This is a genomic window from Streptomyces sp. 150FB (genome assembly GCF_000818195.1).
Classification (GTDB): Bacteria; Actinomycetota; Actinomycetes; order Streptomycetales; family Streptomycetaceae; genus Streptomyces.
Genome location: NZ_JTHL01000001.1, coordinates 7,595,725 through 7,639,475 on the forward strand (window position 1 = coordinate 7,595,725; position 43,751 = coordinate 7,639,475).

The 43,751-nt window shown below is 68.1% G+C and carries 24 protein-coding genes and 5 pseudogenes; 10 read left to right on the top strand and 19 right to left on the bottom strand.

Going from position 1 to position 43,751, the window contains the following annotated elements:
• Positions 1-110: 110 nt before the first annotated feature.
• Positions 111-371 carry a hypothetical protein gene (locus QR77_RS50090; RefSeq protein ID WP_347359805.1) on the bottom strand — a complete coding sequence of 87 codons (261 nt, stop codon included), beginning with the start codon at positions 369-371 and terminating at the stop codon, positions 111-113.
• Positions 372-665: 294 nt separating this feature from the next.
• The gene (locus QR77_RS32665) at positions 666-1,424 is read right to left on the bottom strand and encodes a HEPN domain-containing protein (RefSeq protein WP_040025661.1); all 759 of its coding nucleotides are present in this window, start codon (positions 1,422-1,424) and stop codon (positions 666-668) included.
• 684 nt (positions 1,425-2,108) lie between these two features.
• Here QR77_RS32665 and QR77_RS47930 point away from each other — a divergent pair.
• A complete protein-coding gene (locus QR77_RS47930) occupies positions 2,109-2,885 on the top strand; it encodes a hypothetical protein (protein WP_201778835.1) in 777 nt (258 codons plus the stop codon).
• A 187-nt stretch (positions 2,886-3,072) separates the two neighbouring features.
• Here QR77_RS47930 and QR77_RS32675 read toward each other — a convergent pair whose 3' ends face one another.
• The 10 genes from QR77_RS32675 to QR77_RS32725 all read right to left on the bottom strand — a co-directional run bounded on the left by QR77_RS32675 (position 3,073) and on the right by QR77_RS32725 (position 13,920).
• Complete coding sequence (locus tag QR77_RS32675; protein WP_040025662.1) at positions 3,073-3,546, bottom strand: hypothetical protein; 474 nt, start codon at positions 3,544-3,546, stop codon at positions 3,073-3,075.
• An 817-nt stretch (positions 3,547-4,363) separates the two neighbouring features.
• Entirely contained in the window at positions 4,364-5,128 is a 765-nt protein-coding gene (locus QR77_RS32680; RefSeq protein WP_040025663.1) for a hypothetical protein, read from the bottom strand.
• A gap of 791 nt (positions 5,129-5,919) precedes the next feature.
• A complete protein-coding gene (locus tag QR77_RS32690) occupies positions 5,920-6,555 on the bottom strand; it encodes a hypothetical protein (RefSeq protein WP_040029036.1) in 636 nt (211 codons plus the stop codon).
• A 95-nt stretch (positions 6,556-6,650) separates the two neighbouring features.
• A complete protein-coding gene (locus QR77_RS32695) occupies positions 6,651-8,156 on the bottom strand; it encodes an ATP-binding protein (protein WP_040025664.1) in 1,506 nt (501 codons plus the stop codon).
• A 25-nt stretch (positions 8,157-8,181) separates the two neighbouring features.
• Entirely contained in the window at positions 8,182-8,634 is a 453-nt protein-coding gene (locus QR77_RS32700) for a DUF6238 family protein (RefSeq protein ID WP_040025665.1), read from the bottom strand.
• A 25-nt stretch (positions 8,635-8,659) separates the two neighbouring features.
• Positions 8,660-10,126 (bottom strand): SCO6880 family protein, encoded by a 1,467-nt coding sequence (locus QR77_RS32705; protein ID WP_040025666.1) that lies wholly within the window; start codon positions 10,124-10,126, stop codon positions 8,660-8,662.
• A gap of 133 nt (positions 10,127-10,259) precedes the next feature.
• Complete coding sequence (locus QR77_RS32710; RefSeq protein WP_040025667.1) at positions 10,260-11,669, bottom strand: ATP-binding protein; 1,410 nt, start codon at positions 11,667-11,669, stop codon at positions 10,260-10,262.
• Between the two features lie 28 nt (positions 11,670-11,697).
• Positions 11,698-12,378, bottom strand: a complete 681-nt coding sequence (locus QR77_RS32715) for a hypothetical protein (protein WP_040025668.1) — start codon at positions 12,376-12,378, stop codon at positions 11,698-11,700.
• Complete coding sequence (locus QR77_RS32720) at positions 12,378-12,686, bottom strand: DUF6112 family protein (RefSeq protein ID WP_023421641.1); 309 nt, start codon at positions 12,684-12,686, stop codon at positions 12,378-12,380. The genes QR77_RS32715 and QR77_RS32720 overlap by 1 nt, the downstream gene beginning before the upstream one ends.
• An 88-nt stretch (positions 12,687-12,774) precedes the next feature.
• Entirely contained in the window at positions 12,775-13,920 is a 1,146-nt protein-coding gene (locus QR77_RS32725) for a C40 family peptidase (RefSeq protein ID WP_040025669.1), read from the bottom strand.
• Positions 13,921-14,500: 580 nt separating this feature from the next.
• On the opposite strand from QR77_RS32725, the gene QR77_RS32730 reads away from it, so the two are divergent.
• Together QR77_RS32730 and QR77_RS32735 are read left to right on the top strand one after the other, a co-directional pair.
• Positions 14,501-15,247 carry a site-specific DNA-methyltransferase gene (locus QR77_RS32730; protein ID WP_040025670.1) on the top strand — a complete coding sequence of 249 codons (747 nt, stop codon included), beginning with the start codon at positions 14,501-14,503 and terminating at the stop codon, positions 15,245-15,247.
• A gap of 335 nt (positions 15,248-15,582) precedes the next feature.
• Positions 15,583-16,760, top strand: a pseudogene (locus tag QR77_RS32735) (IS110 family transposase).
• An 8-nt stretch (positions 16,761-16,768) separates the two neighbouring features.
• Here QR77_RS32735 and QR77_RS50095 read toward each other — a convergent pair.
• Positions 16,769-16,988, bottom strand: a pseudogene (locus QR77_RS50095) (hypothetical protein); the annotation flags it as partial.
• Between the two features lie 95 nt (positions 16,989-17,083).
• Here QR77_RS50095 and QR77_RS32740 point away from each other — a divergent pair.
• The 3 genes and pseudogenes from QR77_RS32740 to QR77_RS32750 form a co-directional block, all read left to right on the top strand.
• On the top strand, positions 17,084-17,647 hold the full coding sequence (locus QR77_RS32740; RefSeq protein ID WP_040025671.1) for a hypothetical protein: 564 nt from the start codon (positions 17,084-17,086) through the stop codon (positions 17,645-17,647).
• A 160-nt stretch (positions 17,648-17,807) separates the two neighbouring features.
• Positions 17,808-18,233 carry a hypothetical protein gene (locus QR77_RS32745; protein ID WP_040025672.1) on the top strand — a complete coding sequence of 142 codons (426 nt, stop codon included), beginning with the start codon at positions 17,808-17,810 and terminating at the stop codon, positions 18,231-18,233.
• 368 nt (positions 18,234-18,601) lie between these two features.
• Positions 18,602-18,991, top strand: a pseudogene (locus tag QR77_RS32750) (transposase); the annotation flags it as partial.
• A 137-nt stretch (positions 18,992-19,128) separates the two neighbouring features.
• Here the strand turns inward: QR77_RS32750 and QR77_RS32755 are convergent.
• The 5 genes from QR77_RS32755 to QR77_RS32775 form a co-directional block, all read right to left on the bottom strand.
• Positions 19,129-21,453, bottom strand: a complete 2,325-nt coding sequence (locus QR77_RS32755; protein ID WP_040025675.1) for a UvrD-helicase domain-containing protein — start codon at positions 21,451-21,453, stop codon at positions 19,129-19,131.
• Positions 21,453-28,298: a DEAD/DEAH box helicase gene (locus QR77_RS32760; protein ID WP_040025676.1), complete on the bottom strand. Its 6,846-nt coding sequence runs from the start codon at positions 28,296-28,298 to the stop codon at positions 21,453-21,455. The genes QR77_RS32755 and QR77_RS32760 overlap by 1 nt, the downstream gene beginning before the upstream one ends.
• Complete coding sequence (locus tag QR77_RS32765) at positions 28,295-33,973, bottom strand: hypothetical protein (RefSeq protein ID WP_040025678.1); 5,679 nt, start codon at positions 33,971-33,973, stop codon at positions 28,295-28,297. The genes QR77_RS32760 and QR77_RS32765 overlap by 4 nt, the downstream gene beginning before the upstream one ends.
• Positions 33,973-37,137 carry a DEAD/DEAH box helicase gene (locus QR77_RS32770; protein WP_236710909.1) on the bottom strand — a complete coding sequence of 1,055 codons (3,165 nt, stop codon included), beginning with the start codon at positions 37,135-37,137 and terminating at the stop codon, positions 33,973-33,975. The genes QR77_RS32765 and QR77_RS32770 overlap by 1 nt, the downstream gene beginning before the upstream one ends.
• A gap of 143 nt (positions 37,138-37,280) precedes the next feature.
• Positions 37,281-38,468: a serine/threonine-protein kinase gene (locus tag QR77_RS32775; RefSeq protein WP_040025680.1), complete on the bottom strand. Its 1,188-nt coding sequence runs from the start codon at positions 38,466-38,468 to the stop codon at positions 37,281-37,283.
• 398 nt (positions 38,469-38,866) lie between these two features.
• On the opposite strand from QR77_RS32775, the gene QR77_RS32780 reads away from it, so the two are divergent.
• A complete protein-coding gene (locus QR77_RS32780) occupies positions 38,867-39,385 on the top strand; it encodes a hypothetical protein (protein ID WP_150130473.1) in 519 nt (172 codons plus the stop codon).
• Between the two features lie 85 nt (positions 39,386-39,470).
• Here QR77_RS32780 and QR77_RS49415 read toward each other — a convergent pair.
• Positions 39,471-39,659: pseudogene (locus QR77_RS49415) on the bottom strand (IS1380 family transposase); the annotation flags it as partial.
• A gap of 660 nt (positions 39,660-40,319) precedes the next feature.
• Between QR77_RS49415 and QR77_RS32785 the strand changes: the two are divergent.
• From QR77_RS32785 to QR77_RS49420, 3 genes and pseudogenes are all read left to right on the top strand, one after another.
• A complete protein-coding gene (locus tag QR77_RS32785; protein WP_150130474.1) occupies positions 40,320-42,404 on the top strand; it encodes a DUF262 domain-containing protein in 2,085 nt (694 codons plus the stop codon).
• Between the two features lie 106 nt (positions 42,405-42,510).
• Entirely contained in the window at positions 42,511-43,296 is a 786-nt protein-coding gene (locus QR77_RS32790) for a hypothetical protein (protein WP_040025682.1), read from the top strand.
• A 261-nt stretch (positions 43,297-43,557) separates the two neighbouring features.
• A pseudogene (locus QR77_RS49420) lies at positions 43,558-43,751 on the top strand (IS5/IS1182 family transposase); the annotation flags it as partial.

The window sequence follows — 43,751 nt, forward strand, 5'->3', positions numbered from 1 at the left end:
GTGGGCAGAGCGTCCGGCAAATCCGGGGTTTGGTCCGGCCGAGAATCGCTGGTAGAGGCCGCACGGCGGCGGTCAGCCGGGCGCCCCGCCGCAGCAGGGCACCCGGTCGGTCAGAAGAAGGGATTCTCTGTCGGCCGGTCGGCCCCGGTGGCGGCCATGAGCAGTTCGGCGAGGTCCTCGGGCTCGGACGACCTCTGGTCTATCCACCACCCGGCGCGGGTCACCGTACGAGCGTTCTCCTCGATCTCCGCCCAGTCCGCTTCGCTGGTCGTGCCTTCAGTGACCAGTGCGGTGTAGGCGTTGGTCAGGATCTGGTGACGACAGCGCACGCCCCAGGGAACGGCCCGCTCGGTCCCCTCCAGGGGAGGCATCCGGTACTGCTCGGACCAGACTTCGGACGCGGTCTGCTCCTCGGCGCATTTCGCCCTGAGACGGGCGGAGTTGTGCTGCTCGTCGACCTTGTTCGAGGCGCGCCAGCAGTCGATGTACTCCTGCCTGGCAAGCCATTCGGCGAAGGCTGCGCGGCGGTCGGCCGGTCGGAAAAGTCGTGGTCGGCATGGTGACCGCAGGCGTGTTCTCCGCGAATCTCCCGTCTCGGGAGCCAGTAAGGTGCGGCCGTCGGCGTCACCGAATCGGCTGATCCGACGGCTGCATCCTCTGAGTGGTCAGGACGGCTTGGTCTCGTGATCTAGGGCATCGATAATCGACAGGATCGTTGCCAGATCTGCTTCGACCTCGTCGACGGTGATCGTCGCGCGCCCGCGTCCGCTGCGGTCGCCGGTGTGGGCGATCAGGTTGCGGCGAGCCACAATCCGGTCCAGCTCTGTGGTGGACTCGTTGATAGCGACCTTGCGCCGCTTGTCGACGCGGGTCATGAGCTTCTTCTCGCCCACGAGACTGAACAGCTGACCGATCTGGGCAGGCGCGGGGCTGGCCCGCATCCGGATCTCCAGTTCGACGACTTGTCGAAGTCCCCAGCCTCGCTTCTCGTACTTCTCCTGGATCGCGAGGTAGTCCCCCACTGTCATAGACAGCTCAAGCAAACCCCCTGGAGGTGGGGTGGAGGCAATGGCAGTGCTGTAGCGCTCCATGACTCTGTCTGCGCAGAAGGTCTCTATGGCCGCGCAGGCGGCCACGAGAGCCTGCCTGAGGAGAGGCCTGAGGTTAGGTTCCTGGAGCTTCTCTCGCAGCGTGGCATGGCCTGGCTTGAAGGTCACGAAAACCCGGTCGTTCTCCAGGCACTCCAGCTCATCCCAGTACTTCTGCGGCAGAGAGAGAGCGTCGCCGAGTCGTTCCCGCTTCTCACGTCGCATCCTGCGCTGCCGGTTGTTGACGAGGGTCTTGGCAAGGTCTACCAGGATCTCAGCGTCTTCGAGATTGAGGTCGAACGCTTCACGTGCCGTCAACTTCGGGGGCGCGCCCATGTGTGCTCTCCGGGGTCTCAGTTGTGATGTTGATCAGAGTGCCCCTCGGCATGCTGAGCGTCCACGTGTTTCCCGGAACCCACCACGTGGAGTGTTTCGCCATCCTCAAACCGGCCGCGAAGGGTCCGTGACCTGCGGTTTTGTCCGCGCGCATTATGTGCAGTGTGGGCGTTACGGGCGATATCCTGATGCTGAAATGACGCCCGTGACGCTCATTTGGGGTGCGTGGTGGACAGGATGCTGGTGGACAGGTGGCGCATGAGGGGCTTGCAAGGTCCTTCGCTTATTCCCGACGTCTGCTGTCCCGGAGGTGGGGCAGCAGACGTCGGTACTCTTCCTGGAGAATCCGGCACCTGACGTAGGGGGGGCGATGAGGGTGAAAGACGACAAGGCGTACGGGTTCGCTGGTGACCGGTACCGGACAGTGGGCATCGTGAAGGGTGATGACGCGTGCGGTTTCTCGCAGAGGTGAGGTGGTCATGCCGTCCCTTCGCGTCTACCTGCTGCGCTGCCGGGGATCCACTGCAGCAGCCCGGACAAGGCCGAGCAGGCTCGCAACCGCCACCATCATGTTCTGTTCGGACTGCCTGATCCGACGTTCGGCCCCACCGGGCAGGCCGTGCTACGTAGCCTGATCAGCACCCTGTACTTCCGGCCAGAGGACTGATGATGCACCGTGAGCCGATGGGCTACGACCTGTTCGGCGACCCGTACTTCGAGGACGACGTTGCTGTGCCGGAGCCCGAGCAACTGCGCGAGTTCACCCCTCAGACGCTACCCAAGTGCTTTCGGACGTGGCAGCAGATCCGAGACGTTGGTCTGGAGTCGGTAGGTCCGCCTGTTGGGCTCCTGTCCTGGACGCCGTCGGGTGCCTGCGCTCCGAAGACCGCCAAGGTCTACGACATCTCCAAGGCCAGGAAGGCCGGCCCCCGGGAACCCGACCTATTTGAGCTCTTCGAGGAAGCCGAAGAGCAGGAACCGTTGGCCGCAGCTGGCGGAGTCGGACGAGTGCATCCGGTGATCAGTCAGGGTGTCCTGGCCTTGGCTGCGTGGTCGGAGTGGGTGCCGTTGATCGGCGCTGAGGTACCGCGGTTGCCGGGCGTCTACCTCGCCAGGCGGGGCCAGAGCGGCCCGATTGTCTACGTGGGCATGTCGGGTGAGCGCCAGGGCGAGGGGCTGCGGGGCCGGATACGGCGGTACACCAGTGGAAAGGCATTGGCCTCTGGGCTCGGCGAGGCGGTCTTCGACCGGGCGCTGGCCGACTTGGACTGGGTGCGCGAGCGCCTTGCGGAAGTCGAGAGCGGTCAGCCGATGCGGGCGACCGGGTGGGGCAAGGCTGCCTTAACGTGGGCCGACCTGCATGTCTGCTGGGCTATCACCGCAGATGGCGAGGCCGCCCGTGTCCTGGAGGAGCAGGTCCTATCGTTGGAGAGCGTCGACTGGTGGAATCGCGCCCGCTGACTGTCCGGACCAACAAGCAGTCAGGAGCACGCACCTCATCCCTAGCGGCCGCGGTGTGTACGTTCATCTGGGACGGGCAGCGGGAGATCCCGTACCGGGCCGGCTTGGCGCGGGAGATGGCTGTCTTCCTCGCTGTGCAGGGAGGGACCTTACCGCTGGCTGCCCCGGCTGAGCGGGGAACTGGCTGTCAGGCGGCCGCTGCTTCGCTGAGTCGCCGTTGGACCTCCTCGATGAAGAACAGAGGCGCGGTCGCGCCTCGGTAGGGATGGGAGTAGTGGCAGTGGCCTGTCTCCTCATCAAACTGGAAGTACGCCGTCCACATTCCCCTACCGGAGTTGGATCGGATCTTTGCTTCCACGGTGAAGCCGCTCGTGGAGACGTTCATGATCTTCCCCACGCTTTCTGCGGCAGCGCGCACGATGGCGGCGAACTCAAGCTCCGCGGGTGTTGGAACCCTGGCATCGAGTGACTCGTCGGTCTCGACGTCCTCGGTGGCGTAGTTCTTCTGGGCGAGCTTGATGAGCAGGCCGCCGACTGCGACGACGGCCACGGCGCCGATGCCAAGGACGAGGAGGATCTTCTTCTTCTTGGACAGGGGCTTGGCGGTTTCGACGGAGGCGGTGTTTTCGCCGTCCTCGTCGGGGGTGCTCGAGTCGGGCACGGCGGCCTGCCTTTCCGGTTCAGAAGATCTGCCGCCAGACTAGTTGGCTCGGTTCTCGTATAGCTACGGCCAGGTGTCGTCTGCGGGTATCCAACGTCCTGGTCAGGGGCCAGGGCGTCCGTCGCGGCAAATGCCGGATTTACTGCGGCAGGGCCACTGCTGTGCTCATCGCGATCTGCGCGGGCTCTCCGGCCGCCGTAGCGAGGCGTACACATTTGCTGCGGCAGGACCGGAAGGACGGGGCAGACGTGACGATCGAACCGGTGACCGAGCTCGGGACTGGGGCGCGCTCCGCTTGCCGCGCGCCCGGGTGATGCCGCTGTCCGCTCTGCTGCGTCCGTCGGCCCGGCGGACTCGGCCGCCCGCGTGAGGGCTCTGCGAGCAGGTCGCGGTGGCATCCCGTTCTCAGGAATCGGGCTGCCACTCTCCATGAGCAGCCGACTGATCGGGTCCGGTGTGGTCCGCCACGGATATCCGCACTGAACGACGAGGTCCCGGCGGCGGCTGTTGAGCCGCTGTCGGGGCCTCTCGTCATGTCGTAGCCGTCCCCTGGCCGCTGCACGGACTGGGGCGAAGCGTCTCCGTTACGGAATGCTCGACCGAAGATATGGGTCGGGCGTCGATCAGGTCGCTGCTGGCTTCGGCGGCCTGCCCCGTCAACAGCTGCGGCGGGCACTCACCTTCGACATCGCGTTGGGAAGAATCGGGGCCGATCGGTTCATCGCAGGCACCAAGATCAGCCCGTTCCTCTACCCCCGTGAGACTGCACGGTGCGCACCGACAGCTGGTCCAAGGGCCTGAGATGGAAGGAGTTGGATCAGCGGTCGCGGGAGTACGCGATGCGGGGGTCAACCGGCCGCACCGCCGGTGTGGTGACGGCGGCGGCGGGGACCGGCGCCCTGCCCGGGATACCGGCACGGGCCGGGCTGGCGGCGAGCGCGGCGGCGCTCAACGGAGACGCGCGAGCGGGACCATGGCCGCGCTCACGGCCGACGGCCGGCGTGGCAGCAGGGCGGGGCCGAGCCGTCACCTCTTGAGCGAGGCGGGGCTGCACTGCGACCTGGAGCCCCGAACGGTGCAGGGCCACCGTGGCGTCGGCGACTTTCCCCAGCGCCTCGACGCGATCGGTGGTCGCGGGGAGCGTGTAGATGTCCAGGCTCGAGTTGTGCCGCCAGCCGTCCTCCACCAGCGCGAGCCCGCTGAGGCCGGAGACACGGTCGTCGAGGGCTGCGACGATGCCGAGCTGCGGGTGATCGGCGAAGGCGACGTCTGGTTCACCGAGCGGACCGCGGTCGCGTACCTGTGCCGTGTCGGGCGCCAGGGCAGGGTCAAGTGCGACGTCCACATCGACCTGGTAGCCGGCCTTGCGCAGCAGCTCGATGGCCCGGCTCGTACGGCCGTGTCCGTCACGGTTCTGGTCGGCCAGCGCGTACAACGTCGGCTGGTCGGGGACGGGATGGAAGTCGAATCCCTTGAGCATCCAGGTGCTGGCCGCGAGGTTCTTCGGGTTCGCGGCGACGATGCCGTGGACGGGGTGGTGGCCGAAGGCCAGGTCGGGCAGCACGTCGTAGTGGCTGGGCATGGCAGATCCATCCGAGGCGGGTGCGGTTACAGGTGCGGGCGACGGGCGGATCAGTTCTGAGGGTGCCGTGCACGGAGGACTCCTGGATCGCGGTCGGTTAGAGCCGGGGGGCGGATGAGGAACTGGCCGACGGCGGCGCGGCCCGCGCGGAAGACTCCGGCGGCGGACCAGTCGGGAGCACGCGCTGGCCGACCGACGGCGAAGAGGCGAGAGCGACACTCGCCCGGGATGGAGCGGAGTCGGGCGGGAGCACGGTGGCGGCGCGCGCCTTGCTGGCACGTTCCTGCTCCTGGCGTGGTGGTACGCCAAGCTGGTCCAGGCGGGCGTCGACAGCGGAGAGGAGATCCGGCACGCTGCCGCCGTGGCGCGCATGCGGACCGTCCGGCTCGGAGTCGTAGATCACCTCGTAGACGGCAGGCTCGGCGGACCGGTGGCGGGTGACCATCCAGCTTTCCGGGGACTCGGGGGTGCTCGGAGGGCAGCTCCTGCGGCGGCGAGATGATCAGCGAACTGCCGTCGGGAAGCTCGGCATGGACGATGTAGTCGCTGAGGCCGTACTCGACGGTGCCCTCCAGGCCGCGCTGCCCGAGCGCGGAACAGAGGGCGGCCTGAAGACGACGCGGATCGGACGCGGCGGTCGAGGGCGGGGTTTCGTGGTGCATGGAGTTCTCCGTTGCGAACGCCCCGCCGCACGGCGGGAGCCGACGTGGCGTGGGGCTTGAAGGAGTGCGGTGGTCCATGAGGATCCGGTGATCGGGCAGTTTGGCGCTGCCGTGACTGAGTGCTAGGGATCACCGCGAGCGACCGGGAGCCGGCGGATGCGATGCCGGCGGGACCTGGGGCGAAGCAGGTGATACCCCAGGGGTGTTGTGCGTCGAGCGGGTCAGGGCGACGCGAGCCCGCTCGGTCTGCGCCGGCCGTTCGGTGTCCGCTCGGTGAGCTAGATATTCACCGACGCGCACCAACGCCGGTCCCTTGGAACCGAGTTCGTGTGAGCAGTGCCAGCCTTCGGTGTTGCGGTGCTCCTCGGCACGCTCCTGGTAGAGGTGGAGCACGCTCGGCTGCGAACCGTCCATAAGCGCCATGACGTCGGCCCATTCGTGCCGCAGCTCCTTCGCCCGGAACAGGATGGCGTCGATCCCGCGTATCCGACGGAGGTCGTCACTGATCGGCCCCTCGACGTAGTCGGGGCCGTCGGCGGCGGCGCGGACCCCGGCCAGCACCTCGGGTCCGTGGTCGAGGAACACCTCGGCGTGCTTCCAGGCTTCGGCGTCTCGCTTGACCTTCCCGTCCCCGTAGACCTTGTCGTCCAGCGGCCAGCCGTCTGCGTCGCAGAGGGAGTCCGAGACCGCGTCCCAGGCGTCGCACGCCTCGTTGATGCTCGCGGCGGCCGTGGCCAGTGCGGGGAGGTGTCGTCGCCACGCCAAGGGGTCGGTGGCCTGCGGCAACTGGTTATCACCGGAGGAAGGAGGAGTGGAAGAAGCGGACATGATCGATCCCTTTTGCTGTGCCGGTCGTTGGGCTAGGCCGCCATGCGGGCGTCTGTGTCGAACAGCTCCCGCTCGGCCGGGTGGAGGATGTGCTGGGTGATGAAGGAGCGGCCGGCGACCTTCCACAGACCTCGGCCCTTGGTCAGGGCGGAGACCGCCTGGGTCTCGACGCCGGTCAGGCCGAGCAGAGATGCAGCGGCGGCGAGCTGGTCGGGCTCCTGGCGGTAGATGATCCGGGTGGAGCAGTCGGCCAGCAGGCCCTCGGCCAGAACTCGGCCGCGCGAGCCGGCATCGCCCGCCGAGAGCAAATCGCTCAGGCGGTGGATCACCATCAGGTTCGCGATGCCCAGCCCTCGGGAGAGCTTCCACTGGCTCTGCATCCGCTCCAGCAGCCCGACGTGCCGCATCAGCCGCCACGCCTCGTCGTAGATCACCCAGCGCCGACCGCCATCGGGATCACTGAGGGCTGATTCCATCCAGGCGCTCGCGCACGTCATCGCGAGCACCAGTGCCGTGTCGTCACCGGAGCCGCCGAGACGGGAGAGGTCGATGGACAGCATCGGTGTGGTCGGGTCGAACGACACGGTGCTCGGCGCGTCGAACATGCCGCTCAAATCGCCGTGCACGAGGCGTCGCAGGGCGTGGGCGAGGTCCTGGGCGGCTGAACCGAGGTGCCCCGCCTGGTGGCCGAGGGCCTGGTCGAGGCGTTCGGGGGAGCCGAGTACGTGGGCGATCTCGCCGAGCAGCGGCACCGTGCCCCGGGCGGCGGCGTCAGCGACGACCAGATCCAGGGCCAGGTCGAGGGCGGTGTGCTCCATCGGCAGCAGGTCGCGCTTCAGCACGGTGCGGGCGAGGCTGGCCAGCAGCAGCAGACGGCGCTTGCGAACCTCCGTAAACCAGTCCTCCTCGCTCACGGAGGCGGGGCGGGCCGGGGCGTCCAGCGGGTTCAACCGTCCAGGGAGCCCCGGGCCCAGGGCGATGCTGTAGCCGCCGAGGGCCTGCGAGACACCGGTCCACTCCCCCTTGGGATCGCAGGGGACGTAGATCCGGTAGCCGTGGGCGATTGACCGGGTGGCGATCGACTTCGCCAGCGCTGACTTGCCCATGCCGATGATCCCGGCCAGGACCGCGTTGGGGTTGGTGAAGCCCTCCACCCTGCCGCTGTTGTAGAGCGAGAACGGGTCGAAGCAGAAGGCCGCCTCCGCGTGCACATCGCGGCCGATGAACACGCCTTCGGCGCCCAGGCCGCCCTCGGCCACGAACGGGTACGCGCCGCTGGCTGTGGCGGTGGTCATCCGGTGGGCGGGCAGGGCGAGCTTGCTGCCGCGGGCGGAGGCCGGACCGGGGCGACCGGCGAGCGGGTAGGTGGGCCGCAGATCCGGGTCGAGGGTCTGCTCGGCGCGGAGCTTGGGCGGGGCTCCGGCGAGGCGTGCCTGGCGGCGGGCTTCGGTGAAACCGGCTCGGGCGGCCCGCTGCTCGGCGCATGTCGTCTTACGGGGCACGAACAGAGGGGAGGCGCTGGCGCGGGTACGGGGCATGACGTTTCTCCAGGTGAGGGGTGAATCAGCGGCGGACGAGGCCGGTGAACGGGGCGTGCAGGTCGGCCGGGGTAGTGCGCCGCCGCACGAGATGCGCGGTGCGCTGGTGGCGCTGGCAGATGGTCAGGCCCGGCGCTCCCTCCGGAAGGCCGGCCTGGCACACCTCCGGTGCGGGGATCTCGCCGGAGTCCGGCCGGGGCGCCGCGTGGTAGGCGGCGTGGAGGTGCTCGGCGGCCTGCCAGATGCGGGTGCGGGCGGTACGGAGCTGGTCGCCCTCGACCGCGACGAGCTGCCCGGTGCGACCGGCGTGGGCGTCGAGCAGCCCGTACAGCGAGACGAGGTGGGCGTGCAGGGCGTCCAGCTCGGCCCGGGTGGTGACCAGCGGGCCGCCCGGGATGTTGAGTGCCCGGTGGAAGTCGAGCGCGGCGGTGGCGAAGGGCACGAAGTCCTGCGCGGTCGGGCTGGCGGTGCGGGACATGAGGGTGCTCTTTCGAAGGGAAGGGTCAGGCAGCAAGCGCGAGCGGCAGGGCGGCGGCGGTGAACGCCTCGGCCTGCTGCCAGGTCAGCGGCCGGAGATCGAGCTGGGCGCCGACAGCGGCGGTCTCCACGACGGCGCAGGCGGTGCGCAGCTCGTCCTCGGTGTCGGCCGAGACGGTCAGCAGACCGGTCAGGGCGACGTCGGCGTGCCCGGCGATGAGCTGGCGTTCGCGGGACTTGATGTCCTGGTACTCGATCGAGTCCGCCTCGGAGTCGACCTGACCGCGCCGGGCCCGTTCGGCGGCGTCGGCGATCACGCTGGACTTCTTGCGCTGCACGTCGCGCAGGGCGGCGTCGAGGTTCTTCGGCTCGTAGGAGAGCGACAGCGTGCGCCGGACGCCGCCGGTGAACAGGAGCTGGTGCAGGAAGCCGGCGCTGGTCTCGGTGCGCGGCCAGTTCTCCACCCAGTAGGTGGCGTGCACGGCGGAGTCGGTGGCGATGTGGTCCGCCTTCTCGACGACCACGACGGGGCCGGCGGCGGCGGGCTCGGCCTCGGGGCGACCGGCCGTGGACCAGCGGTCGAGTGTCGCCAGCGCCTTCGGGTCGTAGGAGGTGCGCACCACGGCGGCGATCTCGCGGGCGGTGAGCCAGCCCGTCGGGGTGAGACCGGCGGTCCGCGCCGCCTGGTCGAACGTGGAGGTGAGCTGGGCGAGGACGCTGAAGGCACCGGTGAGACCGCCGCCGGCCTGGTTGATCAGCCGACGGGCCGCCTTGGTGTCCAGGCACACCGCGACGTACGCCTCGTGCGGGGCGGCTGCGGGGCCGGCGCTCTGGATCAGCTCGTTGTAGATCGCCCCGGCCATCGGGGTGTCGGGTCGGCCGTGCTCTTCCCAGTAGCGGCGCAGCGCGTCGCCGGAGTCGGGGATGGTGCGCTCGATCACCTGGATGCGGGCGATCTGCCCGGTGCGGGCGAGGGCTGCCAGCGCGCGTCCCCAGCCGCCGACGTTGGCCTGCTGGGTGCCGGGGTCGAGCAGGGCGTAGGCGCGGGAGGAGACCTTGACCACCGCGGTCAGCGTCCCGGTGTGCGGGTTGTGGACGGCGCCGTACTTGCCGTCGGGAGCAGTGGTCACGCGCAGGCTGGCAGCGGTGCCGGGAAGGTGGAGCAGTCCCTCGCGGGTCGGCCGGCGGGAGGGCCGGGTGAGCCAGACGAGCTGGCCTCGCATGCGGCGCAGCGCGTACCGGACGACGATCGGGGTCCAGTCCGCCAGAGCACGGCCTCGGTGGCGGACGAAGACGAGCAGGGCGATCACGGCCCACAGCGGTATGAGCTGGAGGGCGCCGACCACACCGCGGGCGAGGATCACGGCGAGAAGGAGAAGGCCGGTGAGCCCGGCGACGACCAACTGCGGGACGGACAGGCCGAGCAGGACGCCGCGCCTGCTGCGGTGCGGGAACTTCACGGTGGGCGTGGAGGACTGGTGCTTGCCGGACATGGTGGTTCCAGACGGTGGGAGCGGGCGGAGGACGGGGCGCGCGGCGCTCTTCTGGACGTCATGGCGAGACCTTCCTGCTGGTGGGGGGGCGGGGGCGGGCCGTGGAGTGCGGCCCGCCCCCGGGGGATGTGGGTCAGGAACCCGACGGCGGCTGGGTGGGATACACCCAGTTCGTCGGCGTCGCGGAGCCGGTGGCCGATGGCCCGGACGCGGACGCCGGAGTGCCCGAGGTCGAAGGTCCGGGGTCGGCTGGCGGCATGGAGGTCATGTCGCCGCCCGGAGCCGATGCGCCTGCTAGGTGACCGGAGCCGCCCGCCACGCCTTGGACAGCCGAATCGGACCCTTCCGGTTCGTCCTCGCCAGGACGTGTGATCAGTGGCGGGATCCCGGGGCGCTGGATCAGAGCCCGGCCCTTGTCGCCGCTCGCGTCCGGGTCTTCGCCGTACCGGAAGCGGGTCTGCTGCTTGGGCGGCCCGGCGTCGATGCCCTCCTTGCTGAGGTTGCCGCCGGAGGGGTTGATGCCGGAGGCGACGCCATCGGTCCCCGCACCGGGGACCTGGTTCGGACCCTGCGGAGCGGGGGTGCCGGTGCTGGCCCGCATCGCGAGGCTGCCCGCGGTCTTCGCTGCTCCAGCAGCGACTGCCATACCGGCGACGCCGGTACGGTGCATGTCGTCGTGGCCGCCGCCGTCGCTGGCCCAGTGGACGAACTTGTACGTCGCGTAGGGGCAGAGCAACACCAGGACCATCACGACGATGCCGGCCATCGCGTCGGACAGGGCCGCCATTCCGTCGCTGGCGTCGGTCTTGCCCATGGCGGAGACGCCGATCAGGAAGACCACGGTCATCAACAGCTTGGAGACGATGAGGGTGCCGGTGGCCTCGATCCAGCCGCGCCGCCACCGTTTGGCGACTTCCCAGCCGCCGCCCGCCCCGGCGAACACCGCGAGCGCGACCATGATCAGGACGCCGACCTTGCGGGCCACCATCACGCCCCAGTAGAGGAAGGCACCGATCGCGCACCCGAAGGCCACCAGCGCGGGCACACCCCAGCCGAGGCCGTACATGGCCCCCATCTGATCGACCTTGATCACACGGCGGATCGCGTCGTCGATCGAGGTGTTGGCGGCTTTGAAGAGGCCGTCGGACAGCGCGTTGACCACAGTGATGGCGACGGTGGTGAAGGCGATGGCGGAGAAGCTGAACAGAACTCCGGTCATGGTGCCGAACGCCGCTTTGGCGAGTGCGCGTTCGTCTCGGCGCCAGGCCGCGGTCATGAGCTGGATGCAGAAGATGCCGACGGTCAGAGCGAGGCCGATGGGCAGCAGCAGCTCGTAGTTGTCACGGAACCATCCGGCGTTGAGGTCGATGGCCGTTGTCTTGTTGACGGCCTTGGCGGCCAGGTCGGCCGCGCTGGACGCCAGCTCGCCCGCCGACTTCGCGATCCACGCGCCGAGGCCGTCCGTGACGGTGCCAGCGGGGTTGGTGGCGAAGTCGACAGCGCCGCACACCTTGTCCATCAGCGGGAAGTCGCAGACTCCCATGGGTCGTACCTCCGTTCTGGGGCGAGGGTCAGGGCGCGACGGACGGCATGACGCCGACCAGGGCGCAGGGGTGGTTGGGCCGGCACTGGACCGCGAGGGTGGCGGAACGGCTCTCCGCGCCGCCGGCGGACGCGCCCTTCCAGCGAATCGACTGCTTGCCGGAGACCGTGACGGCGTAGACGTACGCCTGGGTGATCGCCCCGGGGTCGTCCTGGAGGGCCTGGGTGAAGGCGTGCGGGAAGTGCCCCTCGTTGACCTTGGCGGTGGCGACCTGCTTGTTGGCCGCCATCTCCTTCCACAGCACGGCCGAGGGGACCACCTGGTCGACGGAGGCCGGATCCGCGTACTTCGACTCCGTGGTCACCCAGCCACGCAGCGCCTTGCGCAGCTCGGGCTGCGAGTACGCGCGGGTGTCGTACGACCACAGCGCTGCGGCGGCGGCCTTCCCGTACGTGATCGGGTCGTGGGTTTTCGGTGGAACAGGCAGAGCGCGGGGCCGGGTATGAGGCCCGGACGGTGGCGCAGACGACGTGGACGCCGTGGGCGAACTCGGCGGTGGCGCCGCAGTATCGGAGGGGCTTCGGCCCTCGCGGGTGAGGTAGGCGGCCAGGCCGGCGAGGGCGACGAGCACCGCCAGGACGGCAGTGCCGAGCAGCGCCGGGCGGCGCACGCGAGATGCGCCGCCGGGGTGGGTGGAGTGCTGAGCCATCAGTGGACCTGCGTCCCGAGCGTCGAGAAGAACGCCACCACGCCGTTGGCCGCACCGAGAAGAAGGGCCGCGCCCGCGCTGACCAGCACGCCCTTCTTCCCGTTCGCTTCGGCCTGGTGACCACCGGAGTGGTGGCCCCAGGCCCACACGCCCGCACTGACGGCGAGGGCTCCGACCACGGCGATGAGCCCGAAGAGGTTGATCGAGCCCATCACCTGCTTGAGGACGTTGAGGCCAGGGAGCCCGCCCTCGTTCGGCTTGATTCCGGGGTCGTAGGCGAGCTGTATGACCTGGTCAGCGAGATACATGGGAACTCCAGTTCGAGTGAGCGCACGCCAGGGCCCGGCGGGGTGAACCAGCGGTGTGAGGGGAGGTGGGGAGGGGGAGGAGCGCCGGTCAGACGACTCGGCGGGCCGCGAGAATCCGCGATTTCCAGGACGCGACGGTGGTGATCCGTACGACGTCACCGGTGTGCGGGGCGTGGACGATCAGGCCCTGCCCGATCGCCATCCCGACGTGCTCCGGTACGGCGGCCGTTCCCTCGGTGAAGAGGAGGTCGCCCGGCTTGAGGGCATCGACCGAGACGGCCTTGCCGTCCTTGACCTGCGTGTACGTGGTCCGCGTCAGGGTGACCCCGGCGGCTTTGTACGCGCCCTGCATCAGGGAGGAGCAGTCGCAGCGGCCCATCGGGTTCTTGCCGTGGGAGTCGGTGCACGTGCCGCCCCACTGATACGGCGTGCCGAGCTGGCCGAGCGCCCACCGGATGGCCGTCTGCACCTTCGGCGGCGCGGAGGCTGGAATCTTGTACTCGTCCGGCAACGCGCCCGCCAGGATAGTGCCGAAGTCCGTCCCGTCACCGTCCGCCGAACAACCCCCCGCGGAATCGGGAGAGGGGCTGCCGGCATCGGCAGAACCGGACGGCGACGGGCTCGGCGATGCACCGCCGGCCTCCCGCAGCAGGGGCTCGATGGCCTTCTGCAGGGCGGTGGCCAGCGGCTCCCACTTGGCGTACGCCTCCGGGAAGCCCGACTTCTGCACCGCCTGGGCGGCCTGGGTGACAGACAGGGACTGCCAGCCGGAGACCTTCTTGAGGCCCTCGTAGAACTTCGTCGAGGCGTGCACCGGGTCGAGGATCTGGCTGGCCGTGCCCCAGCCCATCGACGGCCGCTGCTGGAAGAGACCCAGCGAATCGCGGTCGCCGTAGGTCAGGTTGCGCAGGCCGCTCTCCTGCAGCGCGGTCGCCAGGGCGACGACCTGCCCTCGGGCGGGGATGTTCATCGCGACGCCCGTGGCCTGGATCGTCTTGGCGTTGGGCACCTGGTCGGCAGGCGCGTCCAGGCCCGGCACGGAGACCGAGCCCTTATCGCCGCCGTCCAGAATGGCCTTCACCTGTTTGGCGACGGCGGAGGTGTCCACACCCTGTGCACCGCCGGTCGAGCACGAGGCCGAGGCGGTCCCGGCACCGATGCCGAGGATCGGCAGTGCCAGCAGGAGTGGTCCGGTGGCGCACAGACCGACGAGCGCTCCTGTCGTCTTCTTCACGGCCGCCGCCGTTCAGCGCGACGGCGATGCGGACCAGGCGACGGAGGTGGGTCGGGGCGCGGGTGTGTCAGGGCATGCTGCATCGCAGCGGCTCCTCGGTGTTCGTAGGAGGCGCGGTGCTGACTTCTCGTGCAAAGCCGTCGGCACCGCGCCGATGTGCATCCGCCTCTCGGCGGGCCCGGGTCAGAGGAGTTGGTAGCTCCAGGACGCCGGTTTCAGGTCACGCGCGGCAGCCAGCCGCGCTCGTAATCTCAGGCAGGGCACAGGGGCCTCCTCACGGCGCTCGCGGGCTGATGGGCAACATGCCTCCGACGCTGCTCGATTGGACGAGACGGCACGGATAAGCACAGCTCAACGGGGGTGGAGCAACGCTCCTTCCCGGTGGCACGGCGAGACAGTAGACCGGGATTCCGGCCGCGCCAAACGACTGCCATCCAGGGGCCCGAAGCAGGGAGCCACCTCGTTAGGCGCGGCCGGAATTCGCCGTTAACCTCCGCTGCAACCTCGCGCCGGATGCACGCCGTTGAGCGCTGTCCGGAGCGGGTCCAGACTCCGCCGTGCCCGAAGAGAGGCCCTCCCCATGAGCTACACGCTGCACCGAGGCGATGCCCTGACCGCCCTGAAGTCACTCCCGGACGAGAGCGTCCAGGCGGTGATCACTGACCCGCCGTACAACTCCGGGGGCCGTACCAGCTCCGATCGAACCGGCCGCACCGCACGTGCCAAGTACGTCACGAGCAACTCGGCGCACGACCTCGCCAACTTCCCGGGAGAGAACCGCGACCAGCGCTCCTACCGCTCCTGGCTCACCGAACTGCTCACCGAGGCGTACCGGGCCTCGACCGAGCACGCGGTCGCGATGGTCTTCACCGACTGGCGACAGGAGCCGACTACCTCCGACGCACTGCAGATGGCGGGGTGGACCTGGAGCGGCACGATTCCGTGGATCAAGCCGTCCAGCCGGCCCCGCAAGGGCGGACCGAAGCAGGACGCGGAGTTCATCGTCTGGGGCGTCAAGGGCTCCCTCGACAACACCCGCGACCTCTACCTGCCGGGCCACTACATCGCCTCCCAGCCCCGCAAGGGCCGGGTTCACATCACCCAGAAGCCAGTCGAGGTCATGCAGCAGCTCGTCCAGGTCTGCCCCGAGGGCGGCACCGTCCTCGACCCGTTCACCGGCAGCGGCTCCACGGGCGTTGCGGCCCTGCGCGAGGGACGCCGCTTCATGGGCGTCGAGCTGTCCGCGCACTACGCCGACGTCGCCGAGGAGCGGCTGCGAGCCGAACTGACGAAGGACAACTTCGAGCTGGCCGGACCGGAGGCATGAGCGTGAGAACGGAGAGAGCCCGGGGCCGACGGGCCGCAGACGCCAAAGGGCGGCTGGCGCATCGAATAACCGATGCGCCAGCCGCCCTTCTCGTTGCGTCAGGCCGCTCTACCTTCTTGACCGGGCTGATCGAGCCATTCGTAGGGTTGGGTCACCCAAGGGCGCTGGGTGTGGCTTTCAGGCCGCTGCCGTCTCGTGGCAATCGAGGCTTTGCCGCTCAGCGCCCCACGACGACTCGGCCGCCGATTAGGAAGTGCGAACAAGTCGCTGTGTAGAGCAATGCCGGCAAGGTCGTCCGTGGCACGAAGAGTACGAACACGCACGTCAGGAGTGCGATAAGCCGGATATGGGCGGGGATCGACGTCGGCAAGGGCCACCATCACGGCCTTGCCCTGGACGCGGACGGCAAGACACTGCTGTCGCGGCGGGTCGCCAATGACGAACCCGAGCTGCTGAAGCTGGTCGGGGATGTCCTGGACCTGGCCGACGGGGCGTGAGGTCACCTGGGCGACCGATATGACCAGTGGGGAACCCGTGTTGCTGCTGGCCTTGCTGGTCAGCCACGGCCAAGAGGTCCTTTACATGCCCGGCCGGCTGGTGAACCGGGCGTCCGACGGCTACCGCGGCGAGGGCAAGACGGACGCCCGCGATGCCTACGTGATCGCCGACCAGGCCCGGGTGCGCCGCGACCTGCGGCCCACCCGGCCCGGTGACGAGGCAGCCATCGAGCTGAAGCTGCTGACCGGGCGCCGGTCTGACCTGGTCGAGGACCGCACCCGCGTCGTGAACCGCCTGCGCGGCACTTTGCTGAGCATGTTCCCGGCCCTGGAGCGGGCCTTGGACGTGACTAACGCCGGCCCCCTCAAGCTGCTGACGGGCTACCAGACCCCGGCTGTGATCCGCCGGGCCGGCGTCGCCCGGCTGACAAAGTGGCTGGCCAACCGCAAGGTCCGCAGTGCCAAGGACCTGGCCGAAGTGGCGGTCGAGGCCGCCGCGCGCCAGCACACCGCCGTGCCTGGGGAGAAGACCATCGCGAAGCTGGTCCATACGCTGGCTGAGGAGGTGATGGCCCTCAACGCGCATACTTCCGAGTTGGACAAGCTCATCGAGGGCCGGTTTCGCGAGCACGAACTCGCCGACATCGGTGCGACTCTCGGTGCCGAGTTCCTCGCCGCCGTCGGCGGCGACCTGGACGAGTTCGACTCGCCGGATGCCTTGGCGGCCTTCGCCGGCGTCGCCCCAGCTCCTCGCGACTCGGGCAAGGTCAGCGGCAACCTCCACCGGCCGGTCACCTACCACCGCAGACTCCAGCGCGTCTTTTACACCTCCGCGCTCGTCAGCGTCCGCTACGACCCGAACTCACGGCAGTTCTACGACCGAAACGCGCGCGGAAGGGAAGAGGCACGTCCAGGCCGTGCTCGCCCTCGCCCGCCGACGTGTCAACGTCATCTGGGCCCTGATCCGCGACCGACGGTGCTACGAAGTGACACCGCCGATGGCTACGGCCGCTTGACGACAGCATTAGGAAGCCTCGAACGCCCGCCGGATGAGCGACGCCGCCTTCTCCAGGCCGGCTGTCGAGACAAGGCGCACCTCCAGGCACGCCCCCGGTCCCTAGGTGGCCGAGGCCGCGCATATCACGGGTGCCCCCCTCCAGCTCGACCGTGTCCGGATCGAGTCTGAGGTAGACCAGGATTGCCCCGTGCTTCGGGCGGAAGATCACCGACGCCACATTCACCAGCCACGGTCCGTAGTGTCCAAGCCGGAGGCCCACGGCCGTCCCGATGCGCCGGACGGCCCGCGCGCGGGAGCCGCCCACGCATAGAGTGTGCCGTTGTGCCAATTCCTAAAATTTGTCCAAGCTGCGGCGAGACTGATGGCTCCTGCATCACGCTTACGCCGCTGCTCGATCGGCTCGAGGCTGTCGTCGGATGCTTCGCTCATCTCTGGTTCGATGTCCGCAACCGTGAGCCGTACGCGAGCCGGGAGGAGTGGCTCGCCGCCCTCGACGAGTTTGCTCCCACGGCGGGCGGCGAGCCGGTGAAGGCAACCGGGACTCTGCGAACACTGGAGCTGCGGGAGACCGGGCGAACCATGGAGATGCCCGATGGGCCCATGGAGTACCCCGGCGGCGAGCACTTCGCCCTCGACATCCACGAGTACATCGGGCCTGTAGCCATCTGCCAGGACTGTATGCAGCCCCTTGGTAAACATGTCTTCGCTGCCGGAGCGGGCTACTGCTGGCAGCACTTCTCCCAGCAGTGCAACCTGATCGATTGCCCGAACCTCCACGAGTTCCCGAGTGACGCCGACGTGCTCAAGATCGAGCCGAGCGGTCAGGCGTGGGTGACCATCAAGGACCGGTACCCGTTGATCCCCATCGACGACGAGGAGGAGTAGGCGCACGGCCTGAGGCCCGATTCAGCCCCTGCGTATCTCGGTCGTGCGGACGCCCGTTGTGGCCGCAGGCGCCGTCCGGTCGCGTCTAGAAGATCGCACCATGTGCTGTCGAGTTACGAGCTAGCATTCGAACACCCTCCAGTCGACAGGAGCGTTCCGCATGGGTGCAGCAAGGTACGTCCTGCCGGGGCTGGTGCTCTTGGGTCTGGCGGTGACGGGGTGTGCGTCGAGTGATCAGTCGCAGTCTTCGGCAGACGCCTCCGAGCGTCCGTGCACTTCCTCTCTGTGCAAGTCGTACGAAGCAGGTTTCGCGGTCGGCGACAAGGCGCTTACATCCCGCGAAGAGGTCGGCCTCTCCCCAGACCAACAGGACAGCCTGCCGCAGAGCGACGGGTCTGCCCAAGGAGCCATCAAGGCGGATATGGCCGTGGCCGACATCCTGTGTGATCGGAAGGCCGACGACTACATGGACACCAATCTGGCTGCTGACACCCCCGAGCATCGAGAAGCATTCGCCACCGGCTGCATGGATGGAGCGACGCCGCTCCTCAGTGGCAAGCCGAACCGGTACCTGTACGACGACTAGAAGATCACTGAAAGTCTCGGGTTTCTGGCCCCGCGGATGGTGACGTGGGGCCAGACTGCTGTGTGTGCAGGGGGAATAGGTCGGGGCGAACGTCGGGCCGGATGTGTGGGAGAGCTGCCGGGAACTGATTCCGGGTGGGGAGTGTGTTCGCGTTCCTGGCCGAGTACCGTGAGCGGTCGCTGCCGCCAGAGATGTTCGCCGCCGGTCTCGGGCAGGCCGCCTGAACCACTCGGTCCATTCGAAAGGAAGAGTGGCACCGGTTCCGGTCGGCTCGGCGACTTTGCCGTGTCGACGACCATTTCGGAGGCATCGCCTGCATGACTGCGGGCGGGGCCGACCAAACCACTGTCAGACGTGCCCGTTAGGGCCCACGTCACGCCAGCCGCCTCCTGCTCACCGCCCCCGAGAACCTGCGCCCGACGGAGACGGCCCTGCTGGAGAAGATCGCCGCGGCCTGCCCGGAGATGACCGCACTCGCCGATCTTGTGCGCGGCTTCGCCACCCTGCTGAAGCCTGCCAAGGACAACGACGTGAAGCTCACCGAGTGGATCACAGCAGCCCGTGCCGTCGACCTGCCCCACCTGTGCAGTTTCACCACCGGCCTCGAGATCGACCGTGCAGCCGTCGATGCCGGCCTCACCACCCCGCACTACAACGGCCGCACCGAAGGCGTCAACACACGGACCAAGAGGACCATGAGACAGATCCACAGACGCGCCGGATTCGCCCTCCTCCGCCACCGCATCCTCCTCCAGTGATCACCACAGAATGCAACCACCGATTACGGGACAGAGCCAAGAAAAAGACACCCCCGCATCACGCGATGCAGAGCCCTGTAGGACAGTCATGAGGCACAACCTTTGCGCCTCCCGCCGGACAGGGCCTACGTCTTTCACTATCGGGAGATATAGGGGCTCGGGGCCCCGTGCCAGCTGATGCGGAGGGTGTCTCGGGCGCGGGTGGCGGCGACGAAGAGGAGGGAGCGGGCCTTGCGTTCCTCGCGGGCGTAGCGTTGGGGATCGGATTCGCGGTAGCGGTCGATGACTGCGGTGCGGGGGATGACACCGTCGCGGGCGCCGACGATGGCGAGCTTCTGGTATTCGAGGCCCTTGAAGCGGTGCATGGTGCCGACGTGGACTTCGCCGTCGCCCTTGACGCCGTCCTTGGTGAGTTCGGCTACGGTGATGCCGGCCTCGGTGGCGAGGTAGTACATGACCTGGTTGACGGAGTCGCGGTCGGCGACGCAGACGGCGATGTTGCCGCGGGGGTCGCGGCGCGGGTTGTTGCCGTCGCCAGAGGTGAGTTCCTCGCGCCAGGCGTGGAGAGTGGCGGCGAGTTGGGTGAGTTCATCGTCCCAGGTTTCGCAGGGGGCGAGTTCGGGGACGGGGCCGCGAAGGACGGACCGGTAGCCGGCAAGGGTGTCGGTGCCGTCGTCGAGGTCGTCGTAGGAGGGGGCGTTGCCCGTGCCGTCGACGACCTGCATCGCGCGGGCGAGGATCTCCTTGGTGGTGCGGTAGCTGAGGGTGAGGCGGGAGGAGCGGCCCCGAATGTTGACACCGACGGTGCCGAGAGTGACCTGCTGGTCGTAGATGCGCTGATAGGTGTCGCCGGCGATGAACATGTCGTCGGGGCCGGGGGCGACCATGGCGCGGAGCATTTTCCAGTGAGCGGGGCGCAGATCCTGGGCCTCATCGACGACGACGTGCTGGTAGCGGTGGGCGATGTAGCGCATGCCGGAACTGTCGTCGCGGTGGATGAGGTCCTTGCCGCCGACCTCGTCTTTACGGTCCTGCCTGGCCTTGATCTTGGCAGCGCGTTCCATCTCGAAGCGGGCCGCACGTTCGGCTGCCTGGCCCCACGTTTCGCGGTTCTCCTTGTCGAGGCGGGCGGTGAACTGCTCGAGGATCTTCCAGATCTGGGCGCGTTCGGGGCGGCTGACGGACCGGCCGCGGCCTGCGCGGCGGGCGTCGAAGTACGCCTTGCGGTTGCCGAGCGACTGGCCGAGGATCACCTGCTCCCATTCCTCGTAGAGGAACTCGGGCTCCCAGCGCTTCCCGTCGAGTTCGAACAGGAGGCGCTGGAGGATGCCGATCGCGACGCTGTCGTAGATGCGCTGCTTGCCGGTGCCGCTGAGTGAGTTTTCGTTGAGGACGCGGGCCGCGAGCTTGTCGATGTTGGTGATTTCGACGCGGGCGACGAGGTCGGGTTCGAGGAGGGAGGAGAGGCGGGCGCGGAGGTCGACTGTGAGGTTGGTGGTGAAGGTGGTGAGCAGGATGGGCTTGTTGTGGCCGGGAGGGAGCTGCTGGGCCAGGTGCTTGACCCGATGGAGGGCGACGATCGTCTTGCCCGTTCCGGGGCCGCCGGAGACCCGGGCGGGACCGTTGTAACGGCGGTCGACGAGCTTGGCCTGGGCAGGGTGGAGGAAGACCTTCCAGGCCCGGAAGTCGCCTTCCTCCAATACAACACGGAGGTCGTCGTCGATGGTGGTGACGGTGGTGCGGGCCAGCGCCGCGCCGAGGTCGTCACGTTCGGTGTCGGCGAGTTCGACCTCGACGGGGGCCGTGATCTCGCGCCGAACCTCGTCGATGGACATCCCGGCGGCCAAGCCGTAGAGGATGTCCTTGGTCAGGAGTGGGGCGCCGGAGACCAGCTGGTCGAGCTCGCCGCTCTCGGTAACGGCGAGTGCGAGCTCGATGAGCTGTGCCGCGACGCCGAGCGACCGCAGGTCCTCGCCGGTGATCCCGGAGAGGAGCGGTGCGGCGGGCTCTACGGCGACCGACTCGTGAACCTCCGGGGGCGGCGCCGGCTGCTGGAGCTCGGCCTCGGGCGTCAGGTCGACCGGGGTGAGGGTGACGCCGGCGCGCTGCAGCACGCTCTGCCCGACGACGGACAGGTCGACGAACTCAATCTCACCGGTGACGCGGTTGATCGCGACGGAGAGTTCTTCGTAGACGTGCTTGCGGTGGCGTACCGCGACGACGAGCCACCGCTCCTGGCCCTGCTCGTCCACGCCGGCCTTTGCGAGGAGAGCCCGGTAGGACTGGTCGATCTTCGCGCGGAAGACCCGTCCGTCGCCCTTTAGGGGCTTGAGGTCGAGGCCGGGATGGTCGGGGTTCTGCCGGAATCGGTGGCAGAAGTCGTAGAACTTTCCCTTGACCGAGCGGTCGAGCTTGTACAGCTCGTGTTCGGCCTTCTCGTACAGGCTGAGCCGGGCGGTCATCAGGAGTTGGAGCCTTCCGTGTCGGGGAGGAGCGTCAGGAGGGTGTCGAGGTGGTCGAGCCAGTCGGTGGCGGTACGTACGGTCCAGCCGTCGGCGGCGTAGGCCTCGTCGCGTTTGCGGCGCTCTTCTTCGGCTTGTGATCCGTGTGTGTCCGGCGCCACGACGGCGATCTTGATTTGGGAGTCGTCCCAGGCGAAGTCCGTCGGCCAGCCGCGTTCGCCCAGTTCGTAGCCGAATACAGGGGCCTTCTTGCCCTTGGCGGCGATCTTCTTGGCCAGCCGGGTGAGGTCGGATTCCGGTTCGTCCTCTTCCAGGAGCTCGAGGATGTCCTCGTCCCAGGTCCGGTCCCGCAGGACGCTGGCGACCATCTTCTCCAGGGAGGTCTCTTCCGTCGATTCGGCGTCGGCCGCATCGGCGAGTACCGCGGTGCGGCTGTCCGCCACCGAACTCACCTCGTCGGCAGCCGGGTTCCGCTGGACGATCAGCGATTCGAGTTCGCCGATGCCGCCGCCGATGGTGAGGACCTCTACCGGGTAGTCGGCGGCCTGGCTGCTCGCGAGCTGGATGCCGTCGCCGCCGGCGAAGGCCAGGAACTGCAGCAGGTTCGACCAGTACAGCCAGGCCCGCCACATCAGCTTGTGTTCGGTGGTGCCCAGGTTCTCGGTGCGGTCGTCGAGTACGGCGATGGCGCTCCACCCCGGCTCCTGGCCGGAGGCGTCCACGGTGTAGATCAGCGGCAGCCCGCTTTCGTCCACGGCGTGCAGGACGAGGATCTCTCCGTCGCCTTCCCCGGCTTCCGGACCCGGCTCCTGACCACGGCCGAGGGCGGTGAGAGCGGCCTGTACGGCTTCGCGTGCCTGGCCCCGGTCGGCCTGCTGTACGAGTGGCTCCGGCGTGCTCATCAACCCGCCGACCAGCGCCTTGGCCCGCCGCCCCCATGCGGTACGGGAGGGCTGGCGCAGGTAGGCGAGGAGCGTGTCGATGGGGTTGGCGAACACAGCGGCCGAGTAGTGGGCGCGGTCGCCGCCCAGCTCCTCGTACCACTCCTTGGCGGTGTCCTGGCCGATGCGCCGATAAGGCGGCCACACCGGCTGCGCCTTGGCGGCGTCGCCCTTTTCGAAGAGCTCCAGGTCGTCCCAGGTGATCTGGAAGACGATGTGCCCGTCGGCCCGCAGCTGGTTGCGCTTGGTGCAGTCGGGCGCGATCCGATTGTGCTTGCGGCTCGCGTGGTACCTGTGGCCGTCGAGGTAGACGGTGACGAGTCGGCGGGGGCCGTCGGTGGATTCAAAGGTGAAGTCGGTGCGGGTGTGCTCCATGCTGCGCTGAGCGGTGAGCCGCCAGCCGGTCGAGCGTACGGACCCGGTCTCGGCGGCCTCTCCCGTACTGGCCGTGGGACCGGTGAAGCGGAGGTATCCGCTGTTCGTTCCACTTTCGTCGAGTGCGGCGTCGTCCTGGTTCTCGCTCCACTTGCGCAGGGCGGCCAGGAAGCGGGCCTCCAGGTCGGACTCGACCTGCTTGTCCAGGCCGATCAGTTCGGTGGACGCCACCTTGGTGACCGCCCACCCATCGAGGGGGTTCCCGTCGGCGTCGCGCAGCGGCTCGCCGTTCTCGTCGACTGGGCCGAGGAGGTCGCCGAGGATCTCCAAGGCATCGTGGCGTGAGACGACGTCCTGGTGGCGTTCCTCGGTGTAGCGGTGCAGGCATCGGTGGCAGGCCCGCAGGCCCTCGTCCTGACAGGGGCATTCGAGGAGCGCAGCACGAGCCTTGAGGAGCATTTCCTTGAAGTCGCCGGGGTCGGTCAGCCGGTCCAGATATCCGGTGCCGCCGGGGAGCCGGTCGAAGAGCACCAAGAAGTGGCGCTTCTCGCCGGTGGCCTGGTCGGGCATCCGGGCCAGCGTGGTGTCCAGGTGCGCGGGGTCGCCGCCGAACTGCCGGTCGACGCCGAGCCGCAGTGCGGCCTTGAAGGAGTAGATCTTCTCCTCGACGAGCACGGTGGCCGCCGGCAGGAGCACCCGCAGCGCCTCGGTGTTCAGCTGGTGGGCGAGGAGCACCGGCTGCTGGGGCACGGTAGCGGCCTTCTTCCCACGCCGCAGCGGGCACCACGGCTGGTGGTGCTTGACCTTCGGGTTGTGGGCGGCCGAGGAGTCCAAGGCGTCGATGGCGTGGTCGAAGACCGGCTTGCCATCGGCGGTCGCCGCCCCGCACGCGGTGCACACGTGGAACGGGGCCATGCGGACATCCTGCCCGGCGAGCTCGTCCTCGGTCTGGCTGTCGAAACGCATCGGGCCGACGTTGATGCGGCGGATTACCGCCTTGCGGCAGTAGTCGACGCCGAAGGTGTGGTGGGCGTGCCGCCAGGACGCGCCATGCTTGATTTCCTCCCGGGGGATGTCCACCGCGTCGATGACGGTGTAGTAGCGCTGTTCCCGGTCGTCCTTGTCGTCGCCGATACGGGCGTCCTCGCGCTTGTCGCGGGAGGTGACGGTCGTGGGCTCGATGACCTGGTGCAGGCAGGAACCGTCGTCCGCGATCCCGGCGCTGCCGCAGCGCGGGCATGGCGAGCGGTCGTCCTTGGCGTCCTCGGTACGGACGTAGCCGCACTCCTGGCAGAAACGCCAGGCCTTCCAGTCCGGCTGAGAGGGGCTGCCGATGTCGATGCCGGTGATCTCGTGTTTGTAGCCGTTGACGTAGAACGTGTTGCCGGGAGCGAGTTCGGACAGGGCGTAGCGCCGGGGCCGGTCGTAGGAGCGGATCTTGGAATCGAAGCGGTCCCGGCCGGTGTTCGGATCCATACCGTCGACCCAGTACAGCGTCGCGTTGAGGGTGGTGACGGAGTCGATGAGCGCGTAGTTAGGCAGCAGTCCGAGATCACACAGGGCCTGCTGGGCGGTGATGAGCCCGAGCTTGCTCAAGCGCTTGCCGAGCGCCCGGTGTTCGGCGTCGAGTTCGGCCTTACGGTCGCGCTGCTCGTCCTCGGTGTCGTGGAGTTCGTCGCGGGCCTCCGCGATGTACCGCAGTCGCCGCCGCAGCACTTCCTCGGCGTGGAGCCACTGTCGCTCGGCTCGCTCCACCGCGCTGCGCAGCCCGCGCCCGGCGAACGCGCGCAGGTCGTCGGCGGCCTGTTCGTTGACGCCGACGGGAAACAGGTCCAGGAACCCCTCGACCAGCTGCGAGGCGTCAGCGAGCGCCGCTTCGACGAGATCGGCGAGGTATCCAGACGGGCCGAAGAGGGCCGGGGCGTCCCGTACGACTGCGGGCAGCGGACGGCCGTCAGTGCGCGTCAGCCGGCCCCGCGCGGCGAGGTCGAGGAGGTGTGCGAGGTACTGGCGGCGCAGGATCTCAATGGCCGACAGGTGACTGCCCGGCGGCACAATCTGCCCGGCAATCATCTCGCGCGGCTGCTCCAGGTAGTACAGGTCTCGGCGGCTGCGGTCGGGGATGGTCAGCAGGAACGCGTTTCCGGTACGGCGCCCGGCCCGGCCCACCTGCTGGGCGTAGTTGGCAGCGCGCCTCGGCAGCGCGGCGAGCACGACGGCCGACAGGTCGCCGATGTCGATGCCCATTTCGAGCGTCGGCGTACAGGACAGCACGTTGGGATCCTTGAACCCGCTGCCGTCCTTGAACGCCTCCTCGATCCGCTCCCGCTCCGGTCGGGTCAGCATGCCCGTGTGCTCAGCCGTGATGACCTGGTACGTGCCCGCCTTCCGGTACAGCCTTCGGTAGTAGTCCTCGCGGTAGTTACGGTCCCGCTGGTGCTTGCCGAGCCCTTCGGGCCGGTTGCCCGCGACGAGATGGCCGGCGCGGCAGCGGTAGGACGGGCAGCGCTGCCCGTCCCATTGCGCGAGCATGCCGGGGTGGACGGTCTGCTCCCAGAAGCAGTCCGGGCAGCGGACAAACGCCTCGTTCACCTCGGCGTCCTTCAACAGCTGTACGTCGATCGCGCCCGGCTTCAGACCATAGACGCGCAGGCTGCTGTCGGTCGGAGTGCGCACCGAGAGCAGGCCCGCCTCGACCAGCGCGGGCAGGAGCCGCGACCAGAACTCCGCGGCCTGCTCTCGCGGCAGCCCGAGCGTGCGCTGTGCCCACCGCTCGTACCAGGAGAGACGGCCGGTCGCGAAGTCGAACTCGCTCTTCGTCTTGGGTGCGCTGAGCAGGAACACCGGGGCCGCGATGCCCTTGGGGAAGGCGCGCATACCGGGAGGCCGCTTGCCCCAGATGAAGTACCGGCTGGTGCCGGCCTCCGAGAGGTACCCCTCCAGCCACTTGTGACCGATCGCGCCCCGGGTCCGCAGCCGCTCCAGGAAGATCCGCAGGAACCCGAGGTAGCGGGCGTCGTCCTGCTCGATGACCGGCAGCCCGCCGCCGTGCCCGTACGGCTCGGTGTGCGCGGCTTTGACCAGGGCGGTCGCGGCGGCGGGGTCCTCGATGCGCACGTGGGCGGCGGCGGTGCGGGTGAGTTCCAGGGTGCGGCCGTTGCGGGAGCGGAAGCCGAACTCCATCAGCGCCTCGAACGCGAAGCGCTCGCCGATCAGCTCCCAGGTCTTCCTGTCCCCGCCTCGTCCCTGACCGGACAGGAGCCGCTTGACGCCCTTGAAGTCGTGCAGGTCGGTGGGGACGACGGCGGCAAGGGTCTCGCGGTCGGTGGTCGCCGCAACCACGTCGGCGATCAGGTCGTGCAGCGCGGTCGGCGTCTCCTCCGACAGGTGCTTCTTGAACAGTGCGCGCAGGGAGAAGGTGTACGAGCGGCTGGCCACGAACCCGGCTCGGTGCGCGGCGTCCTGCACCGAGTCGTTGAACATCAGGGTCTTGTCCTCACCCTGCGCCCTGTCCATCTCGCCGCCGGTGAACAGCTGGGTGACCGATGCCGCGGCGAGGGCGGCGGCACCGGTACCGAGGAAGCGGATCGCGTTGTGCGAGCCGCAGGCCGGGCACCAGTCGTCCTCTGCGGCGGTGGTCGCGGTGTCCCCGAGGTAGACGAGGACGAAGGCCGAGTCGGAGCCCGCCAGCCGGGGCGCGCCGGTCTCCTGGTCGTAGTCCTCGACCGGATCGGGCAGCCGCAGGCGGCGCTTCGGCCCGTCCAGTACACGCAACTGCCCGGCGTTGGTGGCCGCGAGAGCGGTGCTGCCGCGGCCCGCACCGCGCCCGGCCTCGTCCATCGGGGCGGCACCGGAGCCCTCCTGGGCCTCCTTCTCGGTGGCCGCTATCAGGTTCCGGACCCGCATCTTGTCCTGGCTGACCGAGGCACGCCGGATCTTGTGCGTGTCGACCTGTACGTCCGCGTCGTCGGTCTCCGGGGAGAACACCGCCCAGCCTGAACGGCCGCAGTCACGGCAGTAGACAGCGGGCAGAAACAGGTTCGCGGCCGCGCCCGCGGTCGCCGTCGTCACCGGGGCGGTACGGGCCGGCTGCTCGCCCGAGTGGTGGGCGGAACCGGCCGAGTCCCACTGGAACTCGGCCTTGGGCCACGGCAGCACACCCCGCACGACCCGCGACACCGAGCGCGCCCACTGATGCACCTCGACCTGCACGAAGGGCCGCGGCCGCTCGGGTGTGGAGGCCGGATCACGAGCCACCGAGAGCAGCGCCAAGAGCCGGGCGAGGGCGGACGCCGCCACTTCCGGCTGCCGGGTGATCGCCTGCCCCCAGGAGAACGCGCCCCGCCGCCACATCAGGTCCAGCACCTCGGGCACAGTCCGCACCTGCCCGTCCAGGGCATGCATCACCGCCGAGGTCAGCATGTGCTTCTTCAACAAGCCGCCGAGCACGAGCGGGTCGTTCTCGCGGGTGCCGGTGACGGCCTCGACGAGCGCGAGGAACTCCTCTTCGCCTAGCGAGGGATCAGGGAGGGTGGCCAACTCGTCCGGGACCGGGATCGGCAGCATCGGATCGAAGCCGCTCGGCGGCACGAACTCGTCCACTGACTGCCGGTGTTCCCCGACGATCGAGGACACGTCGAACTTCGTACCGAACACCTGCGTCGCGACGTCCAGCAGCTGGCGGACCCCGTCCTGGTCCGTGCTGTCGGAGGCGAGCGTTGCCGAGGTTGCCACCGGGCAGATCCGCCCCAGCGGACGGCCCTTCTCCGCCACCCCGACCGCCGAGGCGAGGCGCCGCAGGAGCATCGCGACGTCCGTGCCCTGCGCACCGTCGTAGGTGTGGAACTCGTCCACGACCACGTACCGGATGTCCGCGTCCGCCCACAGCGGGGCGTCCTGGGCCCGCTGGAGCAGCAGGTCCAGCATCTTGTAGTTCGTGATCAGGATGTCGGGCGGCGAGATCTGCATGTCCGACCGGCGCGTGTAGACCCGGTCGTAGTGCGTCGCCGCCTTGTCGCCGATGTAGAGCCCGGCCCGCACCTTCTTCAACGCCTCGTGCTCACACAGGAGTTCGTTGATGCGCTGGGCCTGGTCGGTGGCGAGCGCGTTCATCGGGTAGAGGATTACGGCCTTGACCCCGGCCCGGCCGGCCGCCCGCTCACGCGCACAGTGGTCGAGTACGGGATAGAGGAACGACTCCGTCTTGCCGGAGCCGGTACCGGTCGTCACCAGCGTGGGCTTCGGCGTACGCCCGCCTGCCGAGGACAGTCGCTCGAAGGCCTTCGCCTGGTGCGCGTACGGTGTCCAGCCGTCAGTCGGTCGCCAGTCCAGACAACTGGTCCAGGACGCGTCGGCCGCGACGAACGGCGTGCGCAGGCGGAGGAACGGCCCCCGGAACATCCCGGAGTTCTCGTCCCCCAGGAACCGGTGCAGCGCCTGCCGTGCGCCCTCGTCGGTCAGCGCGTACGTGGTGGACAGGTACTGCAGCAGGCTCTCCTTTAGCCCCTGCGCCTCGAGCGTCGGCCTCACGGCTTAGGTACCTCCTGCGTTGCCGGGTCCCACTTACAGGCCTCGACGGCGGCGTCGAGACGCTTCTGAAAGTAGGCGTGAGCCTCGCGCATCTCGGTCTCGCGGTCGGCTTTGTAGAAGGGGGCGGTGTAGCCGTCAGGGGCCGGCGGCTTCTCAGCCTCGGGGAGGGACGTGTCCTTCTGGCCCTCCTGGTACTTCGCGAGAGCCTTCCAGTGGTCACTGGTCTGGCCGTGCCCGAATGTGTACCGATTTCCGGCAATCTTGCGTCCGGTGGAATCGAACCAGCTGACGGAATCGAAGTCCTGCATGATAGGGAATCGGGCCCGATACATGGTGACAAGCGTGTCCGCATCGATGCCGAGCCAGACGGCAACCAGCGCGTCGATCTCGACGAGGGCTGCCCGACGGGCGTATTCGGAACGGAGAGGGGTACCGCGCTGCCAGGTGGGCGTGACGGCAAGGAGCTCGGTCTCCATCTGTGGCCAGTCACGGGCCCAGGGCTCGTAGGCGGACCAGGCGGGGTCGTAGAGCTCCTGCCAGAGGTCGGCATAGGCGGTGGTGAGGCAGTTGAGGCGGAGGGTGCGGAGGAGGAGAGCTGAGGTAAGGGGATGATCAGGGGAAGGCGCAGGCATGCGGGTGGCCCGGCCTGTTTTCAGGTGCCCAGTACCGGAAGTTCGCAGGGAATAGTCAACAGGGAGGCCTGACCAGAAGCCAGCAGTCAACGCCGTGACCTTGGTATTCATCACGTACGCACTGTGTACTAGGTCGACATGTACAACTTCTCGCGGGATCAGTGCCGAGTACAAACTTCGTTCTGTGTCCGGTGCGATCATCTCGCGCCACGCCATCCGATAGAACGCTGTATACGGCTTCGTTGCCCGACTAACCAGTGCCTTGTCCACCTCCTCACTCGTGATCTCTCCCGGCGCGCATTTGTGCACCTCGGCGAGCCGCGCCCGCGTCTCTCTTATCGTCTCCTCAGACCTCCGCAGCCGTTCCAATTCCGCTTGATCCAGCCACCGGTCCTGCGCCCCGAGATAAGTGGCCTTGTCTGCCACCCGTCGGTACTCCGACTCCGGCACCGCGTCCGACGCCAACTCGATGTGGTTGAGCCCGAGCACCTCGCCGCCGCCCTGGCTGGGCTGCTTGAAGAACGGGTTCGCGACCCCGAGTTGCGGCCCCTTAAGGATGACGTCCGCCCAAGACGCTGCCTGGTAGTCCTCCCGGTCCTTCTGTCCCTTGTTGTAGTCGATGAGCGGCGTATCCCCATCCGGCCCATAGACTGACTTCTTTGCTCCGCTCTCGTCGAAGCCGCGTGTGATCCGGGCGTCAAGCGCCCCGAGCCGCAGCGGATACGCCGCGAGTGCGTCAATCGCGGAATCCTCCGCCGTGCTTACCGGAGTCAGCAAGCGCGCCTGCTCGACTGGGACGTCCTGTTCGCCGGAGAGCCGCTGCCATCTGTCCAAGGTACGTGGGGTTACCCGTACAACCCGTTTCCGGTGCGCCCGCTCGTCCCAGCCGCCGTCGAACTTGACGCCCGGTGCGTCACCAGTTCCGTCGTGTGCGCCCGAGAGCCGGAACGCGTCGACGGAGAAGAGCCACGACAGGTGCTGGAAGTCGATCTCGCCGTACTCGCCGTAGATGTGCACGCCGAAGTGGCTGGACCGCCCGACCGGCGGCGGGAAGAAGCGGTTGCCCGAGTTCACGAAGTCCCCATGCATCCGCAGTCGCCGGTACGCAGCTTCCCGCAGCGTAGCCTCCTTGTCTCCGTTGAAGTGGGTGTCGGGGTGGACCATTCCGGCGCAGCCAGCTCTCGCTGTATGCGCCCACACCTGGCACATGAACGCCCGGTACAGGTCGGGCTGGCTCCCCGCGATGAGTGGATACACCTGCGGCGCCGCCAAATAGTCCGCAGTCGTGACCGTCGACGTGACCTCACCCAGCGCATATGCAGCCACCTTCGGCCTCGCCAGCTCCGCCGTCCGCCGCCTGTGCTTTTCCGCCGCTGCGGGCCTCTCCGTCAACATGAACCATGGCTCCAACTCCGCGATGACGGAGTTTTCCTTCCACTCTGGCCGCACCCATGGTGGGTTCCCCACCTGGAGGTCGAAGCCGCCGCCCTCGGCGAAGGCCAGCGCGAAGTCCAACTCCCAGTGCAGGAAGCCCTGGTCCTCAGCGATGTCGCGTACCGCTCCCATCCATGGGAAACGCGCCTCCGGCTCCCACTGATCCATGTCCATCTCGGTCTCGTCCTGGATGAGCTGCTCGTAGTCGCTGAGCTCCTCCAGGGTGTTGAGGGACCCGATGAGCGATCCGGCGTCCGGGACCGGTCCACGGCCGAGCATGGCCTCCAGGAAGTCCAACCAGTCGTCGAGGTCCTTCAGCGCGATGAGCGGGCGGCGGGCGGGGCGGGAGAGATCAAGGGAGGGCTGCTTCCTGGTCTTCACCGTCGTCTTCGATGGGCCGACCTCCCTGACCTCCACGTGCACCACACCGCCGGAGGACGCCTCGATGTCGGACATCGAGATTTGGTCGCCCTCCATAGCAAAGAGCATGGTGTTCTCCACGAAGCGCGGCGCGCTCGTGGGCATGGGCGGGGACGGAGGCGGGGCCACCCCGGCCTCAGTCGCCGACGCGGCCTCGATGGGCGGCACCGCATCACCCAGCGGCACCACAGTCGCGGTCATCGCCTCGATCAGGTCACCGATGCTGCCCGCGCCCTCACTCCCCACCACTGGCGCACCCGCATACACGTCGTTTGACCCGTCGAGGAGTCCCGCCTTCCCCACCGGCCAGAACCACAGCGCACACCACGCATCCATGACGCGCTTGAGCCGCCAGTACGGGGTTCCCGCCGCGCGGAACAGGTCCGCGTACACCTTCTCCTTCGACATTCGGACAGCGGAAGCATCCGAGCTCCCCCCGTCGCCCTCGGACCGCCGCAGGAAGGCGAACTCCTCGTCCTTCGTGTCCGCGCCCCAGACCTCGATGCTGCGGGCGATCTCCCGCTCCGACAGCTCCATCCGCTTCACGACCAGCGACCATAGGAACTCCGCCCGCTGCGCCGCATCCCGCAGCCGCGTGTACTGCGAGGCCGCCTCCTCGCCGGACTTCCGGTCGAGGATCGGCTCGCCGGTCTTCTTGTTCAGCCGCCGTGTCGGCGTCTTCAGGATCCCCTTCTTCCACTCCGCGAGATCCTTCACCCCGCCCTCGGCCAGCTGCACGAGCAGCTTCTTCGCGTCGCCGCTCGCGCCCGTGACCGCCGCCCACCCCGGCGTCGGCAGCAGGAACTGGTGCACCGCCCCGTCCGGCAGCAGTTGCTCGGCCCCGCCCTTCAGGAACGGCAGCGGCTCCGGCGCGAGCGGCTTGGCGTTGAGCCAGGGGGCCTTGCCCTTCAGCGGGGCCACGTCCCCCGCCGCGTACACGGCCCGCCGCCCGCCGATCAGCGAGTTGCCGCGCCGTAGATGCAGCCCGAACCACGGGGCCCGCATCCCGGGATGCATGGTGTTCAGCCACATCGAGACCTCGGCCAGTTCGACGCCGGTCGCGTTGAGGTCAACTCCGTAAGCGTTGTGCAGGGCGATGTACGCCTTGGCCTTCTGCTTCTCCGTCAGCGCGTCGCCCGTCGGCACGGACACACCCAGCTCGTCCTGCCGCCGCCGCAGGTACTCCTCGGCGACCTGGTTGATCGCCTCGTTGAGGAACGCCCCTGAGCCCAGTGCGGGCTCACAGATCCGGTATTTGAGAAGCTCCGAGGCACGCGTCTTCACGACGTTTCCGTCAGCGTCCCGCTCTTGGTCGAGCCGGTGCTTGAGCGCCAGCTCGACCGTGACCTTCGTCAGCGACTCGGGCGTGTAGTACGAGGCGGACGTCTCCCGATCACGGCCCGCTAGGCGGTACACGAACCGGCCCGGCGGATACTTCTTCGGGCCGCGCAGTCCCTTCACCGCGTCCCGGTCGTCGTACGTCACCCAGGTGTTCTCGGGGTACTCCTTGAGCCGCTGTGAGGGCACCAGCCAGGAGCCCTTCGCGGGGTCGCCGCCCTTGGCGACCTCGCACAGCTCCTCCTCGGCGATGATGCCGGTGTACGACATCAGCCCCTCGTACACGGCGCCGAGCTGGTTGATGCCGAGGTTGCGGTAGGAGATGAACCCGGCCCGGCCCCCGGCCCGTTCGGCCTTCTTCAAGGTCAGCAGACGCAGCACCTCGTGCAGGGCGCTGTTGCGTGGCCGCAGGTCCAGCCAGCGTGGTTCGTTGTCCTCGTCGCTGCGCGGGTCACGGGTCTCGTTGCCGATGAGGCGGACGGACCCACGCTCGAAGAGCTCGCTGCGCAGGGGCTCGAAGCGCAGTCCACGGTCCTCGCTCCGGTACTTCGCCTTGCGTCGCCGGGTGTCCTCGTCGTCGCCGGGCAGGTCGTCGTTCGGCTCGGTGCCGTAGGGCCGGTAGCCGTTGTTGACCTTCTTGAAGAGGACGTCGAGCGAGGCGTGCAGATGGAAGCCGTTACGAGCTGTCTCCTCGGTCAACAGTTCGTCGCGCTCGACCAGTTCACGCAGGCGGGCCATCGAGTACCCGGCCTCGTACGAGCCGTCGTCTGCGGGCAGGATGCCCAGCTCGGGGCGGGCCTCGGCATACAACAAGAACAGAATGCGGTAGAGGTAGCGCAGCGACTCCCGGGTGAGTTGCCGGGCGAACGACAGGTCCGGGCGCTCGATGTCGCGCGGGTCCAGCCCGGAGTCCTCCAGGCGATCCAGGACCGCGTTGGCGATGATCTCGACGGACCTTTGGAGTCCTTCGCGAAGCTCTCCGGAGACGCCGACCGCATTGTCGCGGGAAGCTTTGGCCAGCGCGTCGATGGCCGGCGGTTTGCCGTCCTCGGCCGGTGTGAGTACGTCGTGGCTGAACAGGCCCGCGATCGTGGCGAGTTCGCCGTGCTGGCGGCGGTCGTTGCGCTCCAGGGCGGCGTCGAGGTTTACGGAGAGGTAGCGGCCCTCGCCCCAGGCATGCCGGTCGGCGAGGACGATGACGCCGCCGCACAGGAGCAGTACGAACCGCGGGGCCGCGCCACCCTCCTCACGCAGCTCGCTCTGGAACAACCAGGTGGCGAGCGCCTGCCCGGTCTCGTAACTCTCACCGCTGCCCGCCCGCAGCGGGTGGAGCAGGCGGCCGTACCCGTCCGCGTCGAGCGCCGTGTCGTTGCTCGCTGACCAGCCGCAGTCCAGGGCTACGATGCCGTCGCTGTGCCAGGCCACGGTCACCTCGTGCTCGCGCCCGGCGCGGTGCACAGTCAGGGTCCGTGCGGTGGCTTCCGCCGAGACGGAGGGGAAGCCGAGCGCGGCGAGGACCTGCCGGTGCCAGTCCTGAACGCGCTCGCACCACTCCGCGTCCCCGTAGGTGTTGAGGCGGGCCTCGAAGGCTGCGGCTTCCGGGTACTCGTCATCCTGCTCGTCGGCCTTGGCCTGCTCTGCGAAGAAGCCGCGGTACTTCTCGTCCAGGTACGTCGAGCGCAGTGCCCGCACCGACTCGCGCGGCGTGGGGCGCGGGTCGTGCTCGTCGCTCTCCCGGTTGGCCCAGGTGGCGAAGACACCCTTCTTGAGGCCGTCGCCGAGCTGCTCGGCGAAGTAGAACGCGGACAGGTACTCGCCGCGGTTGGAGAAGGAGTCGAAGTCGGTACTCATCAGGCGATCGTCTCTCCGGCAACAGGCGCAGCGGATACATCGGTGACGCCAGCAGGCGTCGCGGACAGCGGTTCAAGGACACCGAGCAGGCGCAACATTGGCGCTCCGGAGGTCCGCAGCGACCGGATCATGGACTTGCGACGGCTCGCCGTGAGGTTCACGTCCTGCTTGGCCTTCTGCGAGCGGGTGGAGGCGGCGAAGAGTGCGTCCTGCTGCCACTGGGAGACCCGCTTCTCGTACGGGGCGAGCACCGCGTCGATCGCCTCCTTGTACTCCACCCCCCGGTCGGTGAGGAACACGGTCGCCGCGTCGACGGCCGCCGGCACCTGCGTCTGGAGCCCCTCCCGGTCGGCGGGGGTGGCGCGTCCGGGCATCTTCGGCCCGACATTGCACGCGGCGAGGAAGGCGTCGTCGATCCGCAGGACGCGCGGTGCGGTGGGCAGGCCGACGACGGCCATCCACTCCACGACGGTAGGACGGCCCACCGCGTTGGAGTAGATGCCCTGGACCAGGTACACCGGGCCGGCCAGGTCGGCCGGTAGCTGCTCGTCCAGCTTCCCGGCCGCTTCGAGATCGGGGGCGAAGGCGAGGACGAACGCCTCGTCGTGGCGCAGGGCGGCAAGGGCCTTGTCCGTCAGCCAGTCCAGGACGGGATGGACGTCCGACACGTAACTGACGTTGGGCCACTGGCTCTCGGTGGTCTCCCGGGCGACCTCCAGACGCTTGGCCGCGAGCCCCTTGTCGAAGGTGAGCCGCAGCCGGCCCTGCTTTTTCGGAGTCGGCAGGATGCCCTGGTCGGTCAGGTACGACTTGGGCAGCGACTTCAGCCGATACACCAGGTCCGGCGGCGGTTCGAAGGCGATCGTGCCGTCGTCCTCACGGCGTAGCTTGAGTACGTTCTCCGGCTTGTCGGGGAAGTACGTCTGGCGCAACGCCTCGTCGAAGTAGGCGGCCGTGGAACCTGCGGCGCCGAACAGGCTCGGCACCGTGGCGACGGGCACGTCGTCGGTCGGCTTCTTGGCACCTACGTTGCCCATCAGCCGGCCGAGCATCGTCTTCGCGCCGCCGCTGGACTTCTTGATGGACTCCTCGACCGTCCGCCCGGCGATCAAGTCCCGCGTCAAGCGGTCGTCTTCCTCCTTCGCCCGGTAGATACCGGTGACAGCCTCCGCCGAGCCCTCAATCCGGTGCGCCTCCTCCTCACGGGCCAGGAGCTTGGAGCCCACCAGGCGGTCGTCCAGATGCAGCGGCTCGCCCTTCTCGCCCGTGCGCCACTCCACATCGCCAGTGAGGACCATGGCCCGGAACTGAGGAGCCTTGCTCTGTCCGTAACGGTCGATACGGCCGTTGCGCTGCTCGATGCGGATCAGCGACCACGGAAGGTCGTAATGAATCAACTGGTGGCACTGCTGGTGCAGGTTGACGCCTTCGGAGGCGACATCTCCGGTGAACAGGATGCGGACCGGGTCGGTCTTCAGCCCGAACTTGGAGACGATGTCCTTCTGCTCGTCCTCGTTGCTGGCCTCGCCGTGCATGACCTGGACCGTGCCGCCGTAGGCCAGCCAAGGCTTTGACTCCGCCACGGACTCCTCGAGCTTGGTCCCGGCCCGGAAACCGAGCCTGGACGGGACCACTTCGGCGAGCCACTTCAAGGTGGGAATGCGCTCCGAGAAGACCACGACCCGCATGTCCGACCCGGGACCCACACCGATCTCCTTCAGCTCGCGCACCAGGGCGTCGAGCTTCGCGGAGTCGTCGTCGCCGATGTCGGCGGCAAGGCGCTCCAGCTCCACGATGGCCTCGCGCTCAATACGGCGCTCGGCCTCGCGGGCCGCCGGATCCTGCCCCCTCCTGACCTTGAGGGGAGCCTCCAGGACCTTCCGCCGTGCCACGACCGAGTCCTGGAAAGCCCGGTGCGAGGACAGGAACGACTTCAGCAGGTTGTAGGCCACCATCGTGTCCGCGCACACCGAGGAAGCGGCTGGATCGCGCGGTGTCCACCGCGCGGCAAGCTCCTCCAGGACCGCCCGCTCCTTCGCCCCGGCCTCGCAGACCACCGGCCGGGACGGGCCGCGGTCGGCCCACTTGCCCTTGAGGGAGTCCCGGACCTCGCGGTCGGTCTTGGTCCGCCGGATGTACAGGTGGCCGAGGTCCTTCACCTCGTACTCCGACGTGTTCGCGATCGCCGTCTTGTCCAGCATCCGGATCAGCTCGGCGAAGGACTCCGTCGCACCGTTGTGCGGGGTCGCGGAGGCGAGGATCAGCGCGTCCGTGTGCTCGGCCAAGGCGCGGGCGAGGTCGTTGTTCTTGGTGCCCCGGTTGACCAGGTTGTGCGACTCGTCGATGACCACCGCGTCCCAGTGGGAGTTCTCCAGGTGGTGGGCGTAGACGTCGCTCTTCAAGGTGTCCACGGAGATGATCGCGCGCTTGAAATACGCGAACGGGTTGCGGCCGGCCGGGATGTCCCGCTGGATGCGCTGGATACCGGTGGAGTCCAGGCGGACCAACGGGATGGAGAAGCGGGTCCACAGCTCGCGCTGGAACTGCTCCAGGACGTGCGCCGGAGTGACCACCAGGATGCGCTCGCCGCGCCCGCGCCGGATGAGCTCGGCGAGCAGAATGCCGATCTCCAGGGTCTTGCCCAGCCCCACCACGTCGGCGATCAGAACCCGCGGCTGCGGGTTCTCCTTGGACAAGGCCAGTTCGGCAGGGCGCAGCTGGTGGGTCTGCTGGTCCATGAGGAAGTTGTCGGCCAGCGCGAGACCGTGCTCGGTCTGCGGGAGCGCGGTCTTGCGGATGACCGCCTCCAGGTAGAGGCGGGCCTTGCGGTGGTTCGGGGAGTCGTCCGGGACCAGGAGGGTTTTCTTCGGGTCGAGGGCCTCGATGTAGTCGAGCTTGTCGTAGAAGACGGCGTCGGTCCCGCGGACGAAGGAGGAGACTCCGGTCGCCTCGACCATCCAGTCCTCGTCACCCACCGGCGTGACGGTTTTGACCAGCCATTGCTCGTCCCGGACCCGGACCTGCGCGCCCGGCGCGTACTTGGCCTGGCGGGTCAGGGAGGCGGCCCCCGTGGGGCCGGGAACGGCGGAGTCCACTGCTTCATTCGCAGCGTCCTCCGTGTCGAACGCGCCCTGACCGTCACCGGTCTCCGTCACGCTGGTCACGTACCGCTCCATTCCTTCATACTGCTGTTTTGCATGCGCTCCGGAGAAGCCCGGAGGTGAGGTACGGCGACTCGATCATTCGCCGTTGTTTTACCGCAGTGCACTGACGTTGTCTCCGGCGGACGATGCGCTTGATAGGCGAGCTACAGCGCGGACTGCATCGCGTACCGCTTTCGCAAGTCCTCGGAAACCGTCAGCGAGGCCGGCTTCCTACCTCGCTTCGACTTCTGGGTCGGCGGCTCCGGATCGGGAGTTTTCTCGGCTTCCCGCACGATGTCTTTCGTGAGATCGGCAGGCGCCTCAGCGCCGGAGTCCTCTGAGACCGGGAGAGGACGGTCGAGCGGGCTGTCGTGGTCGTCCTCGTCCGCAGTGCCGGTCTCGCCGACCGGGGCCGCGAATTGTTCAATGCGTTCCCACACCGAGGAGGACGGGCCATTGTTCTGGGCCGCGCGGGCACTGTCCTCGGAGGAGGCCGTCGCACTTACCAGTGCATGGCGGGCTTGTGCCGCCGACAGCCCTGCGTCCTCTACGAGTGCCACACACTGCCGGGTCACCTCGGCCAGCATGGGACGGTCGGCCGGCGCGTACGCGAGCATTGCCGTGATCAGCGGGAGGAGGGCATCAGGCAGTCCGGCCAGATTGGGGAACTGATCCTCGTCCGCCACCTGAGTGGCGATTCCGAGCCAGTCCGCGCCCTCGTACGGGTAGTGGCCGGTCGCCGCATAGAGCAGCACTGTGCCGAGCCCGTACACATCGGCAGGTTCTTTCGGCTTGGTGCGGGCGAGCGCTTGTTCGGGAGGTATGCACCGAATGGTTCCGATGATCATCCCGGCCTGCGTCAGGTTGTCCTTGTCAGCGTCAACGAAGGCCCCGAGACCGAAATCGATCAGTATCGGACCGTACTCGCTGAGCATGACGTTCTGCGGTTTGAGGTCGCGATGGAGCAGGCCCACCTTATGAACTGCTTCGAGCCCTTCGGCGAGCAGCGCGCCGAGGCTGGCGACGAGCGGGGTAGGGAGCGTGCCCCGGCCCTGTACCTGCTCCTGAACCGTATGTCCTGGGACGTACTCGACGGCCATCCAGGGCTGCTCGGCGTACGGATCGGCATCGAGGAAGCGTGCCACTCGGTTCGTACCCACGACCGTTCGCGCGATGAGCGCTTCCTTCTCGAATCGGGCGCGCGTGGCCTGGTCGAGGCGATCCCGTCGGATCACCTTCACCGCGACCGGGTCCCCGCCGGGCGAATAGGCCAGATAGACCTCTCCCATGCCCCCCGAGCCCAGCTCGCGCTCGACCACGTAGCGGCCGATCTGCGCGGGCACCTCTGCCATGTTCTCTGCGTCACCCTCTCGCGACCGCGTCACCGTGTTGCACCATCACCGAAGGTCACCCTATCCCCGCGGATACGGGAACAGGGCGGGTTTCTGGTCCTTGACGTGCGCAGACGTCAAGTGCGGACGAGTTGGCCCGACGGGAGACAGCCAACGTACTCACGAAGCAGGTCGGCGAGCGCCGTCCGCTCGCGCAGGTCCTGCCGCGGCGAGGGGGGCGTCGCTATGGGGCTCGGGAGCCGCTGCGGCCGTTGAAGGCCAGGCCTGCTCGGCGTCCCAGCGAACGCGGTACGCGTCTGACAGAACTAGCCCCGCAGTGCAGTGTGCTGCCAGTAACGTCGTCCATATCGTCAGCGGCGGCCCGCGTGCGGCCGAAGTGTAAGAGGGGGCGCTGAGCCATGGGGAAATCGGCACGGGTGTTGGGCGAGGAGTTTGGCCGAACGGCTCGAGAAATGAATGCGCTCCTCAAGCAGTACGGCTACCTGGACGGAAACCCCGGCGCTTATGGGCTCACCGAGAAGGGGCAGCAGTACGCGAAGGAACAATACCATTCACGCGGTACGGGCGGTTACGCCCAGTACAACCGGAACTGGGAAACTCGTACCTGGAACGAGGATACGGTAGCGGCACTTAGGGCCGATATGGAAGCGAACCCTGGTGGCTTCGACGACGGGGGGTCTCCCGCTGAAGAGGAGGCAACTTTCGAGCCTGAGCCCATCGTGGACGACAGCGGTAGTGGTGGCGACGATGACCCTCAGCTCAGTTGGAAAGAGTTGGCCATCGGCGGGGCCGTAGTAGGCGCTATTCTCGTCGCTCCTCATGTCAAGCCTTTCTGGGACAACAAGGTGAAACCTGTTGCGAAGAAGCTGCGGGACAGATTGGTGAAACAGGAGACCATCGAGCCCACCGAGTCCTGACGCTCATTCGTGCTGGGCTGCCGAGAGTGGCGACGACCTATCTCACAGGCTGTGGCCGTGCGCGGGCAGGATGGTGGCCCGAGTGCCGGTTGCTCAACGCGAGTATCGGCATCCAGGCCGGGAGGTTGCGTGTGATCTGCGCGATCTCGAGCCGGACACGGTTGTGCGCGGTGTGCTTCAGGGGCAGCTTCCGTAGGTCGGTGGAGCGGGCGGGTCGGCTGTGGGCCCGGGCCCGCAGCCGGTCACGGAGGATGGGTTCGGCGATCGGCCGGCCGAAGGGGGCAGGTCAGCCGCATGCCCATCGGTCAACCGGCCAGGGATGCTACCGGCGCGTCCGGCGTACCAGGCCGTGTGCCGGACTCACCGCAAGCCTGCCCACAAGTGATCCGACGCTCCCCGCGTGGCTCTGGATCGGCTCCGTCTCAACGCGTGGCTCCAACTCGACCTTGACGCCTCGGCCGTTCGGCTGTCGAGCCTCTTTTGGCTGGAGACGACGGGTGTCCGTCGACGCATGCGTGCCGGGCGGAGTCAGACGCCGCCCCCGTCCGTGTGGGGCTGAGAGTCGCGTGACTCACCATGCGAGGATCGTCCCTGACGATGTGCGGTCGAGTGGCCTTCTGGAGGAGGGAGCTGCGTGACTGCAACCACGTCGAGGTGTGAGGGCGTGTTGCGTGGGCGGCGGGGGATGCCTGTCGAACTTCAGCATCGATACACAAACGGAATTTATTGGACACGAGCATCTCGAATCACAACCGTCAGTTGCGGTTGCCGTTTCTTGGGCAGCTCCGAGGCAGTCACGGCTGTAGGGGCGATTTCCGGCGGTACCCATCGGTCTCGCCACTGGTTGCGGGGTTGACGCTAGTCCCTGAATCGGCCGAGAGGACCTCAATGACAGGCACTCGGCTCGTGTGACCAGCCCCTATTGGAGGACAGTGTGGAAGCGAAATCGATGACCCTGCGCGATCTGTTCGGGCCGGACCGGCGACTCGTCGTGCCGGTCTTCCAGAGGCCGTACGTCTGGACGGAGGACCGGAACTGGCGCCCCCTGTGGGAGGACGTCACCGCTCTGGTCCACCAAAGAATGGCTGATGAGGAGGTTCATCCGCACTTTCTTGGCGCGGTCGTGCTGGATCAGCTACTGACACTTACGGGGTCGATGCCCGCCAGACAGGTCATCGACGGACAGCAGAGGCTGACAACACTTCAGGTTCTGCTTGCCGCGGTCCGCGATGTCGCACGGGAGCTCGATGTCCAGGACAGGTACGTACGTGCGCTCGTCAAACTGACCGCCAACGACGACGACATGACCGACGAACCGCATGCCGCCTACAAGGTGTGGCCTACCAACATTGACCGTGACTCGTTCCGCATGGTCATGGACGGTCGGCTCCGGCGGCCCGTCGACGTCGCATTCCCCGTCGCTCCAGACGCCTCGGTGATCGTCCAGGCGTACTGGTTCTTTCGCAACCGCACGGTCGAGTGGGCACGAGAGCTGAACTACGAAGGCAGGCTGGATAAGGGCTTTGATGCCTTGGTGCGCGTGCTTCGTGACAAGTTCGAGTTGGTCGTTATCGATCTCAAGCCCGAGGACAACGCCCAGGTCATCTTCGAGGCTCTGAACGACCGAGGCACCCCGTTGCAGGCATCCGACCTGGTCAAGAACCTGGTCTTCCAGCAGGCGGAGGAGCAAGGGCTCCCGGTGGAGGAGCTGTACAGGGACCTGTGGGCGCAGCTAGAGACGCCTGACTGGCGCAAGGAGGTGCGGCAGGGAAGGCTGAAGCGGCCTCGCCTGGACGTCTTCCTCATGCAGTACCTCACGGGTGAACTCGCCGAGGAGGTGATGGCTCCAGAGCTCTTCCTGACCTTTCGCAGGTACGTCAAGGCCGCTGATATGGGCCTGGTCAATCTGATGAGGCGCCTGGTGGAGAGGGCAAGTGCCTACCGAAGGCTGACGGCCGAGGAACAGCCGCTGACACCGGAAGGCCGCTTTCTGCGCACTGTTGGTGTTCTGGACGCCAACACCGTGATGCCCGTACTCCTGTGGCTGGTGAGCCGTTTCGACGAGGACGACCGGGCCGGCGCGGTGGCCACCCTGGACTCCTACCTGGTGCGACGCACCGTCTGCCGCCTGACGACGAAGAACTACAACCGGCTCTTCCTGGAACTGCTCAAGGAACTGAAGGCGAAGGACGACCCGTCGGTCGTGGCGGACTTTCTGCTCGGACAGGAAGCCGACTCCGGGTTCTGGCCCCGCGATCGCGATATCCGAGATGTCTTTCGGTCCCAGCCGTTGTACAAGCAACTCACGCGGACCCGGATGCGGCTGCTGCTGGCCGAGTTGGAGGACTCGCTGTATTCGGGCAAGACCGAGCGACAGGTTCACAACGGGGAGTTGACGATCGAGCACCTACTGCCCCAGGCCTGGGAAGAACACTGGCCGCTTCCCGAGGGCGGAAGCGTCGAGGCTCATGAGCGCAGGCAGTCCCTCCTCCACACCGTGGGAAATCTGACTCTGCTCACCGGCAGACTGAACACATCGGTTTCCAATGGTCCTTGGGAGCGCAAGAGGAACGACATCCTCGTGCACAGCGCACTTTCGTTGAACCGTTCCTTGCCTGCTCAGTGGGACGAGGAGAGCATCCTGGCCCGGGCTGACCATCTGTCCGAGGCGTTCTCCCGGCGCTGGCAACGCCCGGATGGAGGCGCGCCCACCTCCTCGGTGGCAGGCTTCCCGGCACCCCGGCTGGGGGCGCGGGAGGCTACCCCCGTCGGTAGGCCGGCGACGGTTCAGATGCCCCGGTCCCGGCGCGATGTCGCACGCCACATGCGAGAGGCCTTCTCCGGGCTGCCGGTCGGAAGCATTCTGACGGTGTCGCAGATAACGGCGGTGCCCACGAGCCAGTACGAGGGCGGGGAGATCAGTCCCGGCGCTGTGGCCGCCAGACTTCGCGCCGACAACGTTCCTGGTATCCGGGCCGTACCTGGTTCCAGCCCACTTTCCGCCCGCAAGATCAGCTGAACCGTCCCGCACTCGTGCGGGGGGCACTTCCTCGGGACAGAATCCGTCACGAACTGGTGATGCCTGCTGTCGCGGCGAACTGGTGGAACCAAAGGAGAGGGTTCGGATGGGGTGGCGAGAGGGCGCCGGGGAACTGGACGCGCGGATGCTCGAGCGTCCGCTTCCTTCGGATGCAGTGGGAAAGCTGGGAGCCTGGCTGGCCGAAGACGGGGCGCCGTACGCGGACGGGACCGGCGCGCACGCCGTTCGCTACATCCCGGAGTCCTGGGCCGGCATCCGGCCGTGGCCCTCGGGGTTGGCTGAGCAGGTCGGACGTAAGCCAACCTTGCTGAGCCGAGCGCAGGTGCTGGCGGTGGCCCGGACTGGGGTAGCAACGGCTAGCTGGACCGAGACACTCATCGCCAGCTACGTCTGGGGACAAGGCGACAACGGGTACGGGGCCTACCGGCTGGGTGAGATCCTGCGCGCGGGCCCGGTCGAGGCGGTGCTGGCACAGGCTATTGAGCTGCTGGCCACCGATGGCGCCGTGGCGGGCTACCGCAGGCTGAGCGGCGCGATCGCAGGCCTTGGACCTGCGTTCTCTACCAAGTTCCTCTACTTCGCCGGCGGCGCCGTAGTGGATGCGCCGGCGCCGCGCCCGCTCATCCTCGACCAGCGCATAGCTCGTGTCCTGCGCGCGTACACGACACGACTGGGAGAGGAGATCGGGCTCGAGGAACCCGCGAAACTCGCTGCCTGGCTATGGAGCGACGGCGGGTGGACCCCGCACCGCTACGACATGTACCTGAGATGGACGCACGGAGCCACCGTGCAGCTGGCCGGGTCCACGCACCGGCCGCTCGCCCCCGACCTACTGGAATTGGCACTGTTCAGCGGCGGATGGACCCCGTAGAAGGCCCCCGGGCCGTCCTCCGCTTCGGCGGCGCCGCGTCCGCCACCCTTTGGGTCCGGCCCCGTGACCAATACTCCCGATCGCCCTCACGAGGCGCCTGCCTCCAGGTGGGGCGTGCAAATCTGGCGGTCGAGACGCTTCCGCCCAGTACCCGCCCCGCGAAAGTGCCGAGTGCGCCGGACCAGGACGAGACGAAGGTGCACGCCATGCCAGTGCAGTTGTCAATCCAGCTCGACGGGAACTGACGGCGGGCAGTCTTGAATGCAACAAGCCATGGAGACCGTGCGCAAGAAGGCCTACGTGATCCTGACGGCACGTTGCTGCCGATCGACCGTATCGCCGCCGACCGCCCGTACTACCCGGGGAAGAAGAAGTACCACGGATTGAACGTGGTGCGGATCCAGCCAGCCGTCTGACCTGGGCCTCGGACGCGCCGCCCGGAGCCGTGCACGATC

Excerpts from the sequence above, each read along its gene's own strand:
- QR77_RS32775 (WP_040025680.1), bottom strand. The coding sequence starts at position 38,468 with ATGGCAGAGGTGCCCGCGCAGATCGGCCGCTACGTGGTCGAGCGCGAG.
- QR77_RS32710 (WP_040025667.1), bottom strand. The coding sequence starts at position 11,669 with ATGGGAGTCTGCGACTTCCCGCTGATGGACAAGGTGTGCGGCGCTGTC.
- QR77_RS47930 (WP_201778835.1), top strand. The coding sequence starts at position 2,109 with ATGGGCTACGACCTGTTCGGCGACCCGTACTTCGAGGACGACGTTGCT.
- QR77_RS32695 (WP_040025664.1), bottom strand. The coding sequence starts at position 8,156 with ATGCCCCGTACCCGCGCCAGCGCCTCCCCTCTGTTCGTGCCCCGTAAG.
- QR77_RS32705 (WP_040025666.1), bottom strand. The coding sequence starts at position 10,126 with ATGTCCGGCAAGCACCAGTCCTCCACGCCCACCGTGAAGTTCCCGCAC.
- QR77_RS32730 (WP_040025670.1), top strand. The coding sequence starts at position 14,501 with ATGAGCTACACGCTGCACCGAGGCGATGCCCTGACCGCCCTGAAGTCA.
- QR77_RS32765 (WP_040025678.1), bottom strand. The coding sequence starts at position 33,973 with ATGAGTACCGACTTCGACTCCTTCTCCAACCGCGGCGAGTACCTGTCC.
- QR77_RS32665 (WP_040025661.1), bottom strand. The coding sequence starts at position 1,424 with ATGGGCGCGCCCCCGAAGTTGACGGCACGTGAAGCGTTCGACCTCAAT.
- QR77_RS32745 (WP_040025672.1), top strand. The coding sequence starts at position 17,808 with ATGGGTGCAGCAAGGTACGTCCTGCCGGGGCTGGTGCTCTTGGGTCTG.
- QR77_RS32755 (WP_040025675.1), bottom strand. The coding sequence starts at position 21,453 with ATGACCGCCCGGCTCAGCCTGTACGAGAAGGCCGAACACGAGCTGTAC.
- QR77_RS32790 (WP_040025682.1), top strand. The coding sequence starts at position 42,511 with ATGGGGTGGCGAGAGGGCGCCGGGGAACTGGACGCGCGGATGCTCGAG.
- QR77_RS32680 (WP_040025663.1), bottom strand. The coding sequence starts at position 5,128 with ATGCCCAGCCACTACGACGTGCTGCCCGACCTGGCCTTCGGCCACCAC.
- QR77_RS32720 (WP_023421641.1), bottom strand. The coding sequence starts at position 12,686 with ATGTATCTCGCTGACCAGGTCATACAGCTCGCCTACGACCCCGGAATC.
- QR77_RS50090 (WP_347359805.1), bottom strand. The coding sequence starts at position 371 with ATGCCTCCCCTGGAGGGGACCGAGCGGGCCGTTCCCTGGGGCGTGCGC.
- QR77_RS32780 (WP_150130473.1), top strand. The coding sequence starts at position 38,867 with ATGGGGAAATCGGCACGGGTGTTGGGCGAGGAGTTTGGCCGAACGGCT.
- QR77_RS32715 (WP_040025668.1), bottom strand. The coding sequence starts at position 12,378 with ATGGCTCAGCACTCCACCCACCCCGGCGGCGCATCTCGCGTGCGCCGC.
- QR77_RS32700 (WP_040025665.1), bottom strand. The coding sequence starts at position 8,634 with ATGTCCCGCACCGCCAGCCCGACCGCGCAGGACTTCGTGCCCTTCGCC.